Origin of the sequence: Pseudomonas sp. Irchel 3E19 (assembly GCF_900187585.1) — a bacterium.
Classification (GTDB): Bacteria; Pseudomonadota; Gammaproteobacteria; order Pseudomonadales; family Pseudomonadaceae; genus Aquipseudomonas; species Aquipseudomonas baetica.
The window spans coordinates 1-57,671 of the sequence record NZ_FYDT01000023.1 but is presented as its reverse complement, the minus strand read 5'-3'; the positions used below and the strand labels follow the sequence as shown (position 1 = coordinate 57,671).

Here is a 57,671-nt window from a genome sequence, read left to right as displayed (position 1 = left end):
CTGCCAGGGATTCCGGCGAGTAATTGAGTTGTTTCTTTTCCGCAGGATCGAGAATCGAGATCGGCGGCAAGGTGCCTTCCACCGCACTGTCGACGAACAGCGGCGCCTGCTTCTCTTTCTGCACACGCTTGCTCGGCTCGGGCGCCTTGGCCGGTGCCGGGGCGATGACCGGTGGCACTTGTTTCTCGCGGTCGGACATGTGCTTGCTCAGCGCCTGCTCACGTTCGATCAGGCGCTCCTTGACCTTGGCCTGCTCACGCTTGTCAGTGACGGTCGGGGCGACCACGTCGTGGACGCGATCATCGACTTCCCGCAGTTGCGCGACCAGTTGCTTGCGCTCGGTACGCGCCGACCACCAGCGATTGAGCGCGCCCTGGAACAGTTCGAACAGGTCGAGGGTGATCTTGCCGGTGATGTCCATCACCTTGAACCACGACAGGTCGGTGAACACCGTCAGGCCAAACAGGAACAGGGCAATGAACAGCAGCGTGCTGCCTTGAATGTTGAGCGCATTCTTGGCCAGATCGCCAAGGCTTTCACCCAGCGCACCACCGGCGCCAGCGGGCAGACCGGTGGCGGCGTGGAAATGGATATGTGCCAGCGCGGCACCCGACAGCACCAGAAACACCAGACCGATCAGGCGCCAGGAAAACAGCCAGCCGCTCCACTGCCACGGTTCGTGGCGCTGGCGGAAGATCTGATACGCCTTGACCGCCAGCAGCAACGGGAAGATATAAGCAAAGTAACCGAGCACCATGAACAGAATATCGGCGCTGTAGGAGCCCGCCGGGCCGCCGAAATTCTGTACGTCGTCGATCTTGCTGTTGTGGCTCCAGCCCGGATCGTCCTTGCCGTAGGTGAGCAAAGCCATCATCAGGAACAGGCACAAGGCGCCAATGGCGATCAATGCACCTTCCTTGAGCCGGTAGTGCAATTGCTGACGCCAGAGCGGAACGACTGTTTTTGGTGCTTCGGTGGATTTCTTCAAAACGCTACTTTTCCTGCGCCCGAGGCGCGTCCATCTATTGAATGACGATAAAAAACTGCCCAATCCAGGCAGGTAAAAAAATTGACGGGCACAACTGAGACTACTTTTAACACTGTGCTGCCGATTTTATAAATACCGCTATAAACACGACGCCCAGCGAATATTCTGTAACAGCCCGGCATTGTACGGGTTTGTACGTCTGATGCCATGCTTCAAAGCCCAGCATTGAGCATAGCCAAGCGCACACAACCTGCGAAGCAATTTGAGCATGCATTACCTTTTGTGACAAAGGCTTATGAGCTGTATTTGATGAACGTAGCGAAGCTGTTGATGACCGGTTGCAGGCCAGCCCGCAGCGCTCGCTTACGACCGCGTCGAGCTCGCCAAGTTGCAACACGACCTGCGTCGCGCAGATCGGCACGACATTCGTGTCATTTAACGGCACACTTTAGCGCGGGCTGCACCGCCCGCATCGCCCTCCCCTTCTGCAAGCCTGGATGCCATGCTGACTTGGTTACAACGCAACTCCCTGACTTTTCCGCCACTGGAAAAGGCCATGCGCGACCCCAACGGATTGCTCGCCGCGGGTGGCGACCTGTCCGCTGATCGTCTGATTCAGGCTTATCGCCATGGCTGCTTTCCGTGGTTTTCCGAAGGCCAGCCGATTCTCTGGTGGTCGCCTGACCCTCGCACCGTGCTGTTTCCCGACGAACTGCATGTCTCGCGCAGCTTGGGAAAATTGCTGCGCCAGCAGCGCTACCAAGTGACCTTCGACCAGAACTTCGATGCAGTAATCCGCGCCTGCGCCGCGCCACGGGACTACGCCGATGGCACCTGGATCACAGAAGCCATGCAGGATGCCTACGTTGAGCTGCATCGACGCGGCTTCGCCCATTCGGTGGAGGTCTGGGATCAGGGTGAACTGGTTGGTGGCCTGTACGGCCTGGCGATGGGACAGTTATTTTTCGGTGAGTCGATGTTCAGCCGCGCCGACAATGCCTCCAAGTTCGGCTTTGCGACATTGGTAAAACATCTGAAATCCTCGGGCTTCGTGCTGATCGATTGCCAGATGCCGACCGATCACCTGCACAGTCTCGGCGCCCGGGCGATTCCGCGCCTCGAATTCGCCGAGTATCTGGCCCGGCATCTGGATCAACCCAATCTTGCCACCTGGGTTTGCTGAGCGACTTTTGCGCGCGTGGCTTACACTTAATTCACCAGCTTATCCCGAGGGTTGATCATGACCGAGTTGGCGCGTTTGAAGTTCTATGCCACTCAGCCCCACTCTTGCAGTTATCTGCCCGAGGAGCAGGCCACGACCCTGTTTCTCGACCCGAGCCAGCCCATGGATGTGCATGTTTACGCAGACCTGTCGGAAATGGGCTTTCGTCGCAGCGGCGACCATTTGTATCGGCCCCATTGCCAGAACTGCAATGCGTGTGTGCCTGCGCGCATTCCGGTAGCGCAATTCATTCCCAATCGTCAGCAGAAGCGGATTTTCAAACGCAATACCGATTTGCAGGTACGCCCCGCCAAGCCCCAGTTCAGCGAAGAGTATTTCGACCTGTACCAGCGCTACATCGAACAGCGCCACGCCGACGGCGACATGTATCCGCCGAGCCGTGATCAATTCTCGACTTTTCTGGTGCGTGACCTGCCCTTCTCGCGCTTTTACGAGTTCCGACTCGACGGACGGTTGCTCGCCGTGGCGGTAACCGATTTGCTGCCGAACGGGCTGTCAGCCGTGTACACCTTCTACGAACCGGCCGAAGAACGCCGCAGCCTTGGCCGATTTGCCATCCTCTGGCAAATAGCCGAGGCCCAACGTCTCGGGCTTGAGGCGGTATACCTCGGCTACTGGATCAAGAACTGCAAAAAGATGAACTACAAGACGCAATATCGCCCCATTGAATTGCTGATTAATCAGCGCTGGGTCATCCTCAACTAAACCCAAGCCGTAAACCCCTTGGCGTAAACCCCATTTTTCGGGCACAATGCACGCCGCTTTTGCCTGGCGCAGTTGCACCGGGCCATTCATTGGATACCGAGGGCTTTACTGCATGTCGAAAGAAGACAGCTTCGAAATGGAAGGCACTGTCGTCGACACCCTGCCCAACACCATGTTTCGTGTGGAGTTGGAAAATGGGCACGTCGTAACCGCGCATATTTCCGGCAAGATGCGCAAGAACTACATTCGTATTCTTACCGGTGACAAAGTGCGCGTCGAGCTGACGCCCTATGACTTGAGCAAAGGGCGCATCACTTACCGCGCTCGTTAATCAAGTCAATACAAGACGCCCGGCTTTGCCGGGCGTTTTTGTTTGTCTGGGATTTGTTTTTTTGGGTTGCGGGTGTATATCCGTTGCTGCGGGTGTTGCTGATTAGGGTTCCGCCCTGACGGCGGGTCACCTTTTCCAAACGCCGAAAAGGTAACCCAAAAGGCTTTACCCTGACGTACGGCACTTCGCTTAGGCTCAGTGTTCCCTCGCTACGGTGTCCATCCGGGGGGCATCGCCTACGGTTTGCTTCGCTGCACCTCCTCTCGATGTGTGCGGCTGCGCCGCACGGCGCTGCGCGCCTACTCCCCGGATGAACACCTCCGCTCGGCCTGCCGATGGGCCTGGAGATCAAAAGCAACGTCAAAAGCCTTCGCGACGCGAAGCAAGATCAAAAGATCGTCCGATCGCGGCCCGAGCCTTCGGCAGCGCCTACAGGTAAGTTGATTACATCTGCCTGAGATTGGTCGGCTGTCCGGCCGCCTTCGCGAGCAGGCTCGCTCCCACAGTGGGGTTGAGTACAACCGCCAGAGCCTGGTCGGCTGTCAGGCCGCCATCGCTGGCAAGCCAGCTCCCACAGGGGTTGAGTACATCTGTCTGAGCTTGGTCGGCTGTCAGGCCGCTATCGCTGGCAAGCCAGCTCCCACAAGAAAATGACTACACCCCGCACGCGGCGCATGCCGCCCCACTCAACACAATGAGCGCAAGCTCGAGTACCGCTCTTGATCTTAAAACGCCCGTCGGCAGGCTGAGTGGAGGGATTGATCCGGGGGTGGGAGCGCAGCGACCGTTTGGCGAAGCCAAACACATCGAGAGGAGGTGCAGCGAAGCAAACCGGAGGCGATGCGCCCGGATCAATCCCGCAGCGAAGGAACCCGAGCCTAAGCGAGGGCCGTACGTCAGGGTAAAGCCTTTTTGGTTACTTTTTCGGCGTCTGGAAAAAGTGACCCGCCGTCAGGGCGGAACCCTAAGAAGCCGTTACCGCAGCAACGGATATACACCCAACCCCCAAAAACCCCAGACAACAAAAAGGCGCCCGAAGGCGCCTTTCGCTTACACCAAGCCGTCAGGCCATCTCAGCGGTAGTCTCGAAGTCAAACGTCAACTCACCATCCTTGATGTCGATGTGCACCACACCGCCATGCTCGGCCAGTTCGCCAAACAGAATCTCCTCCGCCAGCGGACGCTTGATCTTGTCCTGGATCAGACGCGCCATTGGGCGAGCGCCCATTGCCGAGTCATAACCACCGGCCGCCAGCCAACTACGCGCCGCATCAGTAACCTCAAGCAGAACACGCTTGTCTTCCAGCTGCGCCTGAAGCTCGGTGAGGAACTTGTCCACCACACTTTTGATGACCTCATGACTGAGGCGACCAAACTGGATAATGGTGTCCAGACGGTTGCGGAATTCCGGCGTGAAGCTCTTCTTGATCACTTCCATCGCATCAGACGAGTGGTCCTGATGGGTGAAACCGATCGAAGCACGAGCGGCCGTTTCGGCGCCTGCGTTGGTGGTCATGATCACGATCACGTTGCGGAAGTCCGCCTTGCGCCCGTTGTTGTCGGTGAGCGTGCCGTGGTCCATCACCTGCAGCAGCAGGTTGAAGACTTCCGGATGCGCCTTCTCGATTTCATCGAGCAGCAATACGCAGTGCGGCTGCTTGGTGATCGCTTCGGTCAACAGACCGCCCTGATCGAAGCCGACATAGCCCGGAGGCGCACCGATCAGACGCGATACGGTGTGACGCTCCATGTACTCGGACATGTCGAAGCGCACCAGCTCGATCCCCAACGCCTTGGCCAATTGCCGCGCAGCCTCGGTTTTACCCACACCGGTAGGCCCTGCGAACAGGAACGAACCGACCGGCTTGTCAGGCGACTTGAGACCGGCACGGGACAGCTTGATCGCAGTCGACAGCGAATCAATCGCCGCGTCCTGACCAAACACCGTCAGCTTCAGATCACGCTCCAGGTTACGCAGCAGCTCCTTGTCGGAACTGGTGACGTGCTTAGGTGGAATCCGCGCGATCTTCGCCACGATGTCTTCGACCTGCGCCACTTCGATACGCTTGACGCGTTTCTCGACTGGCTGCAGACGCTGATAGGCGCCCGCCTCGTCAATGACATCAATGGCCTTGTCGGGCATATGCCGGTCATTGATGTAACGCGACGCCAGCTCAGCGGCAGCGCGCAACGACTCATCGCTGTACTCGATGCTGTGGTGCGCCTCGAAACGCCCCTTGAGCCCGCGCAAGATGCCGATGGTGTCTTCCACCGACGGCTCGACGACGTCGACTTTCTGGAAGCGCCGCGCCAAGGCACGGTCCTTCTCGAAGATACCGCGGAATTCCTGGAACGTGGTCGAGCCGATGCAGCGAATGTCGCCAGACGACAGCAGCGGCTTGAGCAGGTTCGAAGCATCCATAACGCCACCGGAAGCAGCACCCGCACCAATGATGGTGTGAATCTCGTCGATGAACAGGATCGCTTGCGGACGTTTTTTCAGTTCATTGAGCAGCGCCTTGAAGCGCTTCTCGAAATCACCGCGGTACTTGGTGCCTGCGAGCAGAGCACCGAGATCGAGCGAGTAGACAACGCTGTTGGCCAGCAGATCCGGCACCTGGTTGTCGACAATGCGCTTGGCCAGACCTTCGGCAATCGCGGTTTTACCCACGCCCGCCTCGCCCACCAGCAGCGGGTTGTTTTTGCGCCGACGCGCGAGAATCTGCGCCACGCGCTCGACTTCCGATTCACGGCCGACCAGCGGATCAATGCGACCCTGGCGCGCAAGTTCGTTGAGGTTGCTGGCATAAGCATCCAGAGGATTGCCTGAAGAAGAAGACTCACCGCCCTCGTCGTCCTGCATATCTTGTTCACCTTCAGAGTGATCGCCATGCCCCGGCACTTTGGAAATGCCGTGGGCGATGTAGTTGACGACATCGATGCGCGCAACGCTCTGCTGTTTCAGCAGAAACACTGCCTGACTCTCCTGCTCACTGAAGATGGCGACCAGCACGTTGGCGCCAGTCACTTCGCGTTTGCCCGAGCTCTGTACGTGGAAAACAGCACGTTGCAGCACACGCTGAAAGCCCAGGGTTGGCTGGGTTTCGCGATCTTCGTCATGGACGGGGATCAATGGCGTGGTGGAGTCGATGAACTCCTGCAGGTCATGCTTGAGTTTGTCGAGGTTTGCGCCGCAGGCACGCAAAACGGTGGCGGCAGCCTCATTATCCAATAGGGCCAGCAGCAGGTGTTCGACGGTCATGAATTCATGACGTTTCGAACGAGCCTCCTTGAAGGCTAGATTGAGGGTGACTTCGAGCTCGCGGTTTAACATAGCTTCACCTCATACCCAAGTGGTCGGCGATTAACCGTCCTTCTCGATTTCACAGAGTAGCGGATGCTGGCTTTCCCTGGCGTACTGGTTGACCTGCATGGCCTTTGTCTCGGCGATGTCGCGGGTAAACACTCCACATACTGCCCGCCCTTCTGTGTGGACGGCCAGCATGACCTTGGTCGCCAGCTCGCGATTCAGGTTAAAAAACACCTCGAGCACTTCGACGACGAAATCCATCGGTGTGTAGTCATCGTTGAACAAAACCACCTTGTACATCGGCGGCGCCTGTAACGCAGGCTTTGCTTCCTGAACAGCAACGCCTGCCGAATCGTCATCGTGCTCCTCTGGAAGATCCTTTTGGAGAAGCGGGCGATCCTGATTGAATGTTAGTCGAATCTGGCTGATTGCATGCATGGAAAGAAAGGTTCGTCAGTTGTGCAAATACAGTGGTGGGGGCGGCCGCACACGTTTTCAACTCCGACTGCCCGGTCACCTTGACTATCGGGAAAACGGTGTTACAACCAATAGAGCCCACAGTGGGTAAAAAAGATCCGCGGAGTCAATCCTTTTAACGGATTAGATTGCGGATGACTTGGATGATACTCCAGCGATGGAGTCTGTTGCAGAGGGATTTGAGCATGGCTGTCGGCAAGGTGAAATGGTTCAACAATGCCAAGGGGTACGGTTTTATTGTCGAGGACGGCAAGGATGAGGATCTGTTTGCCCATTACTCGGCCATCAAAATGGATGGTTATAAAACCCTGAAGGCCGGACAAGCCGTCAAATTCGAAATTATCCAGGGTCCAAAAGGCCTGCATGCCATCAACATCAGCGCCGCTGCGACTGCAGAAACGTTTACACCTGCTGTCGCCCCGCAAACTGTCACGGCCTGACTGACACCATAAATTCAGCCATAAAAAACCGCCTGACTCAATTCAACGAGTCAGGCGGTTTTTGTGTGCCTGCATTTTACATGTGCGAAATCAGCGCGTCCCCGAAGCCCGACGACGAAACCAGCTTGGCGCCGTCCATCAATCGTTCGAAGTCATAGGTCACGGTTTTGGCACTGATGGCGCCGTTGGTGCCCTTGATGATCAAATCCGCCGCTTCGACCCAGCCCATGTGCCGCAGCATCATTTCCGCCGAGAGAATCAGCGACCCCGGATTGACCTGGTCCTTGCCGGCGTATTTCGGCGCGGTACCGTGGGTGGCTTCGAACATCGCCACGGTGTCGGACAGGTTGGCGCCCGGCGCAATACCGATACCGCCCACTTCGGCCGCCAGGGCGTCGGAGAGGTAGTCGCCGTTGAGGTTGAGGGTCGCGATCACATCGTATTCGGCCGGGCGCAGCAGGATCTGCTGGAGCATGGCGTCGGCGATGGCATCTTTGACCACAACGTTCTTGCCGGTTTTCGGATTTTTGAACTGCATCCACGGGCCGCCATCGAGCAAAGTTGCGCCGAATTCTTCGGCGGCCACTTCGTAGGCCCACTCTTTGAAGGCACCTTCGGTGAACTTCATGATATTGCCTTTGTGCACGATGGTCAGCGAATCGCGGTCGTTATCGACCACATATTGCAGAGCCTTGCGTGCCAGGCGCTTGGTGCCTTCCAGCGAAACCGGCTTGACGCCGATGCCGCAGTTTTCGTCGAAACGGATCTTGGTGACGCCCATTTCTTCTTTAAGGAATTTGATGACCTTGGTAGCTTCCGGCGAACCGGCCTTCCATTCGATACCGGCGTAGATGTCCTCGGAGTTCTCGCGAAAGATGGTCATGTCGACATCGCCAGGCTTTTTCACCGGGCTTGGCACACCTTCGAACCAACGCACCGGACGCAGACAGACGTACAGGTCGAGTTGCTGACGCAGGGCCACGTTCAGCGAGCGGATGCCGCCACCGACCGGGGTCGTCAGCGGGCCTTTGATGGAAACCACGTAATCCTTCACTGCATCCAGGGTTTCCTGAGGCAGCCAGGTGTCCTGGTCATAAACCTGAGTGGCTTTTTCCCCGGCGTAGACTTCCATCCAGGAAATCTTGCGTTTACCGCCGTATGCCTTTTGAACTGCAGCATCGACAACCTTGATCATCACCGGGCTGATGTCGACACCAATGCCGTCACCTTCGATGAAGGGGATGATCGGGTTATCAGGAACATTGAGAGAATGGTCTGCATTGACGGTGATTTTGTCGCCGACGGCTGGAACCTGAATCTTCTTGTAACCCATGCTGAACTCCATTGTTTGGATTGAACATCTGGCTTGGTTCGAGCGTAACCCAGTTAAATCAACACGCAAACCCTCTGTTCGTGGCGCGCCTACATCTCGTTTCGTACAAGCCTGAAAGCAAAGGGAAAAGCGCCAAACTCAAGCATTGGCGATGACTCTACGCCCCACCCCGCCCTGCGACCTTTAGACCAATGGACGAGAATCGTTGCATATGAACCATCGGCAGATTGCCAGCTACCTATGTATAATGCCGCCCGCTGACCACAGGGTCACGACGGCTGGCCTCTCTAGCACGAGACTTTCCGCCTGATTGGTCGGGTTGTTACCGCAGTCCGACTGCTTGACGCTCAACGATGCACCCAACATCACCGCGAAGATTCTCGACATTCGGTTCATGGATGACTTTGAACGAACGCGCTTACCCGGCGCCCCTCGAGTTTCTGCGCACGCTTTAGCAAAGAAGAGAGAGTTAATCCGAATATGCCCACCCGCTCGAAGATCATCTATACCTTCACCGACGAAGCTCCAGCCCTCGCCACCTATTCCCTGCTGCCGATCATCGAGGCTTACACCGCCTCGGCCGATATCGCCGTGGAAACCCGCGATATCTCTCTTGCAGCGCGTATTCTGGCCAGCTTCCCCGAGCAACTGGGCGACAAAGCCGTAGCCGACCACCTCGCCGAACTGGGCGACCTGGCCGTTACGCCTGAAGCCAACATCATCAAGCTGCCGAACATCAGCGCTTCGGTGCCACAGCTGCAAGCCGCGATCAAAGAGCTGCAGGCTCAGGGTTACAACCTGCCGGACTACCCGGAAACCGTCACCAGCGACGCCGACAAAGACGCCAAGGCACGTTACGACAAGGTCAAGGGCAGCGCCGTGAACCCGGTTCTGCGCGAAGGCAACTCCGACCGTCGCGCTCCGCTGTCGGTTAAAAACTACGCTCGCAAGCACCCGCACAAAATGGGCGCCTGGGCCAAAGACTCCAAGTCTCACGTCGCTCACATGAGCACCGGCGATTTCTACGGCAGCGAAAAAGCTGCCCTGATCGACGCCGCTGACGCTGTGAAGATCGAACTGATCGCCAAAGACGGCACCGCCACCGTCCTGAAAGAAAAAACCACCGTGCAGGCTGGCGAGATCCTCGATTGCGCCGTGATGAGCAAAAACGCCCTGCGTGCGTTCATCGCTGCTGAAATCGAAAGCGCCAAGGCCCAAGGCGTGCTGCTGTCGGTGCACCTGAAAGCGACCATGATGAAGGTCTCCGACCCGATCATGTTCGGCCAGATCGTTGCCGAGTTCTATAAAGACGCACTGACCAAGCACGCTGACGTGCTGGCCGAGATCGGCTTCAACCTGAACAACGGCATCGGCGATCTGTACGCGCGCATCAAAGCCCTGCCGGCCGAGCAACAGGCGCAGATCGAAGCTGACATGGCCGCGGTCTACGCCGCTCGTCCTTCGCTGGCGATGGTCAACTCCGACAAAGGCATCACCAACCTGCACGTGCCGAGCGACGTCATCGTCGACGCCTCGATGCCGGCAATGATCCGTGACTCCGGCAAGATGTGGGGCACCGACGGCCAGCTGCACGACACCAAGGCTGTGATCCCGGATCGTTGCTACGCCACCATCTACCAGGCCGTGATCGAAGATTGCAAAGCCAATGGCGCTTTCGATCCGACCACCATGGGCAGCGTGCCAAACGTTGGCCTGATGGCGAAGAAAGCCGAAGAGTACGGCTCGCACGACAAGACCTTCCAGATCAAGGCTGACGGCGTGGTTCGCGTGACCGACAGCAAGGGCACCCTGCTGATGGAACAGGCTGTTGAAGCCGGCGACATCTTCCGCATGTGCCAGACCAAAGACGCGCCGATCCAGGACTGGGTGAAACTGGCCGTCAACCGCGCTCGCGCAAGCAGCACTCCGGCTATTTTCTGGCTGGACCCGATGCGCGCTCACGATGGCGTAGTGATCGAGAAAGTTCAGGCTTACCTGAAGGATCACGACACTGCCGGTCTGGACATCCAGATCATGGCGCCGGTCGACGCAATGAAGTACACCCTGCAGCGCACTCGCGAAGGCAAGGACACCATCTCGGTGACCGGCAACGTACTGCGCGACTACCTGACCGACCTGTTCCCGATCATGGAACTGGGCACCAGCGCCAAGATGCTGTCGATCGTGCCGCTGATGAACGGCGGCGGCCTGTTCGAAACCGGCGCTGGCGGTTCGGCTCCGAAGCACGTGCAGCAACTGGTCGAAGAGAACTTCCTGCGCTGGGATTCGCTGGGCGAATTCCTGGCGCTGGCGGCATCCCTCGAGCATTTGGGTGTGAACTACAACAACCCGAAAGCACTGGTACTGTCGAAAACCCTGGATCAGGCTACCGGCCAGTTCCTCGACAACAACAAGTCGCCATCGCGCAAAGTCGGCAACATCGACAACCGCGGCAGCCACTTCTACCTGGCGATGTACTGGGCTCAGGCCCTGGCCGCCCAGACTGAAGACGCTGCACTGCAAGCGCAGTTCGCGACGCTGGCCAAGACGCTGACCGAGAACGAAGCAACCATCGTTGCCGAGCTCAACGCCGCTCAGGGCAAGCCAGTGGACATCGGCGGTTACTACCACGCCAACGCCGAGCTGATCAGCAAGGCCATGCGCCCAAGCGCAACCCTCAACGCGGCGATTGCTGCGCTGGTTTAAGGTTGTAGCGCTGTAAACAAACCCCGGCCGAGTGCCGGGGTTTGTTTTTGTGGCGTTTGCACCCATTTATCTTTGAAATACAAACCAATGTGGGAGCGGGCTTGCTCGCGAATGCGTCGGTTCAGCCAATAAAGACTTTGAATGACAAACCGCTTTCGTCGGAACGCCGCCCGGAGCAAGCCCGCTCCCACAAGGGATTGGGTTTCAACCAATAAATTGAGGAAGGTTTATGGACTGGCTCCCCCACATCACCGTCGCCACCATCGTCGAAGACAACGGCCGCTTCCTGATGGTCGAAGAGCATAAGGCCGGGCGTAACGTGCTCAACCAGCCCGCCGGTCATCTTGATCCGGACGAAACCCTGATCGAAGCCGCCATCCGCGAAACCCTCGAAGAAACCGGCTGGGACGTCGAGCCGACCAGCGTGATCGGCATCTACCTCTACACAGCCCCGAGCAATGGCGTGACTTATCAGCGTGTCTGCTTCGCCGCCAAAGCCATAAAACACCACCCGGATTATCAACTCGACGACGGCATCGTCGGCGCCAAGTGGCTGACCCGTGACGAATTAATCGCCCAACGCGACAACTGGCGCAGCGAGCTGATCATCCGTTGCATCGATGATTATCTGGCCGGGCATCACTTCGGCCTCGAACTGATCCGCCCTTCTCTTTAGCCTTGAGGCCGTGAGCCTGATAGAATCGCGTCCTTTTTCAAGACACTCATTGAATCCCTATGCGTGATCCAGCCCCTTCTGACACATCCAAGAAGCGCGTCATTGTCGGCATGTCCGGCGGCGTGGACTCTTCCGTTTCCGCTCTCCTGCTGATCGAGCAGGGCTATGAAGTGGAAGGCCTGTTCATGAAGAACTGGGAAGAAGACGACGGAACGGAATACTGCACCGCCATGGACGACCTGGCGGATGCTCAGGCCGTGTGCGACAAGATCGGCATCAAGCTGCACACCGCCAACTTCGCCGCTGAATACTGGGACAACGTGTTCGAGCACTTCCTCGCCGAATACAAGGCCGGTCGCACGCCGAACCCGGACATCCTGTGCAACCGCGAGATCAAGTTCAAGGCGTTCCTCGACTACGCCATGATGCTCGGCGCCGACCTGATCGCCACCGGCCACTACGTGCGCCGCCGCGACATCGATGGCCGCACCGAATTGCTCAAGGGCCTCGATCCGAACAAGGATCAGAGCTACTTCCTGCACGCCGTCGGCGGCGAACAGATCGCCAAGACGCTGTTCCCGGTCGGCGAACTGGAAAAGCCGCAAGTGCGCGCCATTGCCGAGAAATACGAGCTGGCCACCGCCAAGAAGAAGGACTCCACCGGGATCTGCTTCATCGGCGAGCGTCGTTTCAGCGATTTCCTCAAGCAATATCTGCCGGCGCAACCGGGCGAGATCAAAACCACCGAAGGCGAAGTCATCGGCCGTCACCATGGCTTGATGTACCACACCATCGGTCAGCGTCAGGGCCTTGGCATCGGCGGCTTGAAAGATGCTGGCGACGAGCCGTGGTACGTGCTGCGCAAGGATCTGGACAACAACGAGCTGATCGTCGGTCAGGGCAATAACCACCCATGGTTGTTTTCTAGCGCCCTGCTCGCTTCGGAAATCTATTGGGTCAACCCGATCGATTTGAGCCAGCCGCTGCGCCTGACCGCCAAGGTGCGTTATCGCCAGAGCGATCAGGCCTGCACCCTGGAAAAAACCGCCACCGGCTACCGCGCCGTGTTCGACGAACCGCAACGCGCGGTCACGCCAGGCCAGTCGGTGGTGTTCTATGACGGTGAAATCTGCCTCGGTGGCGGCGTGATCGAAGTCGCCGAGCCGTGGAGCGGCCAGGCATGAGCCCGACTCAGGAGCAACTGACGGCGCTGGGCGGCGTGTTTCTCGCTGCCGTGCTGGTCGACCGGATCGCCAAGACCGGCCAGACCAATGAAGCCGGCCTGAGTTGCATGCTCGGCAGCCTGCTGGTTCGTGATCCGAAAGACACGCTGGACGTGTACGGCGGCGACGATATCAACCTGCGTGAAGGCTACCGTGCGCTGATCGGTGCACTTGAGCGTGATCCAAGCACCTTGCAGCGCGAGCCACTGCGTTATGCCCTGTCGATGCTCGGTCTTGAGCGCCAATTGGCCAAGCGCAACGACATGCTCGACACCATCGGCAAGCGCCTGCCGCAGATTCAGTCGCAGGTCGAACACTTCGGCCCGGCCCACGAAAACGTGGTCGCTGCCTGCGGCGCGCTGTACCAAGACACCCTGAGCACCCTGCGCCAGCGGATTCAGGTGCATGGCGACATGCGCAACCTGCAGCAGCCGAGCAATGCGTCGAAAATCCGCGCCCTGCTCCTGGCTGGCATCCGTTCTGCGCGCCTCTGGCGCCAACTCGGCGGGCATCGCTGGCAGTTGGTGGTCAGCCGACGCAAGCTGCTCAAAGAGCTGTATCCGTTGATGCGCAGCGAGTAAATCGCCGCGCAATAAAAGCTTTGTAGTCTGTAACGCGTAATACGCCGGTCAGTTGGCAACGGACCGGCGGATTTTTTCATGTATGATACGCGCCCCATTTCGTTGCCCGACTGTCCGAGAACACCCCATGCAGCTCTCTTCGCTCACTGCGGTTTCCCCTGTTGACGGCCGCTACGCCGGCAAAACCCAGGCCCTGCGCCCGATTTTCAGCGAGTACGGCCTGATCCGTGCCCGCGTTCTGGTTGAAGTGCGCTGGCTCCAGCGCCTCGCCGCTCACGCCGGTATCCCGGAAGTGCCAGCCTTCTCCGCCGAGGCCAACGCCGTTCTCAATGAACTGGCTGAAAACTTCTCGCTGGAGCACGCCGAGCGCGTCAAAGAGATCGAGCGCACCACCAACCACGACGTCAAAGCGATCGAATACCTGCTCAAAGAGCAGGCGGCCAAGCTGCCGGAGCTGGCCAAGGTCAGCGAGTTCATCCACTTTGCCTGCACCAGCGAAGACATCAACAACCTGTCCCACGCCCTGATGCTGCGCGAAGGCCGTGACGACGTGATGCTGCCGCTGATGCGCCAGACCGCCAACGCCATCCGCGAACTGGCCATCCGTTTCGCTGACGTGCCGATGCTGTCGCGCACCCACGGTCAGCCGGCTTCGCCGACCACCCTGGGTAAAGAACTGGCGAACGTGGTTTACCGTCTCGAGCGTCAGATCGCTCAGGTCGCTGCCGTGCCGCTGCTGGGCAAGATCAACGGCGCCGTCGGCAACTACAACGCGCACCTGTCGGCCTACCCGCAGATCGACTGGGAAGCCAATGCCCGCGCCTTCATCGAAGACGAACTGGGCCTGGGCTTCAACCCGTACACCACGCAGATCGAGCCGCACGACTACATCGCCGAGCTGTTCGACGCCATTGCGCGCTTCAACACCATCCTGATCGACTTCGACCGTGACATCTGGGGCTACATCTCCCTGGGTTACTTCAAGCAGCGCACCATCGCTGGCGAAATCGGCTCGTCGACCATGCCGCACAAGGTCAACCCGATCGACTTCGAAAACTCCGAAGGCAATCTGGGCATCGCCAACGCGCTGTTCCAGCACCTGGCGAGCAAACTGCCGATCTCCCGCTGGCAGCGCGACCTGACCGACTCCACCGTACTGCGTAACCTCGGTGTCGGCTTCGCTCACAGCGTGATCGCTTACGAAGCCAGCCTCAAAGGCATCAGCAAACTGGAGCTCAACGAGCAGAAGATTGCTGCCGACCTCGACGCTTGCTGGGAAGTATTGGCTGAGCCGATCCAGACCGTGATGCGCCGCTACAACATCGAAAACCCGTACGAAAAGCTGAAAGAACTGACCCGCGGCAAGGGCATCAGCCCTGAAGCGTTGCAGACTTTCATCGATGGCCTGGAGATGCCAGCCCAAGCGAAAGCCGAGCTCAAGCAACTGACTCCGGCCAACTACATCGGTAACGCTGTAGCGCAAGCCAAACGCATCTGATCGACCGTTTTAATCGTTTGAGACGCCCGGCAGCGCCGGGCGTTTTTATTCCCGTCTGAAAAGTGCTTTTTTTCAATAGGTTACATATGAATTCCGATATTCCTCTTCAACTTCTGGGCGGCCTCACAGCACGCGAATTCCTGCGCGACTACTGGCAGAAAAAGCCATTGCTGATCCGTCAGGCAATTCCTGACTTCGAAAGCCCGATCGACGCCGACGAACTGGCCGGCCTGGCCCTGGAAGAAGCAGTCGAATCGCGCCTGGTGATCGAGCACGGCGAGCGCCCTTGGGAACTGCGTCGCGGCCCGTTCGCTGAAGACGAATTCAGCAAACTTCCGGAAAAAGAGTGGACCTTGCTGGTTCAAGCGGTTGACCAATTCGTACCGGAAGTCAGCGAACTGTTGGAAAACTTCCGCTTCCTGCCGAGCTGGCGCGTCGACGACGTGATGATCAGCTTCGCCGCCCCGGGTGGCAGCGTGGGTCCGCACTTCGACAACTACGACGTGTTCCTGCTGCAAGGTCATGGCAAGCGCAACTGGAAAATCGGCCAGATGTGCGATTCCGAGAGCCCGCTGCTGCAACACGCCGACCTGCGCATTCTCGCCGAATTCCACGAAACCGAAGAGTGGGTTCTGGAACCGGGCGACATGCTCTACCTGCCACCGCGCCTGGCCCACTGCGGCGTAGCCGTGGATAACTGCATGACCTACTCGGTCGGCTTCCGCGCACCAAGCGCCTCTGAAGTGCTGACCCACTTCACCGACTTCCTCAGCCAGTTCCTGACTGACGAAGAGCGCTACACCGATGCCGACGCGCAGCCAGCCGCTGACCCACATCAGATTCAGCACGATGCACTGGATCGCTTGAAGAGCCTGCTCGCCGAACACATGAGCGACGAGCGTCTGCTGCTGACCTGGTTCGGCCAGTACATGACCGAGCCGCGCTACCCGGAACTGGTCGTCGGCCCGGAAGAAGTCGAAGAAGAAGACTTCCTCAGCGCCCTGCAAGATGGCGCCGTGCTGATCCGCAACCCGAGCGCGCGCCTGGCCTGGTCGGAAGTCGATGACGACCTGCTGCTGTTCGCCAGCGGCCAGAGCCGTTATCTGCCGGGCAAACTGCGCGAGCTGCTGAAGCTGATCTGCGCCGCAGACGCCCTGCACACCGACAACCTCGGCGAGTGGCTGAACGACGAAGACGGTCGCGGCCTGCTGTGCGAACTGGTCAAGCAAGGCAGCCTGGGGTTCGCTGATGAATAAAATTCGCGTACGTGTCGCAGACTGGCAGAAGGACATCGCCGAGATCCGGCGCATTCGTGAAACGGTGTTCATCGCCGAACAATCGGTGCCACCTGAGTTGGAATGGGACGCGGATGACGCGACCGCTGTGCATTTTCTGGCGTTTGAAGGCGACTTTCCGATCGGCACTGCGCGCTTGCTGCCCGACGGGCACATTGGCCGGGTTTCGGTGCTGAAAGACTGGCGCGGCATGAAGGTCGGTGACGCACTGATGCAAGCGGTTATCGCTGAAGCTGAAGCGCGCGGCCTGAAGCAGCAGATGCTCAGCGCACAGGTGCAGGCCACGGCGTTCTATGAGCGCCTGGGGTTCAGCCTGGTCAGTGAGGAATTCCTGGAAGCAGGGATTCCGCATGTCGATATGGTTCGTCATTCGACTTAAGACCGCGGCGCGGCTTTCGTCGGAACGCCGCCCGGAACAAGCTCGCTCCCACACTGGATCTGTGCCTGACGCACAATTTGTGTCCGCTGGAGATCTACTGTGGGAGCGAGCCTGCTCGCGAAGAGGCCAGCAAGAACACCACAAAACGCCCTGCCATTCTCGGATGCCGGGGCGTTTTGCTGTCTACGATTCAACTTGCCCCACCCCGGGCCGACAAACTGGCAATATCAAGCCTTTCGAAAGCGGAGATAACGGACATGTCCCTACGCACCCTGCTCACCACCCTGCTGCTCGCTTGCAGTTTTTCGGTGATGGCAGCCACAGAAGTCGTCCCCCTCAAGTACCGCACCAGCGCCGATATGCTGCCGATGGCGCAGGACTTCATCGGCAAGGACGGCCAGGTCAGCGCCTATGGCAATCAACTGATCGTCAAAGCCGAGCCGGACAAGATTGAGGAACTCAAGGCACTGATCACCCAGCTCGACACCGCGCCAAAACGCCTGCTGATCACTGTCGACACCAACGAAAACAACGGCCGTGGCGACGAAGGTTATTCGGTTAACGGTGCGCAGACGCGAATCATCAGTCGCAGCACCGCCACACGTGACGGCGGCGTCCAGCAAGTGCAAGCCACCGACGGCATGCCAGCGCTGATCCAGGTCGGCCAGAGCGTGCCGATCACCAGCAGCCAGAGCAATTCCTATGGCGATTACAGCAGCCAGACTCAATACCGCAACGTCACCCAGGGTTTTTACGTGACGGCCAGCGTCACCGGCGACATCGTTCATCTGGCAATCAGTACCAACCGTGACCGCATGAGCCAGGAACGTCCTGATGTAGTGAACGTGCAAAGCACCGACACAACAGTCAGCGGACGCCTCGGCGAGTGGATCACCCTGGCCGGCGTGAATCGCCAGACTCAGGCCGACAAACAGGGCCTGGCCCGCAGCTACTCGACTCAAGGCCGGGATGACATGACACTGAAGGTGAAAGTCGACGCCTTGGACTAAAGCACCGAAAGCTGACTGATTAGTCGTATTAGACGAAAGATGTAGTGCTTGAAAAAAAGCACTACAAAACGTTTGACGGGTTAAAAAAGCGAAGGCATGATGGCCTCGCTCCCGCTAATCAGAGGCCCTGGCAAGGGCCTTCGAAGTGATGTTCGCACCTACCCCGCGAACCGTTTCGTGTCTGTACCGCCCACAAGGTGTGTTTGACGAGGTTGCCGACTGGAACGAAGTTGTCCCGAGGGACGGAAGCGTAATTAGGTAACCCGGCATCACACTGTAGTTCGTATAAAGGCCCACGACGCCCGAATGCGCTCGCAGTCCGCCACTACCTGCTCACTTCCCCTCGAGCCTGTCGTTCATCCCGTCGCCTACCCCGCCGAATCCGACTTGACCACCTAAGCTTCTGGTCAGCGAGCGCAGGAATTTTCCACCGCAGAACAACTTTTCATAAAAGACGCGACGAGGTTTATCTCCATGGCACTGACACGCGAACAGCAAATTGCAGCCCTTGAAAAAGACTGGGCTGAAAACCCGCGCTGGAAAGGCGTGACACGCACTTACTCCGCTGCTGACGTCGTCCGTCTGCGTGGCTCGGTTCAACCTGAGCACACCTTTGCAAAAATGGGCGCCGACAAGCTGTGGAACCTGGTCACCCAGGGTGCCAAGCCGTCCTTCCGCCCAGAGAAAGATTTCGTCAACTGCATGGGCGCCCTGACCGGCGGCCAGGCTGTTCAGCAGGTCAAGGCCGGTATCCAGGCCATCTACCTGTCGGGCTGGCAGGTTGCTGCGGACAACAACTCCGCCGAATCGATGTACCCGGATCAGTCGCTGTACCCGGTGGACTCGGTGCCAACCGTGGTCAAGCGCATCAACAACTCGTTCCGTCGCGCTGACCAGATCCAGTGGAAAGCCGGCAAGAACCCGGGCGACGAAGGCTACATCGACTACTTCGCGCCAATCGTGGCTGACGCTGAAGCCGGTTTCGGCGGCGTACTGAACGCCTACGAGCTGATGAAGAGCATGATCGAAGCAGGCGCCGCCGGCGTTCACTTCGAAGACCAACTGGCTTCCGTGAAAAAATGCGGCCACATGGGCGGTAAAGTACTGGTACCTACTCAGGAAGCCGTACAGAAGCTGACCGCTGCTCGCTTGGCGGCAGACGTTGCCGGTACGCCGACCATCATTCTGGCCCGTACCGACGCTAACGCTGCCGACCTGCTGACTTCCGACTGCGACCCGTACGACCAGCCGTTCGTAACTGGCGAGCGTACCCAGGAAGGTTTCTACAAGGTGCGTGCCGGTCTTGATCAAGCGATTGCCCGTGGCCTGGCTTACGCGCCGTACGCCGACCTGATCTGGTGCGAAACTGCCAAGCCGGATCTGGACGAGGCTCGTCGCTTCGCTGAAGCGATCAAAAAGGAATACCCGGACCAACTGCTGTCGTACAACTGCTCGCCTTCCTTCAACTGGAAGAAAAACCTGGACGACGCGACCATCGCCAAGTTCCAGCGCGAACTGTCCGCCATGGGCTACAAGCACCAGTTCATCACCCTGGCCGGCATTCACAACATGTGGCACAGCATGTTCAACCTGGCGCACGACTACGCCCGCAACGACATGACTGCCTACGTGAAGCTGCAAGAGCAGGAATTCGCTGACGCTGCCAAGGGTTACACCTTCGTGGCTCACCAGCAGGAAGTGGGCACCGGCTACTTCGACGACATGACCACCGTGATTCAGGGTGGCTCGTCCTCGGTAACCGCACTGACCGGTTCGACTGAAGAAGAACAGTTCCACTGATCTGCTTCGCCTGAGCAAACGGCCTTTGCGGATCGTATAGAAAGCTAACCGCAGAGCCGCAAGACTGACGCCCCGACTGGTTCGGGGCGTTTTTTTTGCCCGAGATAATCTCCAGACACCATCAATCCCCTGTGGGAGCGAGCCTGCTCGCGAAGGCGTTGTGCCAGCTTGCACACGTAGTGACTGACCCACCGCATTCGCGAGCAGGCTCGCTCCCACAGGTTTCCTCTTAAGCCTGCGAGACAAAACATTGATCCAGACCAGTACCCGCATCACAAAAAACCGGTAAAACGCTCGCCACCGCTACTTGCAGTTACGCGCAAGTAAGACAACTTCCCAACTGACATCCCGTTAAACAGTTACAAAACCACTCCAAACGATATCAATTATCATTTAGCTGAAACTATGTTCGTTACATCTCGCACAAAACATAATTCGCAGAAACCCGGCTAATGCCCGCTATGCTTGGGCTGTGGGGCATCGGAGGTGCGCTATGTCCTTATTCCAATAAATAATTTCGCTATAGGAATTTTACTTGCAGGGTGTTTAGCCATAAAATCAGCGCGATTGATTGCTGCGACATATCGTCACTGCCTTTTTCTTTATCAAGCTCAGAGACCTTTGCTCTCTGTTAAGGATTACCAGCATGCCCGAAGCGACAGGACTCATGGCCCACAACTGGGGCTTTGCCATTTTCCTTCTGGGTGTTGTCGGCCTCTGTGCCTTCATGCTTGGCGTCTCCAGCCTCCTCGGGTCAAAAGCCTGGGGCCGCAGCAAAAACGAACCGTTCGAGTCGGGCATGCTACCTACCGGTGGCGCCCGCTTGCGGCTCTCAGCCAAATTCTATCTGGTCGCGATGCTGTTCGTGATCTTCGATATCGAAGCCCTCTTTCTCTTTGCATGGTCTGTGTCCGTCCGCGAAAGCGGCTGGACCGGATTCGTCGAAGCTCTCGTTTTCATAGCAATTCTGTTGGCAGGTCTTGTCTACCTGTTCCGAGTGGGCGCCCTTGACTGGGCTCCGGAAGCTCGTCGCAAGCGGCAGGCGAAGCTGAAACAATGAGGCTTTGGCAATGCAATACAATCTCACCAGGATCGACCCCGATGCTCCTAACGATCAGTACCCGATCGGCGAACGGGAAACCGTTTCCGATCCGTTAGAGGATCAAGTTCACAAAAACATTTTCATGGGCAAGCTCGAAGACGTGCTGAGTGGCGCGGTCAACTGGGGACGTAAAAACTCCCTGTGGCCGTACAACTTCGGCCTGTCGTGCTGCTATGTGGAAATGACCACCGCCTTCACGGCGCCCCACGACATCGCGCGCTTTGGCGCCGAGGTTATCCGGGCATCGCCGCGCCAGGCCGACTTCATGGTTATCGCCGGTACCTGCTTCATCAAGATGGCGCCGATCATTCAGCGTCTCTACGAGCAAATGCTCGAACCGAAATGGGTTATCTCCATGGGTTCGTGCGCCAACTCCGGTGGCATGTACGACATCTACTCCGTGGTTCAAGGGGTGGACAAGTTCCTGCCGGTGGACGTCTACGTACCTGGCTGCCCGCCCCGTCCAGAAGCTTTTCTGCAAGGCTTGATGCTGTTGCAGGAATCGATTGGCCAGGAGCGTCGCCCGCTGTCTTGGGTCGTTGGTGATCAAGGCGTTTATCGCGCCGACATGCCTTCGCAAAAAGAACAGCGCCGCGAACAGCGAATCGCAGTCACCAACCTGCGCAGCCCTGACGAAGTCTGATCCAGATCTGTTCTTACAAAGAAACGAGAAGCTGGCTTCATTCTTTACGTTGACCGAAAGCGAAAAAATAACCATGACTACAGGCAGCGCTCTGTACATCCCGCCTTATAAGGCAGACGACCAGGATGTGGTCGTCGAACTCAACAACCGTTTTGGCGCCGAAGCGTTCACCGCTCAGTCGACCCGCACCGGCATGCCGGTGCTGTGGGTGGCGCGCGCCAGACTCATCGAAGTCCTGACTTTCCTGCGCAACCTGCCCAAGCCGTACGTCATGCTCTATGACCTGCACGGCGTGGACGAGCGTCTGCGCACCAAGCGTCAAGGGCTGCCGTCGGACGCCGAATTCACCGTGTTCTATCACCTCATGTCGCTTGAGCGTAATAGTGACGTGATGATCAAGGTTGCCTTGTCCGAAAGCGACCTGAGCTTGCCGACCGTCACCAGCATCTGGCCGAACGCCAACTGGTACGAGCGTGAAGTCTGGGACATGTACGGCATCGACTTCAAAGGCCACCCGCACCTGTCGCGCATCATGATGCCGCCGACCTGGGAAGGTCACCCGCTGCGCAAGGACTTCCCGGCGCGCGCCACCGAATTCGATCCGTTCAGCCTCAACCTGGCCAAGCAACAGCTTGAGGAAGAAGCCGCGCGCTTCCGTCCTGAAGACTGGGGCATGAAGCGCTCCGGGACCAACGAGGACTACATGTTCCTCAACCTGGGCCCGAACCACCCTTCGGCTCACGGTGCGTTCCGCATCATTCTGCAACTGGACGGTGAAGAGATCGTCGACTGCGTCCCGGACATCGGTTACCACCACCGTGGCGCCGAGAAGATGGCCGAGCGTCAGTCCTGGCACAGCTTCATCCCGTACACCGACCGTATCGACTACCTCGGCGGCGTGATGAACAACCTGCCGTACGTGCTCTCGGTCGAGAAGCTGGCCGGCATCAAGGTGCCCGAGAAGGTCGACGTCATCCGCATCATGATGGCCGAGTTCTTCCGGATCACCAGCCACCTGCTGTTCCTGGGTACTTACATCCAGGACGTCGGCGCGATGACTCCGGTGTTCTTCACCTTCACCGACCGCCAGAAGGCGTACACGGTGATCGAAGCCATTACCGGGTTCCGCCTGCACCCGGCTTGGTACCGCATCGGCGGCGTCGCGCACGATCTGCCGCGCGGCTGGGAAAAACTGGTGAAAGACTTCGTTGAGTGGCTGCCAAAACGCCTCGACGAATACACCAAGGCTGCCCTGCAGAACAGCATCCTCAAGGGTCGTACCATCGGCGTTGCCCAGTACAACACCAAAGAAGCCCTGGAATGGGGCGTCACCGGTGCCGGCCTGCGTTCGACCGGTTGCGACTTCGACCTGCGTAAAGCGCGCCCGTACTCCGGCTACGAGAACTTCGAATTCGAGGTACCGCTGGCCGCCAACGGCGATGCCTACGACCGCTGCATGGTTCGCGTCGAAGAGATGCGTCAGAGCATCAAGATCATCGACCAGTGCATGCGCAACATGCCGGAAGGCCCGTACAAGGCGGATCACCCGCTGACCACGCCGCCGCCGAAAGAGCGCACGCTGCAGCACATCGAAACCTTGATCACGCACTTCCTGCAAGTTTCGTGGGGTCCGGTCATGCCGGCCAACGAATCCTTCCAGATGATCGAAGCGACCAAGGGCATCAACAGTTATTACCTGACGAGCGACGGCGGCACCATGAGCTACCGTACCCGGATCCGTACTCCGAGCTTCCCGCATCTGCAACAGATCCCTTCGGTGATCAAAGGCAGCATGGTCGCGGACTTGATTGCGTACCTGGGTAGTATCGACTTCGTTATGGCCGACGTGGACCGCTAAGCATGAACAGCACGCTTATCCAGACAGACCGTTTCACTTTGAGTGAAACCGAGCGCTCGGCCATCGAGCACGAGCTGCATCACTACGAAGACCCGCGCGCGGCGTCGATCGAAGCCCTGAAGATCGTTCAGAAGGAACGCGGCTGGGTGCCGGATGGCGCCTTGTACGCGATCGGCGAGATCCTCGGCATCCCGGCCAGCGACGTTGAAGGCGTGGCGACGTTCTACAGCCAGATCTTCCGTCAGCCGGTCGGCCGCCACATCATTCGCGTCTGCGACAGCATGGTCTGCTACATCGGCGGCCACGAGTCGGTGGTCAGCGAAATCCAGAACAATCTGGGCATCGGCCTGGGTCAGACCACCACCGACGGTCGTTTCACCCTGCTGCCTGTCTGCTGCCTCGGCAACTGCGACAAGGCACCGGCGCTGATGATCGACGACGACACCTTTGGTGACGTGCAGCCTGCTGGCGTTGCCAAACTGCTCGAGGGCTACGTATGACCCTGACATCTTTCGGCCCGGCCAACCGCATCCAGCGTTCGGCCGAGACTCACCCGCTGACCTGGCGTCTGCGTGACGACGGCGAAGCCGTGTGGCTCGACGAATACCAGGCCAAGAACGGTTACGCCGCTGCGCGCAAAGCCTTCGCCGACATGGCCCAGGACGACATCGTCCAGACCGTGAAAGACGCAGGCCTCAAAGGTCGCGGCGGTGCAGGCTTCCCCACTGGCGTGAAGTGGGGCCTGATGCCCAAAGACGAATCCATCAACATCCGCTACCTGCTGTGCAACGCGGATGAAATGGAGCCGAACACCTGGAAAGACCGCATGCTGATGGAGCAACTGCCCCATCTGCTGATCGAAGGCATGCTGATCAGTGCCCGCGCGCTGAAAACCTACCGTGGCTACATCTTCCTGCGTGGCGAATACACCACCGCCGCCAAGCACCTCAACCGTGCCGTGGAAGAAGCCAAGGCCGCCGGCCTTTTGGGTAAAAACATTCTCGGCAGCGGTTTTGATTTCGAACTGTTCGTCCATACCGGCGCCGGGCGTTACATCTGCGGTGAAGAAACCGCACTGATCAACTCCCTCGAAGGCCGCCGCGCCAACCCGCGCTCCAAGCCGCCCTTCCCTGCCGCCGTGGGCGTGTGGGGCAAGCCGACGTGCGTGAACAACGTCGAAACCCTGTGCAACGTGCCGGCGATCATTGCCGACGGCGTTGACTGGTACAAATCGTTGGCCCGCGAAGGCAGCGAAGACATGGGCACCAAGCTCATGGGCTTCTCCGGCAAAGTCAAAAACCCGGGCCTGTGGGAACTGCCATTCGGCGTCACCGGTCGCGAGTTGTTCGAAGACTACGCCGGCGGCATGCGCGACGGTTACAAGCTCAAGGCCTGGCAGCCAGGTGGTGCCGGTACCGGTTTCCTCCTGCCTGAGCACCTCGACGCACAAATGTACGCCGGCGGCATCGCCAAAGTGGGCACCCGTATGGGTACCGGCCTGGCGATGGCGGTGGACGACAGCGTCAACATGGTCTCGCTGCTGCGCAACATGGAGCAGTTCTTCGCCCGTGAGTCGTGCGGCTTCTGCACCCCGTGCCGTGATGGTTTGCCATGGAGCGTCAAGCTGCTGATGGCCATCGAGAATGGCGAGGGTCAACCGGGCGACATCGAGACCCTGCTGGGTCTGGTCGGTTTCCTCGGCCCAGGCAAAACCTTCTGTGCTCACGCACCGGGTGCCGTGGAGCCGTTGGGCAGTGCGATCAAATACTTCCGTCCAGAGTTCGAAGCCGGTATCGCGCCTGTCAGCGCCGCCGTCCCGCCTCTGGCAAGGCCGATCGTAATCGGCGCGTAAACGCTTAATAAGGTGAAGGGCCCGTGCCCTTCATCTCCTGCGATGACGCCTTTCGAGGCTGGTTTGATTCGCACGGATAACAAGATTCCATTAGCCACGCCCGCTGACACCGGGCCAACGAAGACCTTTGAACCATGGCCACTATCCACGTAGACGGCAAAGCGCTCGAAGTCGACGGGGCAGACAACCTGTTACAGGCATGTCTGTCGCTGGGCCTCGACATTCCATATTTCTGCTGGCACCCCGCGCTTGGTAGCGTCGGGGCTTGCCGCCAGTGCGCGGTCAAGCAGTACACCGACGAGAACGACACCCGTGGTCGCATCGTCATGTCCTGCATGACGCCTGCCACCGACAACACCTGGATCTCCATCGACGATGATGAATCCAAGGCGTTCCGCGCCAGTGTTGTCGAATGGCTGATGACCAACCACCCGCACGACTGCCCTGTGTGCGAAGAAGGCGGTCATTGCCACCTGCAAGACATGACAGTGATGACCGGCCACAACGAGCGCCGTTATCGCTTCACCAAACGCACCCACCAGAACCAGCAACTGGGCCCGTTCATTTCCCACGAAATGAACCGCTGCATCGCCTGCTACCGCTGCGTGCGTTTCTACAAGGATTACGCCGGCGGCACCGACCTCGGTGTGTTCGGCGCCCACGACAACGTGTACTTCGGTCGCGTTGAAGACGGCACCCTCGAAAGCGAGTTCTCCGGCAACCTCACCGAGGTCTGCCCGACCGGTGTGTTCACCGACAAGACTCACTCCGAGCGCTACAACCGTAAATGGGACATGCAGTTCTCGCCGAGCATCTGCCATGGCTGCTCCAGCGGTTGCAACATTTCCCCGGGCGAACGTTACGGTGAACTGCGCCGCATCGAAAACCGTTTCAACGGTTCGGTGAACCAGTACTTCCTGTGCGACCGTGGCCGTTTCGGTTATGGCTACGTCAACCGCACCGACCGTCCACGTCAGCCACTGCTGGCCGACGGCACCAAGCTTGGACTGGATGCTGCGCTGGACAAGGCTGCCGATCTGCTGCGCGGTCGCAACATCGTCGGTATCGGTTCGCCGCGCGCCAGCCTCGAAAGCAACTATGCGTTGCGCGAACTGGTCGGCGCCGAGCACTTCTACTCGGGCATCGAAGCCTCCGAACTGGAACGCATCCGTCTGGTCCTGCAAGTGCTCAAAGACAGCCCGCTGCCAGTGCCGAACATGCGCGACATCGAAGACCACGACGCCATCTTCATCCTCGGTGAAGACCTGACCCAGACCGCCGCCCGTATGGCGCTGTCGCTGCGTCAATCGGTCAAGGGCAAAGCTGAAGATATGGCCGAAGCCATGCGCGTTCAGCCTTGGCTCGACGCGGCGGTGAAGAACATCGGTCAGCACGCGCTGAACCCGCTGTTCATCGCCAGCCTCGCTGAAACCAAGCTCGACGACATCGCCGAAGAGTGCGTTCACGCCGCTCCCGACGATCTGGCGCGCATCGGTTTCGCCGTGGCTCACGCGCTGGACGCCAGCGCCCCTGCCGTTGAAGGTCTGGACGCTGAAGCACTGGACCTGGCCAAGCGCATCGCCGACGCCCTGCTCGCGGCCAAACGTCCGCTGATCATCGCCGGTACTTCGCTGGGTTCCAAAGCCCTGATCGAAGCCGCTGCGAACATCGCCAAGGCTCTGAAGCTGCGCGAGAAGAACGGTTCGATCAGCCTGATCGTGCCAGAAGCCAACAGCCTCGGTCTGGCCATGCTCGGTGGCGAATCGGTGGATGCTGCGCTGCAAGCGGTCATCGACGGTAAAGCCGACGCCATCGTCGTGCTGGAAAACGATCTGTACACCCGCACCGCCAAAGAGAAGGTCGATGCCGCACTGAACGCTGCGCAAGTAGTGATCGTTGCTGACCATCAGAAAACCGCTACCACTGACCGCGCGCATCTGGTTCTGCCAGCCGCCAGTTTCGCTGAAGGCGACGGTACGCTGGTCAGCCAGGAAGGTCGCGCCCAGCGTTTCTTCCAGGTTTTCGATCCGCAATACCTGGACGCGAGCATTCTGGTGCACGAAGGCTGGCGCTGGCTGCACGCCCTGCGCTCGACCCTGCTGAACCAGCCGATCGACTGGACGCAACTCGACCACGTCACCGCCGCCGTGGCTTCGAGCACCGAGCAACTGGCGCGTATCGTCGACGCTGCACCGTCCGCCGCGTTCCGCATCAAGGGTCTGAAACTGGCGCGTGAGCCGCTGCGTTATTCCGGTCGCACCGCGATGCGCGCCGACATCAGCGTTCACGAACCACGCACCCCGCAAGACAAAGACACCGCGTTCGCCTTCTCCATGGAAGGTTACTCGGGCTCTGCCGAACCACGTCAGCAAGTGCCGTTTGCCTGGTCGCCGGGCTGGAACTCGCCGCAAGCCTGGAACAAGTTCCAGGACGAAGTCGGTGGTCACCTGCGCGCTGGCGATCCGGGCACCCGCCTGATCGAAAGCACTGGCGATTCGCTGAACTGGTTCGCTGCCGCGCCGCGTGCGTTCAACCCGATGCCGGGTACCTGGCAAGCCGTGCCGTTCTTCCACCTGTTCGGCAGCGAAGAAACCTCTTCGAAAGCCGCTCCGGTTCAGGAACGCATTCCGGCGGCTTACGTTGCACTGGCCAAGTCCGAAGCGGATCGCCTGGGCGTCAACGAAGGTGCGCTGCTGAGCCTGAACGTGGCCGGTCAGACCCTGCGTCTGCCGCTGCGCATCAACGAAGAACTGGGCGCAGGTCTGGTGGCATTGCCTGCGGGCATCGCCGGCATTCCACCGGCATTCGCCGGCGTATCCGTCGACGGTCTGCAGGAGGCAGCGCAATGACCTGGTTCACCCCTGAAGTGATCGATGTGATCCTGACGGTCGTCAAAGCTATCGTGATTCTGCTGGCCGTTGTGGTCGCGGGCGCGTTGCTCAGCTTTGTCGAACGTCGCCTGCTGGGCTGGTGGCAGGACCGTTACGGTCCGAACCGCGTTGGTCCGTTTGGTATGTTCCAGATCGCCGCCGACATGCTGAAGATGTTCTTCAAGGAAGACTGGACGCCACCGTTTGCCGACAAGGTGATTTTCACCCTGGCACCGGTTGTGGCCATGTCGGCCTTGCTGATTGCGTTCGCGATCATCCCGATCACCCCGACCTGGGGTGTCGCGGACCTGAACATCGGCCTGCTGTTCTTCTTCGCCATGGCCGGTCTGTCGGTCTACGCGGTGCTGTTCGCCGGCTGGTCGAGTAACAACAAGTTCGCCCTGCTGGGTGCCTTGCGTGCCTCGGCGCAGACCGTGTCCTACGAAGTGTTCATGGGCCTGGCCCTGATGGGCATCGTGGTGCAGGTCGGCTCGTTCAACATGCGCGACATCGTCGAGTACCAGGCGCAGAACCTGTGGTTCATCATTCCGCAGTTCTTCGGCTTCTGTACCTTCTTCATCGCTGGCGTCGCCGTGACTCACCGTCACCCGTTCGACCAGCCGGAAGCGGAGCAGGAACTGGCTGACGGTTACCACATTGAATACGCCGGCATGAAATGGGGCATGTTCTTCGTTGGCGAATACATCGGCATCATCTTGATCTCGGCGCTGCTGGTCACCCTGTTCTTCGGTGGCTGGCACGGTCCGTTCGGCATCCTGCCGCAACTGTCGTTCCTGTGGTTCGCCCTGAAGACCGCGTTCTTCATCATGCTGTTCATCTTGCTGCGCGCTTCTATCCCGCGTCCGCGTTATGACCAGGTGATGGACTTCAGCTGGAAGTTCTGCCTGCCACTGACCCTGATCAATTTGCTGGTGACCGCTGCGGTTGTGTTGTTGAACACGCCCGCGGTTGCGGTTCAGTGAGGATTTGACCCATGTTCAAATATATTGGCGACATCGTTAAGGGTACCGGTACCCAGTTGCGCAGCCTGGTCATGGTCTTCGGCCATGGCTTTCGCAAGCGCGACACCCTGCAATACCCGGAAGAAGCGGTCTACCTGCCACCACGCTACCGTGGTCGCATCGTCCTGACCCGCGACCCCGATGGCGAAGAACGCTGCGTAGCCTGCAACCTGTGCGCCGTGGCGTGCCCGGTGGGTTGCATCTCGCTGCAGAAAGCTGAAACCGAAGACGGTCGCTGGTACCCGGACTTCTTCCGTATCAACTTCTCGCGCTGCATTTTCTGCGGTCTCTGCGAGGAAGCCTGTCCGACCACCGCAATCCAGTTGACTCCGGATTTCGAGATGGCCGAGTTCAAACGTCAGGACCTGGTGTACGAGAAAGAAGATCTGCTGATCTCCGGCCCCGGCAAAAACCCTGATTACAACTTCTATCGTGTTGCAGGTATGGCAATCGCTGGCAAGCCGAAAGGCTCCGCACAGAACGAAGCCGAACCGATCAACGTGAAGAGCTTGCTGCCTTAAGGAAGAACGATGGAATTCGCTTTCTATTTCGCATCGGGTATCGCTGTCGTGGCCACGCTACGTGTGGTCACCAACACCAACCCTGTGCACGCCCTGCTCTACCTGATCATCTCGTTGATCGCCGTGGCCATGACCTTCTTCGCACTCGGCGCACCGTTCGCCGGCGTGCTGGAAGTGATCGCCTACGCCGGCGCCATCATGGTGCTGTTCGTGTTCGTGGTAATGATGCTGAACCTCGGCCCCGCCGCAGTTCAGCAAGAACGCGCCTGGCTCAAGCCCGGCATCTGGGCAGGGCCGGTGATTCTTGCCGCGCTGCTGCTGGCCGAACTGCTGTATGTGCTGTTCGCTCACCAGAGCGGTCAGGCCATCGGCCACACCACCGTAGACGCGAAAGCCGTGGGCATCAGCCTGTTCGGCCCGTATCTGCTGGTGGTCGAACTCGCCTCGATGCTGCTGCTCGCTGCAGCCGTCACGGCGTTCCATTTGGGCCGCAACGAGGCGAAGGAGTAAGACATGCCTGCTATCCCTCTCGAACATGGTTTAGCCGTCGCCGGCATCCTGTTCTGCCTTGGTCTGGTCGGCCTGATGGTCCGCCGCAACATTTTGTTCGTGTTGATGAGTCTGGAAGTGATGATGAACGCCTCTGCACTGGCCTTCATCGTTGCGGGCGCCCGTTGGGGCCAGCCGGATGGACAGATCATGTTCATCCTGGTGATCAGCCTTGCAGCTGCCGAGGCCAGTATTGGTCTGGCGATCCTGCTGCAACTGTATCGCCGCTTCCACACGCTCGATATCGACGCTGCCAGTGAGATGCGCGGATGAACCTAATCTTTCTGACTTTCGTATTCCCCCTGATCGGGTTCCTGCTGCTGTCGTTCTCTCGTGGACGCTGGTCGGAAAACCTTTCGGCGCTGATCGGCGTGGGTTCCATTGGCTTGTCGGCGATTGTCACCGCCTACGTCATCTGGCAATTCAACGTCGCGCCTCCCGAAGGCGGTCACTACACCCTGGTGCTGTGGCAGTGGATGGCGGTGGAAGGCTTCAAGCCTGACTTCGCGCTCTACGTCGACGGCCTGTCGATCACCATGCTCGGCGTGGTGGTAGGCGTAGGTTTCCTGATCCACCTGTTCGCCTCCTGGTACATGCGCGGTGAAGCGGGTTACTCGCGCTTCTTCTCGTACACCAACCTGTTTATCGCCAGCATGCTGTTCCTGGTCCTGGGCGATAACCTGTTGTTCCTGTACTTCGGCTGGGAAGGCGTGGGCCTGTGCTCGTACCTGTTGATCGGTTTCTACTACAGCAACCGCAACAACGGGAACGCCGCACTCAAGGCCTTCATCGTGACCCGGATCGGCGACGTGTTCATGGCCATCGGCCTGTTCATCCTGTTCCAGCAAGTGGGCACGCTGAACATCCAGGAACTGCTGGTGCTGGCACCGCAGAAATTCCAGGTCGGCGACTTCTGGATCACCTTGGCGACCCTGATGTTGCTGGGCGGTGCTGTTGGTAAGTCTGCACAACTGCCGCTGCAAACCTGGCTCGCGGACGCGATGGCCGGTCCTACCCCGGTTTCGGCACTGATCCACGCCGCGACCATGGTGACCGCAGGTGTTTACCTGATCGCCCGTACCCACGGCTTGTTCACCCTGGCGCCGGACATCCTGCACCTGGTCGGCATCGTTGGTGGTGTGACGCTGGTACTCGCCGGTTTCGCCGCTCTGGTTCAAACCGACATCAAACGTATCCTCGCCTACTCGACCATGAGCCAGATCGGCTACATGTTCCTGGCGCTGGGCGTTGGCGCATGGGATGGCGCGATCTTCCACCTGATGACCCACGCCTTCTTCAAGGCGCTGCTGTTCCTTGCTTCCGGTGCGGTGATCGTTGCCTGCCACCACGAGCAGAACATCTTCAAGATGGGCGGTCTGTGGAAGAAACTGCCACTGGCCTACGCCAGCTTCATCGTCGGTGGTGCTGCTCTGGCTGCTCTGCCTCTGGTCACCGCCGGCTTCTACTCCAAAGACGAAATCCTCTGGGAAGCGTTCGCCAGCGGCAACCACGGTCTGCTCTACGCAGGTCTGGTCGGCGCGTTCATGACCTCGCTGTACACCTTCCGCCTGATCTTCATCACGTTCCACGGTGAAGCCAAGACTGAAGCGCACGCCGGTCACGGTATCGCTCACTGGTTGCCGCTGTCGGTGCTGATCGTGCTGTCGACTTTCATCGGCGCGATGATCGTGCCACCGCTGCACGGCGTACTGCCAGAAAGCGTTGGCCATGCCGGTGGCGAAGCCAAGCACAGTCTGGAAATTGCGTCGGGCGCCATCGCCCTGGCCGGTATCCTGCTGGCGGCCCTGCTGTTCCTCGGCAAGCGTCGCTTCGTCACGGCGATTGCCAACAGCGGCGTCGGGCGTTTCCTTTCGGCCTGGTGGTTCGCTGCCTGGGGCTTCGACTGGATCTACGACAAACTGTTCGTCAAGCCGTACCTTGCGATCAGCCACATCCTGCGCAAAGACCCACTCGACCAGACCATCGGTCTGATCCCGCGTATGGCCAAGGGTGGTCACACTGCCCTGAGCCGCACCGAGACCGGTCAACTGCGTTGGTACGCTGCTTCGATGGCTGCTGGTGCCGTGCTGGTTATTGGCGCCATCGTGCTGGTAGCGGTCTGATATGAACCTTGCGAATTTGCGAAAGGAAACGAGCCCGTCATGATTCTGCCTTGGCTAATCCTGATCCCCTTCATCGGCGGCCTGCTGTGCTGGATGGGTGAGCGCTTCGGCGCTACCCTGCCCCGCTGGATTGCGCTGATCACCATGTCCCTGTTGCTCGCGATCGGCCTCTGGCTGTGGGCTACCGGCAACTATTCATTTGCCCCGGCGCCTGGCGCCGATCCAACCTGGGCGCTTGAGTTCAAGCACATCTGGATCGCGCGTTTCGGCATCAGCGTGCACCTGGCCCTCGACGGCCTGTCGCTGTTGATGATCCTGCTGACCGGTCTGCTGGGTATCCTCTCGGTACTCTGCTCGTGGAAGGAGATTCAACGTCACGTTGGCTTCTTCCACCTGAACCTGATGTGGATCCTGGGCGGTGTTGTCGGCGTGTTCCTCGCCCTCGACCTGTTCATGTTCTTCTTCTTCTGGGAAATGATGCTGGTGCCGATGTACTTCCTCATCGCGCTCTGGGGTCACAGTTCTTCGGACGGCAAGAAAACCCGGATCTACGCAGCAACCAAGTTCTTCATCTTCACTCAGGCTTCCGGCCTGATCATGCTGGTGGCGATCCTCGGTCTGGTACTGGTCAACTTCAACAACACTGGCGTGATTACCTTCAACTACGCCGACCTGTTGAAAACCAAGATGTCGATGACCACCGAGTACATCCTGATGCTCGGCTTCTTCATCGCCTTCGCGGTCAAGCTGCCTGTCGTACCGTTCCACTCCTGGTTGCCTGACGCTCACGCCCAGGCGCCGACTGCCGGTTCCGTCGACCTCGCCGGTATCTTGCTGAAAACCGCGGCCTACGGTCTGCTGCGTTTCGCCCTGCCGCTGTTCCCGAATGCCTCGGCCGAGTTCGCGCCGATCGCCATGACCCTCGGTCTGATCGGGATCTTCTACGGTGCGTTCCTGGCGTTCGCGCAAACCGACATCAAGCGTCTGATCGCCTTCTCTTCCGTTTCCCACATGGGCTTCGTGTTGATCGGCATCTACTCCGGCAGCCAACTGGCCCTGCAAGGTGCAGTGATCCAGATGCTGGCGCACGGTGTTTCGGCAGCCGCACTGTTTATCCTCAGCGGTCAGTTGTACGAGCGCCTGCACACTCGTGACATGCGTGAGATGGGCGGTCTGTGGTCGCGTATCGCTTACCTGCCGGCGATCAGCCTGTTCTTCGCAGCCGCTTCGTTGGGTCTGCCGGGCACTGGTAACTTCGTCGGTGAGTTCCTGATCCTGATAGGCTCCTTCGCCAGCTGGCCTTGGATCACTGCGATTGCCACTTCCGGTCTGGTGTTCGGTTCGGTCTACTCGCTGATCATGATCCACCGTGCGTACTTCGGTCCGTCGAAATCGGATTCGATCCTGCACGGTATGGACGCTCGCGAACTGATCATGGTGTTGGGCCTTGCGGTGTTGCTGATCTACATCGGCGTGTACCCGCAACCGTTCCTCGACACTTCTGCCGCCACGATGCATGGCGTTCAGCAGTGGCTCGGCACCGCCTTCACTCAACTCGCTTCGGCCCGGTAAGAGCGCTATGGAATTCACGATTCAACACTTTATTGCGCTTGCGCCACTGTTGATCACCAGCCTCACCATTATCGTGGTGATGCTGGCAATCGCCTGGCGCCGCAACCACTCGCAGACCTTCCTGATCTCGGTGGCGGGTCTGAACCTGGCCTTGCTGTCGATCCTGCCAGCTCTTAAAGTCGCGCCTCTGGCCGTGACCCCATTGCTGCAGATCGACACCTTCGCTTGCCTGTACATGGCGCTGATCCTGGTCGCCACCCTCGCTTGCGTCACCCTCGCCCACGCCTATCTGGGCGATGGCGGCTCGGGTTACCCGGGCAACCGTGAAGAACTGTACCTGCTGATCCTGATGGCCGCCGCCGGTGGTCTGGTTCTGGTCAGCGCGCAGCACCTGGCCGGCTTGTTCATCGGTCTGGAACTACTCTCGGTGCCGGTCTACGGTCTGGTGGCTTACGCCTTCTTCAACAAGCGCTCGCTGGAAGCCGGCATCAAATACATGGTGCTGTCGGCCGCCGGTTCCGCGTTCCTGCTGTTCGGTATGGCGCTGCTGTACGCAGACGCCGGTTCGCTGAGCTTCGTCGGTATCGGTCAGGCCCTGGCCGCCACTGGTCTGCCTAGCCCGCTGGCACAACTGGGCCTGGGCATGATGCTGATCGGTCTGGCGTTCAAGCTGTCGCTGGTACCGTTTCACCTGTGGACGCCTGACGTCTACGAAGGTGCTCCGGCACCGGTCGCTGCGTTCCTCGCCACTGCGTCCAAGGTTGCCGTGTTTGCGGTGATGGTGCGTCTGTTCCAGATCTCCCCTGCCGCGAGCAGCGGCGTACTGAGCGACGTGCTCAGCGTGATCGCCGTCGCTTCGATCCTGTTCGGTAACCTGCTGGCCCTGACCCAGAGCAACCTCAAGCGTCTGCTCGGTTACTCGTCCATCGCGCACTTCGGCTACCTGCTGATTGCACTGGTGGCGAGCAAGGGTCTGGCGGTGGAAGCCATCGGCGTGTACCTGATCACCTACGTGATCACCAGCCTCGGCGCATTCGGCGTGATCACCCTGATGTCCTCGCCGTACAACGGCCGTGACGCCGACGCCCTGTACGAGTACCGCGGTCTGTTCTGGCGCCGTCCGTACCTGACCGCCGTACTGACCGTGATGATGCTGTCCCTGGCCGGTATCCCGCTGACCGCGGGCTTCATCGGCAAGTTCTACATCATCGCCACCGGTGTCGAATCGCACCAATGGTGGCTGGTAGGTTCGCTGGTACTGGGCAGCGCCATCGGCGTCTTCTACTACCTGCGCGTGATGGTCACCCTGTACCTGATCGAGCCAAACCTGCGCCGCCACGATGCGCAACTGCACTGGGAACAGAAGGCAGGCGGCGTGATGCTGCTGGCCATCGCCCTGGTGGCGTTCTTCCTCGGCGTTTACCCGCAGCCATTGCTGACGCTGGTTCAGCAGGCGGGTCTGGCGGGCTGATCGCTCGGCTGGCTACACATGAAAACGGCACCTTCGGGTGCCGTTTTTTTTGTGCGGTTTCTTGGTCTTTATCGCAACGCTTTCACCATTGGCACACACGCCAGTTGCAGACCCGAAGGCGATTGATAAATCGCACTCCCCTCGCCGATGTAACCGCAACGCCGGTAAAAATCGACAGCGTTCAACGTCGCGTCCAGACAGACCTCTGTCAGCCCCAGCGCCCTCGCCAGATCTTCAAGAAAGTGCAGAACCTGTTTGCCCAGTCCGCGCTGCATGAAATCCGGATGAATGAAGATTGCACCGATTTCACGATACTCCAGATCAAGCATTCCGGTTGCCACTGGCTCGTCCTCAACCCAGCCCAGATAGAAATGCTTTTCCATGAGCGTGTCGTAACCGTCCTCAGCCGAGCCCTTGGTCCAGTCGTGCATTTGCTGCTCGGTGTAGGCACCGATGCATTGATGCCTGATCGCCAAGCGTCGTATGTCGAATGCGGTTTGGGCGTCATTCGTGGTGGCTCTTCTGATGTCGAACATATCTCTCTCCATGAGCCATGTGCAGACAGGAAATGAAAAAGCCCCGTCCATTTCTGGCGGGGCTTCGGGTACACGTCAAATGACAAACACGTATGACCTTATGGCCCGCCGGAAGCGGTCATTGAGGCGCACATCATGGTCATTCGATTTTGGGTGTTCATGGGGCGATAGTGCTGTGAATTGTTCCAGTACGTCAATCGCGAAGTCGCTGGGTGGGAGCGAGCCTGCGCGCGAAGGCGTCGGCACTTCCACCATCCTCAGTGCCTGACACTCCGCTATCGCGAGCAGGCTCGCTCCCACAGGTTTGTGTGGAACTCACAAACTCCAGGTACACCCACATGACGAAATTGTAATTCCCTCATCACCTTGGCGTTATCCGCAGCTTGCAACGATGTCCCCCGGCGACCATGCCGACGAGCCCCATGCCCGTCGAACAATAAAACCCACGCCGAAGCACGTTCCCGTTCTGCCGAACCCAAGGAGTGTTTGATGGTTAACAATACAAAAATGTCGATGGCCGCTTTAGCGGTGGTGGTTGGCTCCGGGCCGTCCATGGTGTTTGCAGAAGAAAAAGCCGAAGGCTTTATCGAAGGCAGCAGCCTGACGGTGCTCAACCGTAATTTCTATTTCAATCGTGAGCACCGCAACGGCCAGTCCAGCCCGACCGGCAACGGTTATTCCGAAGCCTGGTCGCATGCGGTGATCAGCAAGTTCGAATCCGGCTTTACCCAAGGCACCGTCGGGGTCGGTGTTGATGCGTTTGCGATGATCGGTTTGAAACTCGACACCGGTGACGGGCGCAACGGTGGGCGCAGTTCGTTTGATGTGCTGCCGGTCAACAGTGACGGCGAGGCGCGGGACGAATACACCAAGGTCGGGGGCGCGGCGAAAGTGCGGGCATTCGATACGGTGGTCAAGGTCGGTGACGTGTTCCCGGCCAACCCGGTAGTGGCGGCGGGTGACTCTCGTTTGCTGCCAGAAAGCTTTCGCGGGGTGACGGCGACCAACACCAGTATTGAAGGCCTGTCGGTTCAGGGCGGTCGACTGCACGCGATGAGCCAACCGGTGTCCAGCGACATGCGCGAGAACTTCGCGACCTTCTATGCCGGCCCGGTCAATTCGCCGTGGATCGCTTACGGCGGCGGCGATTATGTGCTGAACAAAAACCTCAGTTTCAGCCTGTACTCCAGTCGCCTCAAGGATGCCTGGAATCAGTACTACGCCGGCGCCGCGTGGACGTATCCGCTGTCGGATGACTTGTCACTGTTTGGTGGTTTGAATTACTACAAGGCAGTCGACGAGGGCAAACAACTACTCGGCGAGTTCGACAACAACATCTGGAGCGGCCGTGTCGGGGTAAAACTCGGCGCGCATTCCGTCGCCCTCTCGCACCAACGCAACAACGGCAACGACGATTTCGATTACCTGCGCCAGTCCGACTCGATCTTCCTCGACAACTCCATCCAGTACAGCGACTTCAACTCGCCCAAGGAACGTTCATGGATGGTGCGCTACGACCTCGACATGAGCACTTACGGCGTACCGGGCTTGTCGTTCATGACCCGCTACGCGCGCGGCACCGACGCCGACTATTCCAACGCCAACGCCGTGTACATGCGCCGCGATGCCGATGGTAATCCGCTGACCGATCAAAAGCGCTGGGAGCGCGACATCGAAGTCAAATACGTGGTGCAGAGCGGTTCGTTGAAGGACTTGTCACTGCGCTTGCGCCAGGCCACCACTCGCGCCACGGCGTTCGAGTCGGATCTGGATGAAGTGCGGGTGATTGTCGAGTATCCGTTGGCGATTCTCTGAGTTCACGAGCAATGCACATTCACCTTTAGAAGCTCCTTGCTCCTTTGGAAAGAGGTGAATTTTTTGGCGTCCTTCGGGGCGCCTTTTTTATGTCCGGACTTCAACGCAACGCCAAAACCTGTGGGAGCGAGCCTGCTCGCGAAGACGTCGGCACAGCCAACGCCATCGTCGGTTAACTCACCGCTTTCGCGAGCAGGCTCGCTCCCACACGATTATGCGGTGGGCTCGACGTTATCCAGCGCCCTGTTCACCGCCAGTTCACCAAGCATGACGACTTGGGCGATCCCCAGCAACGTCTTGCGATGCGTGCCTTGCAGCAGCGCCGCGAAGTCGCCGAGCATGACGCTGGCCGAGCCCAGGGATTCGCTGGCGTTGGCCAGCAGGGATTCGGTGTCGGCCTTCGGATTGACCTGGAACATCTGGTTCTGGACGTAGGGCGTGGCCATGATGGCGGCCGTGGGTTTGAGGTAGAAGTCGAGGGCGCGGTCGGCGGCTTCGTGGAGTTTGCGAGTGTCTTCGCAAGCGTAGGGGGACGTTGTATTGGCGTCCGCAGGAACGGTTGGTTCGGGCGGATTGGGTGTTGGCTTTTTCATGGTGTATCTCCAGTCTTACGGTGGAGCTGGCCCATTCGGTTCCACGCGAGGGGTGGCAGCTGTACGCAGGTTGGAACCCGGGGACCAGAGAAAACCCGGCAGACTCGAAGTCTCCCGCGCACAGCCGCCATAACAAAGTGCACACCATGAAGGTGCGCAAGCATACGTCATGAAAGCCACTTTTGCGCTTCTTGGGTCCCGGGGTTCCAAACCCGATCGCTGATTTGGCAGCGACCCACACAGGCTAGAGAGCTGACGTCCGACGGACAACCTGAAAACATTGTGGGAAGGTTCTGCATTTCCCACACAACCTTTAAACATCCAGAATCGAAATACACATCGTGATATTGAAATTCAGCTCCTACACGGGGGGAGTGTTCTGATCGTTGCCAGATCAGCCGCGCTGGCGGCAATCGCCGGCCACGGTGTATTTGACGGTGTTGAGCTGACCCTTCGAATCTTCGTAGGTCATGGCAGTGGGGACGACGGCGCAAGTCGCCGGCGGCTTGATGACGCTCACCACTTTGACCACATCCAGCTTCATCCCGTACGCATAATCCTTCACCACTGGCGGCGCTTTGCCCTGGTTGGCGGCGTATTGCTCCATGGCTTTGGCGTTGGTACTGAATGCGCGCTCAAACGTGCGGTCACCACCGCCCTCGGCCAGCACATTAATGGACATCGCCATCACCCCGGCGAACACCATCCACTTGATCAATTTCATGTTCAATTCCTCCATAAAAAGCCCGGCATCGATGCGCGATGCCAGGCTTGTTCCAGCATGGCTGCGTTTACAGGTCTTGAGTCTTGTCGTCTTTCTTGTCATTGACGACGACCGGGTCGCGGGCCTGTTCCCGGGCAACAAACAGCTCTACGGAGCGGTCATTGGCGGTCATCATTTTTTCGAAGGTGCGGTCGCCGCCACCTTCGGCCATGGCCAGGGAAGACAGCGCCAAGGCGGCGGTGAAGGCACTGATCTGAGCGAATTTCATGTTTGATTCCTCGTTTAAGTAGCTGACGGGATCAAGGTAACAATCCGAACCTATCGTGACGGTGGCGGGGAAATTACATATCCGTTATCTCCCGGATCAGCGCACGGAAACCCTGTGGGAGCGAGCCTGCTCGCGAAAGCGGTGGTTCAGTCACATCATTGTTGACTGACAGATCGCCTTCGCGAGCAGGCTCGCTCCCACAGGGGGATCACCTATTATGTGGAGACCGTGTCCTCATCCCGGCGATGGGCCAGTTGGTACAGCGCCGGCAAGATCAGCAACGTGAGAATGGTGGAGGACAGGATTCCACCGATCACTACGGTTGCGAGCGGGCGCTGCACTTCCGCACCCGTGCCGGTCGCCAGCGCCATCGGAATGAAGCCCAGCGACGCCACCAGTGCCGTCATCAACACTGGCCGCAATCGCGTCAGCGCACCGATGTTGATCGCCTCAGTGAGCGACCGCCCCTCCTCCCGCAGATTGCGAATGAACGCAATCATCACCAAGCCGTTCAACACCGCCACTCCGGACAACGCAATAAACCCGACGCCCGCCGAGATCGACAGCGGAATATCGCGCAACCACAGCGCCATGACGCCCCCGGTCAACGCAAACGGAATCCCGGTAAACACCAGTAAGCCATCCTTGAGATTGTTGAACATCATGAACAACAAGCCGAACACCAGCAGCAACGCCACCGGCACCACGATCTGCAAGCGCTTGGCCGCCGATTGCAGTTGCTCGAACTGCCCGCCCCAACTGGTCCAGTAACCGGCCGGGACTTGCACCTCACGTTCGATCACTTCGCCCGCCTCGGCAACGAATGAACCGATGTCCCGCCCGCGCACGTTGGCGCTGACGATCACCAAGCGCTTGCCGTTTTCGCGGCTGACCTGATTCGGCCCCAGCACCAGGTCGAGGCTGGCGACGTCTTGCAGTGCGATGAAACCGATCTGATTGGCCGTACCATTTACCGCCGGCACCGGAATCAGCAGCGCTGACAAGCCGTCGATGTCCTTGCGCATGGCATCGGACAAACGCACGACCATGTCGAAACGCCGATCCCCTTCATACAAGGTCCCGGCCTGACGACCGCCCACTGCCACGGCAATGGTGTCCTGCACATCCCCCACGTTCAGCCCGTAACGCGCCGCTTTGTCGCGATCAATGTTGATGGTCAGCACCGGCAACCCGGTGGTTTGCTCGACCTTCACCTCAGAGGCGCCGTTAACCTTCTGCATGGCCGCTGCAATCTTCGCCGCCGTGGCGTTCAGCACGTCCATGTCATCGCCAAACACCTTCACTGCCACGTCACTGCGCACGCCGGAGATCAGCTCGTTGAAGCGCAGTTGAATCGGTTGCGACAGCTCATAGTTGCTGCCCGGCAAAGTCGCGGCGACGGCTTGCAGTTCGGCCATCAGGGTGTCGCGGGATTTGCCCGGATCCGGCCATTGCGCTTTCGGTTTGAGCATCACGTAGCTGTCGGAGATGTTCGGCGGCATCGGGTCGGAGGCGATTTCCGCCGTGCCGGTACGCGCGAAGACGCGTTCGACTTCCGGCACCCTGGCCAGAATCAGGGTTTCCAGGCGCTGCTGCATATCGACCGATTGCGTCAGGCTGGTGCCCGGTACGCGCAAGGCTTGCAGGGCGAAATCGCCTTCACTGAGGCTCGGCACAAACTCGCTGCCCATGCGGCTGGTCAGCACGCCGCTGAGCACGATCACACCCAACGCCGCGCCCACTGCGATTGCGCGATGGGACATGACCCAGGCCAGCGCCGGCGCATAAACACGACGCGCGCCGCGCATCACCGCACCCTCTTCTTCCTTGACCTTGCCAGTCACGAACAGCGCAATCGCCGCCGGGACAAAAGTCACCGACAACAGCATGGCACCGAGCAACGCAATCACCACAGTGAACGCCATCGGGTGGAACATTTTCCCTTCAACGCCGCTCAGGGCGAAGATCGGCAGGTACACGACCATGATGATCAACTGGCCAAAAATCAGCGGCCGCCGTGCTTCTTTGGCGGCCGCAAACACTTCCTTGAAACGCTCGGCACGCGTCAACAATCGCCCATGGTGCTGCTGCGCATGAGCGAGTCGGCGCAGGGTATTTTCGACAATCACCACCGCGCCATCGACGATGATGCCGAAGTCGAGCGCGCCGAGGCTCATCAGGTTGGCGCTGACTTTGTTGCTGAACATGCCGGTGAAGGTGAACAGCATCGACAGCGGGATCACCATCGCCGTGATCAGCGCCGCGCGGATGTTGCCGAGGAACAGGAACAGAATCGCGATCACCAGAATCGCGCCTTCGATGAGGTTTTTCTTCACCGTGGCAATGGCTTTGTCGACCAGGTGCGTGCGGTCGTAAACCGGCACGGCGATCACGCCGTTGGGCAACGATTTGTTGATCTGTTCGAGCTTGCTGGCGACCGCTTGCGAGACCGTGCGGCTGTTCTCGCCGATCAGCATGAACACCGTGCCAAGCACCACTTCACGACCATTTTCCGTGGCCGCGCCGCTGCGCAGTTCGCGGCCGATTTGCACGGTGGCGACATTCTTGATGCGGATCGGCGTGCCGTCGACGTTGGCCATGACGATATTGGCGATGTCCTCGGTGCTCGCCACTTGGCCCGGCGCGCGAATCAGCAACTGCTCGCCGCTGCGCTCGATGTAACCGGCGCCGACGTTGGCGTTGTTGCGCTCAAGCGCGGTGACCAGATCGGTGAGGGTCAGCTTGTACGCGGCCAGGCGTTTCGGGTCCGGGGCAATCTGATATTCCTTGGCGAAGCCGCCGATGGTGTTGATCTCGGCCACGCCCGGCACGTTGCGCAATTGCGGCTTGATGATCCAGTCCTGAATCACCCGCAGATCAGTCGGTGTGTAAGCGCTACCGTCATCCTTGAGAGCGCCCTCCTGCGCCTCGACCGTCCACAAAAAGATCTCGCCGAGGCCGGTGGAAATTGGTCCCATGACCGCTTCCGCGCCTTCGGGCAATTGCTCCTTGGCGATCTGCAGACGCTCATTGACCAATTGGCGGGCGAAGAACAGGTCGGTGCCGTCCTTGAAGATGACGGTGACCTGCGACAGCCCCGAACGCGACAGCGAACGGGTCTGCTCTAAGGCCGGCAAACCGGCCATCGCGGTTTCAATCGGGAAGGTGATGCGCTGCTCGGTTTCCAGCGGCGAGAACCCGGCGGCGCCGGTGTTGATCTGTACCTGGACGTTGGTGATGTCGGGCACGGCGTCGATCGGCAGTTTCTGATAACTGGCGATGCCGAGGCCGGCCATGAGCAGAACGGCGAGCACGACGATGATGCGCTGCTCGATGGCAAACTGGATCAGGCGTTCGAACATGGGGACCTTCCAGAATTAATGACTGTGCTCGGCCGAGGCTTTGCCCAGTTCCGACTTGAGGACGAAGCTGCCGGCGCTGGCGACTTGCGCGCCGGCCTCCAGGCCTTGGGTGATTTCCACCTGCCCCGCCGCGCGACTGCCCAGCTCTACCGCTTGCGCTTTGAAGCCGTCGTCGGTGCGCACAAACACCGTGGGTTTGTCCTCGACGGTCTGGATTGCGGTTTCCGGCACCGCGACTTGCGCCTGACGGCTGTCGGTCGCCACCAGCGCGGTGACGAACAGGCCGGGACGCCACGAGCCTTGCGGGTTTTCCAGCGTCACGCGAACGGTTGCAGTGCGGGTTTGTTCGCCGAGTAAACTGCCGACATAAGCCACGCTGCCAGCCACTTCAGCGTTCAGTTCGGGTGCGCTGACGGTGACCGTTTTACCCACTTGCACCTTGTTCAGATCCTTGGGCGAAACACCGAAGGTCACCCACACCCGCGACAGATCGGAGAGCGTGAATGCCGCTGTGCTTTCATCGACCACCTCGCCCGGCGTCAGGTGTTTTTCCACCACCACACCATCGAACGGTGCACGCAGCTCGTAGCGATTGCCGCCGGTGGCGACCACGCTGCCGCTGAGCACGCTGATTTTTTGCCGGGCGTTGCTCACGGCAATCTCAGCCTCCTCCAATGCCTGACGAGCCTGGAGAAAATCCTGCTCGGCAGAAATCTTGTCCTGCCACAGCTTCTTTTCGCGCTCATAGGTGGTGCGCGCCAACGCCAAACGCCGTTGCGCGGCCGCTTGCTCGCTGCGCTGATCGGAGATCTGCTGACTGGCGATGACAGCCAGCAACTGGCCCTTCTTCACCGATTGGCCGAGGTTGACTGCCACCGATTCGACCACACCGGGAACACGCGGCACGACGTGGGCGGTGCGGTCTTCGTCGAAACGCACTTCGCCGGGGAACGGCAGGCCGAGGCTGATGTTTTGCGGTTTCGCTTCAGCCAGTTGAATGCCGGCGGCGGTGATCTGCTCGGCGGTCAGTTCGATGTGCCCTTCTTCGTCATGCTCGCTTTCAGCGGCGCCCTCCTGCGCATGATCGGCGTGATCCGCCGCTTCATCGGCATGCGCGTCGATGGACGCGTTGCCCGACCACATCGAGCCTACACCAATGCCCAGCGCCAACGTCGCCGCAGCGGCCATAATCAGTTTTTTGTCCATGGAAACTCCTCTGCGCCGTGCCATCGCGCAGTGCTCAAAAAGATGAAATTCAAGGGCTGACGGCGAGCTCGCCGAAGATCCGTTCGATGCGTACGCGGGCGTCGGTGGCTTCGCTGACGGCCTGGATGTATTGGCTACGCGCGGCGATCAGCGTGCGCTGCGCATCGAGTACATCGAGGAAGCCAAACTTGCCCATTTCGAACCCGCGCGTGGCGCTGTCCACCGCACGTTGCGCGGCGGGCAGGATGGTCTGGTTGAACGCGCTGACTTCGCCGTTGGCGGTCTGCCATTGCGCCAACGTGGTCTGGATCTCCGTGCGCAAACGCAGTTCGGTGGCGTTGCGCAGATCCCGTGCCTGATCGGTGCGACGCGCGGCGGCCAGCACGTTGCCCTGATTGCGGTTGAACAGCGGAATCGGCATCGACAGTCCGACCACGTTGACCCGTTCGCGCTCGGTTTCGCTGTATTGGCTGCCCAGGCTTACGGTCAGGTCGGGGATACGCTGGGACTTTTCCAGGCCCAACGACGCTTCGCGTTGATCGATCTGTAGTTTGGCCAGACGCAACTCGGCGGTTTCGTTAAGACGATCAAGCAGTCGGGCTGGCGGTGGCACGACGGCGAGCCTTTGCGTGGCGGCTTGTACATTTGTCGAGGTCGGCAACGGTGCGCCCATGACCTGCGCCAATTGTTGGTAGGCGTTGGCCTGGTCACGTTCGGCGCGGCTCAGCTCAAGGCGCACTTCCGAGAGTTGCACCTGCGCCCGTGTGCCTTCGACGGGCGAGGATTTGCCGGCCTCAATCCGTCCTTGCGCAACGCGCAAACCGTGCTCGGCCAATTGCATGGATTGGCGGGACAACTGCAAGCGCTGTTGCGCAGTCTGGGCGCTGTTGAACGCTTGAATCACATCGGCGCGCAAGGCATTGCGCTTGCGCTCCAGCTCAATGCCGGCGGCGTCCTGTGCACGGCTGGCGACATCGATGCGGGCACCACGTTTGCCGCCCAGTTCGATCGGCTGGCTGAGCATCACTGTGGTGGTGCGCGAATCGCGGCGGGTGTCTTCGGCCTCCCACGAGACTTCAGGGTTGGGGATCAGGCCAGCCTGTTTGCGGTCACCCTCGGCGATGCCGATTTCCCATTGCGCAGCGGCCAGATCCGGGTTGCCGGCGAAGGCGCTGTACAGGGCTTGATCCAGCGTCAACGTCGAGGCATTCGCCACGCTGGCACTGACCAATAACAGCAGGCCGCCGAGTGTTTTTTGCAGGCGTGATCGCGCCGTCAGTTCAATTAAACCGGGCAATGGCAGACTTCCTTTATTCAAGAATCTTTGATGCCGTCACGGTAGGGTTTTGAACTTATCGACAAGGTGACTGGAACATTACAAATCCGTTATCCACGGTTTGTACAAGTTGATTTGATCTACGATGCGGAGTGCCAACAGCGTTGTAGCAATACATCGAAACAAATGCTCTGCAGTTATCCGCCGAACAGTACTTGCCGGAATCAAAGTCGTAGGAAACTCGACCCTTATGCTGCGACAGCCTGTCGCAGACAGCCGATTTAAAGCCGTCAAGCGTTGACTCCGTAGTCACTTCAGCCTTTACCGTGCACGCCATTCATTGATTGAACTCCGTCCGGAAGTCCTTACAAAAACAACAACTATCCCGGCCACCTTAATTAAATATCCATTAAATATAAGTGGTGAAAGATCATGCGAATCCTTGTCGTCGAGGACGAGCTTAAAGCTGCCGAATACCTGCATCAGGGTTTGACCGAAAGTGGATATGTGGTTGACCACGCCGCCACCGGCGCCGATGGTTTGCACCTGGCGCAACAACAGGCCTATGACCTGATTATTCTCGATGTGAACCTGCCCGAACTGGACGGCTGGGGCGTGCTGGAACAACTGCGCCGCACTCACTCCACTCGGGTGATGATGCTCACCGCGCGCGGACGTCTGGCGGACAAGATTCGTGGCCTCGATCTGGGCGCCGACGACTATCTGGTCAAACCGTTCGAGTTCCCCGAACTGCTGGCGCGGGTGCGCACCTTGATGCGTCGCAGCGAAAACATTCCCCTGCCGCAAGTGCTGAAAGTCGCGGACCTGGAACTCGACCCGGGCCGCCATCGCGCGTTCCGCGGTGCGCAGCGCATCGACCTGACCACCAAGGAATTCGCCCTGCTGCATCTGCTGATGCGCCAGTCCGGCGAAGTGCTGACCCGCACGCAGATCATTTCGCTGGTATGGGACATGAATTTCGACTGCGACACCAACGTGGTCGAGGTGTCGATCCGCCGGTTACGGGCGAAGATCGATGAGCCGTTCGACAATAAGTTGATCCACACCCTGCGCGGCGTCGGCTATGTGCTGGAGGCGCGCGAATGAAGCCCGCCAGCCTGTCGATGCGCCTGGGATTGACGGTGAGTATTCTCGGTGCGCTGCTGGTGGTGTTTCTGGCGATCCTCGCTTATTTCGCCCTGACCCATGAACTGAATGCGCTTTCCAGAGACAGCCTTGAAAAGAAAATGCAACAGGTCGAACACAGCCTGTCGCTGTACGTCGACGCCAACGAAATCAGCGGTAAACCGCATATTTTGCTCGATCAGGTAATGGGCCACGACAACCTCACGCTGACCATTTACGACCGCCTCAATCAACGCTCGCCGCTGCTCAAATCCGGCTCTGGCCTGGCCGATCCACGGGTTGAATTGAAGGCGGTTCGCGCGACCACAGATCAGTTGGCCTACAGCGACAGCACCGACACTGACGGGAAGAAATTCCTCACCGCCTCCAAACTGATTCGCCTCAAGGACGGCAACAGCGTGCCAGTGCTGTTGTCGGTGGATAACGCCCACGATGAGGCGTTGCTCAGCGCCTACTTGCGCTCGACGCTGATTGCCTTGCCGCTATTGCTGGTGTTCATCGGCCTCACGGCGTGGGGCGCGGTGCAACGCGGACTGGCGCCGATGCGCGAGTTTCGCAAGGTCGCGGCGATGGTCTCGACCCAGGATCTCGATCATCGGCTGTCGGTGGTGGACATGCCACAGGAGCTGAGCGAACTGGCGCACGGCATCAACTTCATGCTGCATCGGCTGGATGCCGGGGTGCAGCAGTTGTCGCAGTTTTCTGATGATCTGGCCCATGAGTTACGCACGCCGATCAATAACCTGATGGGCAAGGCGCAAGTGACCTTGTCCCGCGAGCGCTCGGTGGAGGAATACAAGGATGTGCTGGTGTCATGCACCGAAGAACTGGAACGTGTAGCGCGGATAGTGTCGGACATGTTGTTTCTGGCGCAGGTGAGTCATCCGTCGGCGCTGGCGCCGTTTGAATCGGTGGCGCTGGAGGTTGAAGTGACGAAAGTGGCGGAGATGTTTTCGTTGTCAGCGCAGGATAAGGGCATTCATTTGAACGTGGTCGGGAGCGCGACGGTGCTGGGTGATCGGCTGATGATTCAGCGGGCGATTTCCAATTTGTTGTCGAATGCTTTGCGGCACTGCCCCAACGGGAAAACCGTCACGTTGTTGATAGAACAAGGGGCGACGCACACGTCGTTGCTAGTGAGCAATCCCGGCGCCGGGATCGAAGCGGCGCACTTGCCGTATCTGTTTGACCGCTTCTACCGCGTTGATAGCAGTCGCTCAAGATCGCAGGGCAGCACCGGATTGGGGTTGGCGATCGTGCGCTCGATCATGAGCCTGCATCAGGGGGTGGCGGAAGTTAAGAGCTTGCCGGGGGTAATGACGGTGTTCCGCCTGGGCTTCCCCACCACCGAATCATCCGTGTAGGAGCTGCCGCAGGCTGCGATCTTTTGCTCTTGTTTTTAAATCAAGATCAAAAGATCGCAGCCTGCAACAGCTCCTACATAGATTTTCGGACATCGTGTCGGCCGATATTTTCGTACGATTTTTTACCGATTTGCTCCCGTCCCCACACAAACGCCGAAAGCTCTCGCCGCAACCTCCGTTTTGTCCTACAGCCAGTTTGAGTACATAGCTCTATGGTGGAGGCATGGCAGATGGAAAACCGACGAGAGGCTAAAAATGAACAGGGATATCGTTTGCGAATGGGCTGAAGAAGTCTATGGTTTGGCAGCGTTGAAATATTCTGGCTATATTTGTCCAGAATACAGGGGTGAGCTGATGATCATCGTTCCGCTGGCTGAAGCCAAAAACAATTTATCCAAACTCGTCGATGATGCCGCTGCTGGCCAAGTCATCACGATTGCCAAGCATGGGCGGGCGATGGCCCGCCTCGTTCCCGTAGGAAAACCCAGCGCTCAGCGTATTGGCGCAATGAAAGGCAAACTGGTGTTGCCCGACGATTTCGACTCACCATTGCCCGATGACATGCTTGATGCATTTGAGGGCACTCAAGTATGAGGCTTCTGCTCGACACGCACATTTTGCTCTGGACGCTCAGTGATGACGCCAGACTGTCCGGCAAAGCCAGAAAATTGATTGAGAACGCCGCCGAAATCTACATCAGCGCCGCCACCTTCTGGGAAATGGCGATCAAGGTCGGGCTCGGCAAGCTGAATGTTGATCTGGAAGAACTCCGCCAATATTGTCTCGACAGTGGCTTTATCGAACTGCCAGTGACTGCAGAGCACGCCATCGCCGTTAAGGATCTTGAGCACCATCACCGTGATCCGTTTGACCGCATTATCGTGGCCACAGCAATGACCGAACCGATGAAGTTGCTCACGGCTGATCCTTTGGTTGCTCGGTACACCGATCTGGCTGTTTTAGTCTAACCACCGCCCCTGAACCTGTGGGAGCCAGCCTGTTGACGATGGCGGCGGGTCAGTCGATAACAATGTTGAATGTCAGACCGAATCGCTGGCAAGCCAGCTCCCACAGTGATCTGCGGCGTGCCCGGAGTTTGTGAACATCACAGAAACCTGTGGGAGCCTGGCTTGCCAGCGATGGCGGTGGGTCTGTCGATATCAATGTTGAATGTCAGACCGAATCGCTTGCAGGCAAGCTCCCACAGTGGTTTCGGGTGCACTCGGAATTTGTGAGTGACTCAGAAACCTGTGGGAGCTTGCCTGCAAGCGAAAGCGGTAGATCAGGTGCCAAAAAAAACGGCACCTCGCGGTGCCGTTTGCCTTTCACATTTCAGCGTTTACTTACGCGCATCCGCCCACGATTTCAGCAGTTCGTTGTAGCTGACGGTCTCGCCCTTCGGCTTCTCGTTAGCCAGTTTCGGTTTCGGTGCGCCCGGCTGGTCAAACCAGTATTGCGCATCGCGTTCCGGGTTCATTTTTGGTGCGCAAGTGGCTTGGGCCTTGGAGCGTTCGAGGCGCGTCATGATCGCGTCCTGATCTTTCGCCAAGCCATCCAGCGCCTGTTGCGGAGTTTTCTCGCCGCTCGCTGCTTCCGCGATATGGCTCCACCACAATTGCGCCAGACGCGGGTAGTCCGGCACGTTGGTGCCGGTAGGCGACCATTGCACGCGGGCCGGGCTGCGGTAGAACTCGACCAGACCACCGAGTTTCGGCGCCAGATCGGTCATGGCCTGCGAGTTGATGTCCGACTCGCGAATCGGTGTCAGACCGACAATGGTTTTTTTCAGCGAAACAGTTTTCGAGGTCACAAACTGCGCGTACAGCCACGCCGCGAGTTTCTGTTTCTCAGGCGTGGATTTCATGAACGTCCACGACCCCACATCCTGATAACCGAGCTTCATGCCCTCTTCCCAATACGGCCCTTTAGGCGACGGCGCCATGCGCCATTTCGGCGTGCCGTCGGCGTTGACCACCGGCAGGCCGGGTTTGGTCATGTCGGCGGTGAACGCGGTGTACCAGAAAATCTGCTGGGCGATGTTGCCCTGCGACGGCACCGGCCCCGACTCGGAGAAGGTCATGCCCGCCGCTTCCGGTGGCGCGTAGGCCTTGAGCCAGTCGACGTATTTGGTGGTGGCAAACACTGCCGCCGGGCCGTTGGTGTCGCCGCCGCGGGTCACGCTGGAGCCGACCGGGTGGCAGTCCTCGACGCGAATCCCCCACTCGTCCACTGGCAAACCGTTGGGCAGGCCTTTGTCGCCGCCACCGGCCATGGAGAACCAGGCATCGGTGAAGCGCCAGCCCAGCGACGGGTCTTTCTTGCCGTAGTCCATGTGCCCGTAAACACGTTTGCCGTCGATTTCCTTGACGTCTTCGCTGAAGAATTTGGCGATGTCTTCATAGGCCGACCAGTTCACCGGCACGCCCAATTCATAGCCGTACTTTTCCTTGAACTTGGCTTTCAGATCCGCCCGTTCGAACCAGTCGGCACGGAACCAGTACAGGTTGGCGAATTGCTGGTCGGGCAGTTGATAGATCTTGCCGTCCGGCGCCGTGGTAAACGAGATGCCGATGAAGTCCTTGAGGTCGAGGGTCGGCGAGGTGAAGTTCTTGCCTTCGTTAGCCATCAGGTCGGTGATCGATTCGGTCTTGCCGTAGCGAAAGTGCGTGCCGATCAGGTCCGAGTCGTTGACCCAGCCGTCGTAGATATTCTTGTCGGACTGCATCACCGTCTGCATTTTTTCCACCACGTCGCCTTCTTGCAGCAGGTCGTGGGTGAGCTTGATCCCGGTGATTTCAGTGAAGGCCTTGGCCAGCACCTTGGACTCGTATTCATGGGTGGTCAGGGTTTCCGAAACCACCTTGATGTTCATGCCGCGAAACGGCTCGGCCGCCTTGATGAACCACTTCAATTCTTCCAGCTGCTGTTCGGCCGTCAGGGTCGACGGTTTGAATTCACTGCCGATCCATTTTTTCGCAGCGTCCTCGTAGGCATCGGCCCAGGCAGATGCGCTCAAACCACTGAGTGCCAGCATGGCTGCCAATGAAATGCTATGTCGCAGCTTATTGTTTTTGTCGAACATAGAGACCTCCTGTTTAGGATTTCGGAGCACGATTGTCGAGCGACTCGACTAGCCCCAACGCATCACAGCCAACAGCCACACCAGGGACAACGCGGACGCGACCCAGATGCTCCAGTCGGTGGCGCCGATGACCAGCAAATGCAGGTAGGCGCTGCCGAGAAGACCGATAAACAAGCGATCGCCACGGGTGGTGGCAATCGGCAGAAAACCTCGCCGCAGAATGCTCGGCGAGCGCAATTCCCACGTGGTCATACCCGCCAAAATCAGGCCGATGACGATAAAGAATGCGGCTGTAGGTGTCGTCCAACTCATCCATTCCATCATCAGCTCCTCAGACCCGACCGAGGGCAAAGCCCTTGGCCACGTGGTTGCGAACAAACCAGATCACCAGCATGCCCGGCAGAATGGTCAACACCCCCGCCGCCGCCAGCACGCCCCAATCGATACCCGAAGCCGAGACCGTGCGGGTCATCACCGCCGCGATCGGCTTGGCGTTGACCGAGGTCAGCGTGCGCGCCAGCAGCAGCTCGACCCAGGAAAACATGAAGCAGAAAAATGCCGTGACGCCGATCCCGGAGCCGATCAACGGGATGAAAATCTTCACGAAGAACTTGGGAAAACTGTAGCCATCAATGTAGGCGGTTTCGTCGATTTCCTTCGGTACACCCGACATGAAGCCTTCCAGAATCCACACCGCCAACGGCACGTTGAACAGGCAATGCGCCAATGCCACGGCGATGTGCGTGTCAAACAGGCCAATCGACGAATACAGCTGGAAAAACGGCAGCAAGAACACCGCCGGCGGCGCCATGCGATTGGTCAGCAGCCAGAAGAACAAGTGCTTGTCGCCGAGAAAACGATAGCGGGAAAACGCATAGGCTGCCGGCAACGCCACACTCAGGGAAATCACCGTGTTCAGGCTGACGTAATACAGCGAGTTCAGATAACCGGTGTACCAACTGGGATCGGTGAAGATCACCTTGTAGTTCGCCAGCGTGAAATCCTGTGGGAAAAGCGTCAGGCCGCCGAGGATTTCGGTGTTGCTCTTGAAGGACATGTTCAGCAGCCAGTAGATCGGCACCAGCAGGAACAAGATGTAGACCAGCAACGGAATCAGCTTTCTTTTGCTCATGGCCGGGCCTCAGCGGTTGGCGTCGGAGTGCGTCATGGCGGTGTAGAACAGCCAGGACACCAACAGGATGATCAGGAAGTACACCAGCGAGAAAGCCGCTGCCGGACCGAGATCGAATTGGCCTACGGCCATTTGCGTCAACGTCTGACTCAAGAAGGTCGTAGCGTTACCCGGCCCGCCGCCGGTGAGCACGAACGGCTCGGTGTAGATCATGAAGCTGTCCATGAAGCGCAGCATCACCGCGATCAGCAGCACGCTCTTCAACTTGGGCAACTGAATGTGGCGGAACACCGCCCAGGCCGAAGCCCGATCAATTCGCGCGGCCTGGTAATACACGTCGGGAATCGCCCGTAGCCCGGAGAAACACAGCAGCGCCACCAATGAAGTCCAGTGCCAGACGTCCATCACCAGCACCGTGACCCAGGCGTCCATGGTGTTGGCCGCATAGTTGTAGCTGATGCCCATGGCATTAAGACTGGAACCGAGCAGGCCGATGTCAGCGCGGCCAAAGATCTGCCAAATGGTGCCAACCACATTCCACGGAATCAGCAGCGGAATCGCCAGAATGATCAGTACCAGTGACGACCAGCGGCCCTTGGTCGGCATGGTCAGGGCGACGGCGATGCCCAGCGGGATTTCGATCAACAAGACGCAGGCCGAGTAGATGAACTGCCGTAGTAGCGAGTCGTGCAAACGCGGATCGAGCAGCACTTGCTTGTACCAGTCGGCACCGACGAAATAACGGCTGGACTGGTCGAAGATGTCCTGCACCGAATAGTTGACCACGGTCATCATCGGGATCACCGCACTGAACGCCACCAGCAGGAACACCGGCAACACCAGCCACCAGGCCTTGTTGTTCTGCACCTTGTTCATGGCTGCACCTCATCGTCGGCTTCGAGCAGAAACTCATCGGCATAGACCATCAGCCACTGCGCCGGAAAACTGATGTACGCGGTGCCCTGCGGCACCGGTTTGTCTTCCGCCAGACGCACTTTCAGCGGCGCGCCATCGAGGTCGAGGGTCATGATCTTGTAGGTGCCGAGGTCTTCGACGTGTACGACCCTGGCCTGCATCGCGTCGTCAAACGGCTCGTCCCACACATGAATAAACTCGGGGCGGATACCGACCTTCAGATTTTTCCACTGGCCGTGTTCGATATGGCGTTGCATGGCGTCGGACAACGGCAAGTGGGTCGAGGCGAAACCGACGCCGCCGGGCTGCGGCTGCACGTCGATCAGGTTCATGCCGGGGCTGCCGATGAAGTAGCCGACAAAGGTGTGGCTCGGCCGCTCGAAGAGTTCGCGTGGCGTGCCGAACTGGACGATCTGGCCGCCGTACATCACCGCGATCTTGTCGGCGAAAGTCGAGGCCTCCAGTTGATCGTGGGTGACGTAGACCATGGTGATGTTGAACTGCTCGTGGATCTGTTTGAGCTTGCGCCGCAGTTTCCACTTCAGGTGCGGGTCGATCACCGTCAGCGGTTCATCGAAGAGGATCGCCGAGACGTCGTCACGCACCAGCCCACGGCCCATGGAGACTTTCTGTTTCTCGTCGGCGGTGAGGTTGCGGGCCTTTTTGCTCAGCAGGTTTTGCAGGTCGAGGACCTCGGCAATTTCCTGCACCTTGCTGTGCACTTTCGCCTCGGCCATGCCCTGATTGCGCAGGGGAAACGCGAGGTTATCGAACACGGTCATGGTGTCGTAAACCACCGGAAACTGGAAAACCTGAGCGATGTTGCGCTTCTCCGGCGAGAGGTCGTTGACCGCTTTGCCGTCGAACAACACATGACCCTGCGAGGGGCTGAGCAGGCCGGAAATGATGTTGAGCAAGGTCGACTTGCCGCAACCCGAAGGCCCAAGCAAGGCATAGGCGCCGCCCTGTTCCCAGACGTGATCCATTTCGCGGATCGCGTAATCCTCCGCGCCGCCGGGGGTTTTGCTGTAGCTGTGGGCGAGGTGTTGCAAACGGATTTCGGCCATCAGGCAACCCTCGCGACACGCCGCCCCGGTGCTTGCACCAGACGGCCCTGCGCATCGAAAACGAACAGTTTGTGGGTCGGGATGTAAATGCGGATCGGCGCATCGACGTCGTATTCGTGAACGCCGGGCAGGTGCAGCACCAACAGGAAATGCTCGTTGCGCACGTGCAGGAAGGTTTCCGAACCGCTGATCTCGGCGACTTCGACGGTGACCGCCAATTCCAGATCGTCATCGTTGCTCGGCACCAGCGAGATATGGCTGGGGCGCACGCCGAAGCGGAACTCGCCCTCGCCCACCGGGCGCAGGTCAACGTTCAACGGGAAGTGGACGAAGTTGGCAAAACTGACTTCATTGCCGGCAATTCGCCCCGGCATCAGATTGATTGGCGGTTCGGAAAACAACTCGGCGGCCAGCACGGTTTGCGGCTGGTGGTAAACCGAGGTCGACGGGCCGCTCTGGATCACCCGGCCTTCGTGAAGAATGGTCGTGGTGCCGCCCAGCGCCAACGCTTCGTTGGGCTCGGTGGTGGCGTAAATCGCAATGGTGTGGCGCAGCTTGAACAGCTCGCGCATTTCCTGACGCAGTTCTTCGCGCAGTTTGTAGTCGAGGTTGACCAGCGGCTCGTCGAACAGGATCAGTTCGGCATCCTTGACCAGCGCCCGGGCCATGGCCGTGCGTTGCTGCTGTCCCCCGGAAAGTTCCAGCGGGTAGCGCTGCAGAAACTTCTCGATGCGCAGCATCTTCGCGGTTTCCTGCACCTTGCTGTGGATGATCTCTTTCGACACACCGGCCTGGCGCAACGGCGAGGCGATGTTCTCGAACACGGTCATCGTCGGGTAATTGATGAACTGCTGATAGACCATCGACACGTTGCGCAACCGCACCGGACGTTGGGTGACGTCGACGCCGTTCATCAGGATGCGGCCGCTGTCGGGCTTGTCTAAACCTGCCATCAGGCGCATCAGGCTGGTCTTGCCGGACAAGGTGCGCCCGAGCAAAACGTTGAAGGAACCGGGTTCGAATTTCAGGCACGCATCGTCGATCCAGGTCTGGCCTTCGACGGTACGGCAGACGTGCTCCAGGGTGAGTGACATGGCTCGGCCTTTTTATTATTGGAGTCAAGCGACCTGTGCACGGGAGCGACATTCGTGCCAGAAATGGCAAGTGGTTGATTTGTCGTGAAAATCGTTGAAACAGTAGGGAAACGGCGTTCAGAGCTGAACACATTTGAACAGTTGGGCGATTGACAATGAACAATAGTGAACAACACTCTATGAACGCTTTTTGCCCGATCCTGAAGACGATACAGATCCCTGTGGGAGCGAGCCTGCTCGCGAAAGCGGTGTGTCAGTCGATGCAATTGTGTCTGATAGACCGCTTTCGCGAGCAGGCTCGCTCCCACATGGGGATCTGTGTTGTGTTCAAGAGATGGGTTCATAACAACAATAAAAATCGCCGCATCAGAGGCTGACCGCCATGGCCGCACCTGCCCCGCCGCTGTCCCACGACGCGATCGTCCAGTGTTCCTGGCAACGCTGCCGCGCGTTTGGTCTCGACCATCAAAGCGCCCCGGCCTTCGATCAACTGCCCGCCGCCGGCATTGCGCAATTGCTCGACAGTCAGCACTCGCTGGTGCAGACCACCCACCAGGAAGTGCTGCCGTATTACGAGAACATCCTCAGTAATTCCAACTGCCTGATCATGCTCGCCGACCATCAGGGCCAGGTGCTGACGTCGTGGGGCACGCAGCGTTTTATCGAACCCAGTCTGGCCCGGGGTTTTCAGGCAGGTGCAAGCTGGATGGAACGCTGCAGTGGCACCAATGCCATCGGCACTGCGCTGGCCTGTGAGCAGGCGGTACACATTGAACACGATGAGCATTTCCTCAAGGCCAACCGTTTCATGACCGGTTCCGCCGCACCGATTTTCGATGCCGAGCGCAAGGTCATCGCCGTGCTCGACGTGTCCAGCGACAGCTATCTGCCGCCCTCGCACACCTTGGGCATGGTCAAGATGATGAGCCAGACCGTGGAAAACCGGCTGATTCTCAACCTGTTTCATGGCCAGCACTTTCAACTGACCTTCAACACCGGGTTGAACAACCTCGACAGCCAATGGGCCGGGTTGCTGATTTTCGATGAGAGTGGCCAGGTGCTGTCGGCCAATCGCCGCGCAGACAATCTGTTGGGCGTGCGCTTGTCGCGGGTCAGCGTTGAGAGCCTGTTCAAGGTGTCGTTGCTGGAGTTGATCAATCAGCCTGAAGGTTTGCCGTTCGCCTTGCAGACCTCCGGGCGTAACCGTTTTCAGTGTTTGCTGAAGCGGCCGAAACAGGCGTCGATTCAGGCGCGAGTGTTTACTGCTGAGCCTAAACCCGCCGTTTCAACAGGGATCAGTCTGAACACCCTGCACTTTGGCGACAGCCGTGTGGAAAAAGCGGTGCGCCAGGCTGAGCGCCTGTTGGAAAAAGACATTCCGCTGCTGATCCATGGTGAAACCGGGGTCGGCAAGGAAGTCTTCGTCAAAGCCCTGCATCAGGCCAGTTCGCGCAGCAAACAAGCGTTCATTGCCGTCAACTGTGCAGCGATCCCCGCCGAACTGGTGGAATCCGAGCTGTTCGGCTACGAGAAAGGCGCGTTTACCGGTGCCAACCAGAAAGGCAGCATCGGCCTGATTCGCAAAGCCGACAAAGGCACGCTGTTCCTCGATGAAATCGGCGATATGCCGCTGCCGACGCAGGCGCGGCTGTTGCGGGTTTTGCAGGAGCGTTGTGTGCAGCCGGTAGGCAGCAGTGAGCTGTTCCCGGTGGATCTGCGGATCATCTCGGCGACCAACCGCTCGCTACGCGAACAGGTGCAACTGGGGCGTTTCCGCGAAGATTTGTATTACCGCATCGGTGGCTTGACCCTGGAGTTACCGCCCTTGCGCGAGCGCAGTGACAAAGAGGCGCTGTTCAAACGGTTGTGGGAACAGCATCGCGAGCCAACGCAGTGGGCGGGGTTGAGTCGCGAAGTGTTGGAACTGTTCGATAAGCATCCATGGCCGGGGAATTTGCGTCAGGTCAGCAGCGTGATGCAGGTGGCGCTGGCGATGGCTGAGGAGCAACCGGTGCGGCCGGAGCATTTGCCGGATGATTTTTTTGTCGATCTGGAGATGGAGCCGGTGGAGAGCGTGCAGCCGCTGGGGCTGGATTTGAATGATGTTGAAGCGTTGAATCGGGAGTTGAAGGCGGCCGGGGGGAACATTTCGCACTTGGCGCGGCGGTTGGGGGTTAGTCGCAATACGCTTTATAAGCGGTTGCGGCAGATGGGGGATTGAGAGCGCAGATCAAAAGATCGCAGCCTTCGGCAACTCCTACACGGTGTACGCAATGCCACTGTAGGAGCTGCCGAAGGCTGCGATCTTTTGACTTTGAAAACTAAATAAACGCAGTGCGCATTACGAATACGCCGACTCAATATTTGTCGTTGAAGCAGCAGCCAAGAGAGTGTCAGATTTTTTGTGTGCGGGCCGGTAATGGCCTGCCGTCAGGCAGGCCGGGTTTTACCAGGTCGGCCTGATAAATCGATCTCCGTACAGAATCGCAAATTGGTTCATCGCACTCTTCCAG

Annotated in this window: 49 protein-coding genes (1 of these 49 running past the window's edge); 32 read left to right on the top strand and 17 right to left on the bottom strand. The window is 59.0% G+C overall.

Annotated features, from left to right (window positions below; translation table 11 throughout):
* Window positions 1-988 carry the 5' end (the start) of a DNA translocase FtsK gene (locus CKW18_RS16045; RefSeq protein ID WP_095189684.1) on the bottom strand. It extends 1,421 nt beyond the left edge of the window, so only the first 988 of its 2,409 coding nucleotides appear in the window; its start codon is at window positions 986-988; the stop codon falls past the left edge of the window.
* A 502-nt stretch (window positions 989-1,490) separates the two neighbouring features.
* On the opposite strand from CKW18_RS16045, the gene aat reads away from it, so the two are divergent.
* From aat to infA, 3 genes are all read left to right on the top strand, one after another.
* The gene (gene aat / locus CKW18_RS16040; RefSeq protein WP_095189683.1) at window positions 1,491-2,171 is read left to right on the top strand and encodes a leucyl/phenylalanyl-tRNA--protein transferase; all 681 of its coding nucleotides are present in this window, start codon (window positions 1,491-1,493) and stop codon (window positions 2,169-2,171) included.
* A gap of 57 nt (window positions 2,172-2,228) precedes the next feature.
* Window positions 2,229-2,936, top strand: a complete 708-nt coding sequence (locus CKW18_RS16035; protein ID WP_095189682.1) for an arginyltransferase — start codon at window positions 2,229-2,231, stop codon at window positions 2,934-2,936.
* 112 nt (window positions 2,937-3,048) lie between these two features.
* Window positions 3,049-3,267: a translation initiation factor IF-1 gene (infA, locus tag CKW18_RS16030; RefSeq protein WP_002553999.1), complete on the top strand. Its 219-nt coding sequence runs from the start codon at window positions 3,049-3,051 to the stop codon at window positions 3,265-3,267.
* A gap of 1,063 nt (window positions 3,268-4,330) precedes the next feature.
* Here the strand turns inward: infA and clpA are convergent.
* Window positions 4,331-6,601 (bottom strand): ATP-dependent Clp protease ATP-binding subunit ClpA, encoded by a 2,271-nt coding sequence (gene clpA, locus CKW18_RS16025; protein WP_095189681.1) that lies wholly within the window; start codon window positions 6,599-6,601, stop codon window positions 4,331-4,333.
* Window positions 6,602-6,631: 30 nt separating this feature from the next.
* The gene (gene clpS / locus CKW18_RS16020) at window positions 6,632-7,015 is read right to left on the bottom strand and encodes an ATP-dependent Clp protease adapter ClpS (RefSeq protein WP_016987405.1); all 384 of its coding nucleotides are present in this window, start codon (window positions 7,013-7,015) and stop codon (window positions 6,632-6,634) included.
* A 224-nt stretch (window positions 7,016-7,239) separates the two neighbouring features.
* Between clpS and cspD the strand changes: the two genes are divergently transcribed.
* Window positions 7,240-7,494 (top strand): cold shock domain-containing protein CspD, encoded by a 255-nt coding sequence (gene cspD, locus CKW18_RS16015; RefSeq protein WP_095189680.1) that lies wholly within the window; start codon window positions 7,240-7,242, stop codon window positions 7,492-7,494.
* Window positions 7,495-7,570: 76 nt separating this feature from the next.
* Here cspD and icd read toward each other — a convergent pair whose 3' ends face one another.
* The gene (icd, locus tag CKW18_RS16010) at window positions 7,571-8,827 is read right to left on the bottom strand and encodes an NADP-dependent isocitrate dehydrogenase (protein WP_095189679.1); all 1,257 of its coding nucleotides are present in this window, start codon (window positions 8,825-8,827) and stop codon (window positions 7,571-7,573) included.
* A gap of 480 nt (window positions 8,828-9,307) precedes the next feature.
* On the opposite strand from icd, the gene CKW18_RS16005 reads away from it, so the two are divergent.
* The 22 genes from CKW18_RS16005 to nuoN all read left to right on the top strand — a co-directional run bounded on the left by CKW18_RS16005 (window position 9,308) and on the right by nuoN (window position 35,578).
* Window positions 9,308-11,533: an NADP-dependent isocitrate dehydrogenase gene (locus tag CKW18_RS16005; protein ID WP_095189678.1), complete on the top strand. Its 2,226-nt coding sequence runs from the start codon at window positions 9,308-9,310 to the stop codon at window positions 11,531-11,533.
* Window positions 11,534-11,762: 229 nt separating this feature from the next.
* Entirely contained in the window at window positions 11,763-12,209 is a 447-nt protein-coding gene (locus tag CKW18_RS16000) for an NUDIX hydrolase (RefSeq protein ID WP_095189677.1), read from the top strand.
* A 59-nt stretch (window positions 12,210-12,268) separates the two neighbouring features.
* Complete coding sequence (gene mnmA, locus CKW18_RS15995; RefSeq protein ID WP_095189676.1) at window positions 12,269-13,393, top strand: tRNA 2-thiouridine(34) synthase MnmA; 1,125 nt, start codon at window positions 12,269-12,271, stop codon at window positions 13,391-13,393.
* Window positions 13,390-14,013, top strand: a complete 624-nt coding sequence (hflD, locus tag CKW18_RS15990) for a high frequency lysogenization protein HflD (protein WP_095189675.1) — start codon at window positions 13,390-13,392, stop codon at window positions 14,011-14,013. Before mnmA ends, hflD begins: the two co-directional genes overlap by 4 nt.
* Window positions 14,014-14,140: 127 nt before the next feature.
* Window positions 14,141-15,511: an adenylosuccinate lyase gene (gene purB, locus CKW18_RS15985; RefSeq protein WP_095189674.1), complete on the top strand. Its 1,371-nt coding sequence runs from the start codon at window positions 14,141-14,143 to the stop codon at window positions 15,509-15,511.
* A gap of 86 nt (window positions 15,512-15,597) precedes the next feature.
* On the top strand, window positions 15,598-16,767 hold the full coding sequence (locus tag CKW18_RS15980) for a cupin domain-containing protein (protein ID WP_095189673.1): 1,170 nt from the start codon (window positions 15,598-15,600) through the stop codon (window positions 16,765-16,767).
* Window positions 16,760-17,185, top strand: a complete 426-nt coding sequence (locus tag CKW18_RS15975; RefSeq protein ID WP_095189672.1) for a GNAT family N-acetyltransferase — start codon at window positions 16,760-16,762, stop codon at window positions 17,183-17,185. The genes CKW18_RS15980 and CKW18_RS15975 overlap by 8 nt, the downstream gene beginning before the upstream one ends.
* Window positions 17,186-17,442: 257 nt before the next feature.
* On the top strand, window positions 17,443-18,195 hold the full coding sequence (locus CKW18_RS15970; protein ID WP_095189671.1) for a secretin N-terminal domain-containing protein: 753 nt from the start codon (window positions 17,443-17,445) through the stop codon (window positions 18,193-18,195).
* Window positions 18,196-18,669: 474 nt separating this feature from the next.
* Window positions 18,670-19,995, top strand: coding sequence for an isocitrate lyase (gene aceA, locus CKW18_RS15965; protein WP_034155130.1), 1,326 nt, complete (start codon window positions 18,670-18,672; stop codon window positions 19,993-19,995).
* 646 nt (window positions 19,996-20,641) lie between these two features.
* Window positions 20,642-21,055, top strand: coding sequence for an NADH-quinone oxidoreductase subunit A (locus tag CKW18_RS15955; protein WP_003223812.1), 414 nt, complete (start codon window positions 20,642-20,644; stop codon window positions 21,053-21,055).
* Between the two features lie 10 nt (window positions 21,056-21,065).
* A complete protein-coding gene (locus CKW18_RS15950) occupies window positions 21,066-21,740 on the top strand; it encodes an NADH-quinone oxidoreductase subunit B family protein (protein ID WP_095189670.1) in 675 nt (224 codons plus the stop codon).
* A gap of 73 nt (window positions 21,741-21,813) precedes the next feature.
* Complete coding sequence (gene nuoC / locus CKW18_RS15945) at window positions 21,814-23,598, top strand: NADH-quinone oxidoreductase subunit C/D (RefSeq protein ID WP_095189669.1); 1,785 nt, start codon at window positions 21,814-21,816, stop codon at window positions 23,596-23,598.
* 2 nt (window positions 23,599-23,600) lie between these two features.
* The gene (gene nuoE / locus CKW18_RS15940) at window positions 23,601-24,098 is read left to right on the top strand and encodes an NADH-quinone oxidoreductase subunit NuoE (RefSeq protein WP_007920186.1); all 498 of its coding nucleotides are present in this window, start codon (window positions 23,601-23,603) and stop codon (window positions 24,096-24,098) included.
* Window positions 24,095-25,450 carry an NADH-quinone oxidoreductase subunit NuoF gene (nuoF, locus tag CKW18_RS15935; protein ID WP_095189668.1) on the top strand — a complete coding sequence of 452 codons (1,356 nt, stop codon included), beginning with the start codon at window positions 24,095-24,097 and terminating at the stop codon, window positions 25,448-25,450. The genes nuoE and nuoF overlap by 4 nt, the downstream gene beginning before the upstream one ends.
* Window positions 25,451-25,584: 134 nt before the next feature.
* Window positions 25,585-28,299, top strand: a complete 2,715-nt coding sequence (nuoG, locus tag CKW18_RS15930) for an NADH-quinone oxidoreductase subunit NuoG (RefSeq protein WP_095189667.1) — start codon at window positions 25,585-25,587, stop codon at window positions 28,297-28,299.
* Window positions 28,296-29,303, top strand: coding sequence for an NADH-quinone oxidoreductase subunit NuoH (gene nuoH, locus CKW18_RS15925; protein ID WP_042559870.1), 1,008 nt, complete (start codon window positions 28,296-28,298; stop codon window positions 29,301-29,303). The genes nuoG and nuoH overlap by 4 nt, the downstream gene beginning before the upstream one ends.
* 11 nt (window positions 29,304-29,314) lie before the next feature.
* Complete coding sequence (gene nuoI, locus CKW18_RS15920) at window positions 29,315-29,863, top strand: NADH-quinone oxidoreductase subunit NuoI (RefSeq protein ID WP_007920177.1); 549 nt, start codon at window positions 29,315-29,317, stop codon at window positions 29,861-29,863.
* Between the two features lie 9 nt (window positions 29,864-29,872).
* A complete protein-coding gene (nuoJ, locus tag CKW18_RS15915) occupies window positions 29,873-30,373 on the top strand; it encodes an NADH-quinone oxidoreductase subunit J (RefSeq protein WP_095189666.1) in 501 nt (166 codons plus the stop codon).
* 3 nt (window positions 30,374-30,376) lie between these two features.
* Window positions 30,377-30,685 carry an NADH-quinone oxidoreductase subunit NuoK gene (gene nuoK / locus CKW18_RS15910; protein ID WP_003223790.1) on the top strand — a complete coding sequence of 103 codons (309 nt, stop codon included), beginning with the start codon at window positions 30,377-30,379 and terminating at the stop codon, window positions 30,683-30,685.
* Window positions 30,682-32,535, top strand: a complete 1,854-nt coding sequence (gene nuoL, locus CKW18_RS15905; RefSeq protein WP_095189665.1) for an NADH-quinone oxidoreductase subunit L — start codon at window positions 30,682-30,684, stop codon at window positions 32,533-32,535. The genes nuoK and nuoL overlap by 4 nt, the downstream gene beginning before the upstream one ends.
* A gap of 39 nt (window positions 32,536-32,574) precedes the next feature.
* On the top strand, window positions 32,575-34,107 hold the full coding sequence (gene nuoM / locus CKW18_RS15900) for an NADH-quinone oxidoreductase subunit M (protein ID WP_095189664.1): 1,533 nt from the start codon (window positions 32,575-32,577) through the stop codon (window positions 34,105-34,107).
* Between the two features lie 7 nt (window positions 34,108-34,114).
* Entirely contained in the window at window positions 34,115-35,578 is a 1,464-nt protein-coding gene (gene nuoN / locus CKW18_RS15895; protein WP_095189663.1) for an NADH-quinone oxidoreductase subunit NuoN, read from the top strand.
* A 68-nt stretch (window positions 35,579-35,646) separates the two neighbouring features.
* On the opposite strand, the gene CKW18_RS15890 is transcribed toward nuoN, so the two are convergent.
* Complete coding sequence (locus CKW18_RS15890; protein ID WP_095189662.1) at window positions 35,647-36,114, bottom strand: GNAT family N-acetyltransferase; 468 nt, start codon at window positions 36,112-36,114, stop codon at window positions 35,647-35,649.
* A 489-nt stretch (window positions 36,115-36,603) separates the two neighbouring features.
* On the opposite strand from CKW18_RS15890, the gene CKW18_RS15885 reads away from it, so the two are divergent.
* A complete protein-coding gene (locus tag CKW18_RS15885; RefSeq protein ID WP_095189661.1) occupies window positions 36,604-37,929 on the top strand; it encodes an OprD family porin in 1,326 nt (441 codons plus the stop codon).
* Between the two features lie 212 nt (window positions 37,930-38,141).
* Here the strand turns inward: CKW18_RS15885 and CKW18_RS15880 are convergent, their stop codons facing one another.
* The 6 genes from CKW18_RS15880 to CKW18_RS15855 all read right to left on the bottom strand — a co-directional run bounded on the left by CKW18_RS15880 (window position 38,142) and on the right by CKW18_RS15855 (window position 45,379).
* Window positions 38,142-38,522 (bottom strand): DUF6124 family protein, encoded by a 381-nt coding sequence (locus tag CKW18_RS15880; protein ID WP_095189660.1) that lies wholly within the window; start codon window positions 38,520-38,522, stop codon window positions 38,142-38,144.
* 394 nt (window positions 38,523-38,916) lie between these two features.
* Window positions 38,917-39,246: a DUF2790 domain-containing protein gene (locus CKW18_RS15875; protein ID WP_095189659.1), complete on the bottom strand. Its 330-nt coding sequence runs from the start codon at window positions 39,244-39,246 to the stop codon at window positions 38,917-38,919.
* 67 nt (window positions 39,247-39,313) lie between these two features.
* A complete protein-coding gene (locus tag CKW18_RS15870; RefSeq protein WP_095189658.1) occupies window positions 39,314-39,514 on the bottom strand; it encodes a co-regulatory protein PtrA N-terminal domain-containing protein in 201 nt (66 codons plus the stop codon).
* Window positions 39,515-39,729: 215 nt separating this feature from the next.
* Window positions 39,730-42,876, bottom strand: a complete 3,147-nt coding sequence (locus tag CKW18_RS15865; protein WP_095189657.1) for a CusA/CzcA family heavy metal efflux RND transporter — start codon at window positions 42,874-42,876, stop codon at window positions 39,730-39,732.
* A 15-nt stretch (window positions 42,877-42,891) separates the two neighbouring features.
* On the bottom strand, window positions 42,892-44,082 hold the full coding sequence (locus CKW18_RS15860; protein ID WP_095189656.1) for an efflux RND transporter periplasmic adaptor subunit: 1,191 nt from the start codon (window positions 44,080-44,082) through the stop codon (window positions 42,892-42,894).
* A 49-nt stretch (window positions 44,083-44,131) separates the two neighbouring features.
* A complete protein-coding gene (locus CKW18_RS15855; RefSeq protein ID WP_095189655.1) occupies window positions 44,132-45,379 on the bottom strand; it encodes a TolC family protein in 1,248 nt (415 codons plus the stop codon).
* Window positions 45,380-45,790: 411 nt separating this feature from the next.
* On the opposite strand from CKW18_RS15855, the gene CKW18_RS15850 reads away from it, so the two are divergent.
* From CKW18_RS15850 to CKW18_RS15835, 4 genes are all read left to right on the top strand, one after another.
* Window positions 45,791-46,465, top strand: coding sequence for a heavy metal response regulator transcription factor (locus tag CKW18_RS15850; protein ID WP_095189654.1), 675 nt, complete (start codon window positions 45,791-45,793; stop codon window positions 46,463-46,465).
* The gene (locus CKW18_RS15845; protein ID WP_095189653.1) at window positions 46,462-47,868 is read left to right on the top strand and encodes a heavy metal sensor histidine kinase; all 1,407 of its coding nucleotides are present in this window, start codon (window positions 46,462-46,464) and stop codon (window positions 47,866-47,868) included. Before CKW18_RS15850 ends, CKW18_RS15845 begins: the two co-directional genes overlap by 4 nt.
* Before the next feature lie 255 nt (window positions 47,869-48,123).
* Window positions 48,124-48,462: a type II toxin-antitoxin system Phd/YefM family antitoxin gene (locus CKW18_RS15840; RefSeq protein WP_008083736.1), complete on the top strand. Its 339-nt coding sequence runs from the start codon at window positions 48,124-48,126 to the stop codon at window positions 48,460-48,462.
* On the top strand, window positions 48,459-48,836 hold the full coding sequence (locus CKW18_RS15835; RefSeq protein WP_095189652.1) for a type II toxin-antitoxin system VapC family toxin: 378 nt from the start codon (window positions 48,459-48,461) through the stop codon (window positions 48,834-48,836). The genes CKW18_RS15840 and CKW18_RS15835 overlap by 4 nt, the downstream gene beginning before the upstream one ends.
* Before the next feature lie 371 nt (window positions 48,837-49,207).
* Here the strand turns inward: CKW18_RS15835 and CKW18_RS15830 are convergent, their stop codons facing one another.
* The 6 genes from CKW18_RS15830 to CKW18_RS15805 are packed head-to-tail and all read right to left on the bottom strand — an operon-like array spanning window position 49,208 to window position 55,158.
* Complete coding sequence (locus CKW18_RS15830; protein ID WP_042559890.1) at window positions 49,208-50,950, bottom strand: ABC transporter substrate-binding protein; 1,743 nt, start codon at window positions 50,948-50,950, stop codon at window positions 49,208-49,210.
* A 48-nt stretch (window positions 50,951-50,998) separates the two neighbouring features.
* Window positions 50,999-51,271, bottom strand: coding sequence for a DUF2160 domain-containing protein (locus tag CKW18_RS15825; protein WP_095189651.1), 273 nt, complete (start codon window positions 51,269-51,271; stop codon window positions 50,999-51,001).
* Window positions 51,272-51,281: 10 nt separating this feature from the next.
* Window positions 51,282-52,082 (bottom strand): carbohydrate ABC transporter permease, encoded by an 801-nt coding sequence (locus tag CKW18_RS15820; RefSeq protein ID WP_003192012.1) that lies wholly within the window; start codon window positions 52,080-52,082, stop codon window positions 51,282-51,284.
* A gap of 9 nt (window positions 52,083-52,091) precedes the next feature.
* A complete protein-coding gene (locus tag CKW18_RS15815) occupies window positions 52,092-52,958 on the bottom strand; it encodes a carbohydrate ABC transporter permease (protein WP_095189650.1) in 867 nt (288 codons plus the stop codon).
* The gene (locus CKW18_RS15810) at window positions 52,955-54,064 is read right to left on the bottom strand and encodes an ABC transporter ATP-binding protein (protein ID WP_095189649.1); all 1,110 of its coding nucleotides are present in this window, start codon (window positions 54,062-54,064) and stop codon (window positions 52,955-52,957) included. Before CKW18_RS15810 ends, CKW18_RS15815 begins: the two co-directional genes overlap by 4 nt.
* Window positions 54,064-55,158 (bottom strand): ABC transporter ATP-binding protein, encoded by a 1,095-nt coding sequence (locus CKW18_RS15805; protein ID WP_095189648.1) that lies wholly within the window; start codon window positions 55,156-55,158, stop codon window positions 54,064-54,066. Before CKW18_RS15805 ends, CKW18_RS15810 begins: the two co-directional genes overlap by 1 nt.
* Window positions 55,159-55,540: 382 nt before the next feature.
* Here CKW18_RS15805 and CKW18_RS15795 point away from each other — a divergent pair, with 382 nt between their 5' ends.
* Window positions 55,541-57,379, top strand: coding sequence for a sigma-54-dependent Fis family transcriptional regulator (locus tag CKW18_RS15795; protein WP_095189646.1), 1,839 nt, complete (start codon window positions 55,541-55,543; stop codon window positions 57,377-57,379).
* Window positions 57,380-57,671 lie beyond the last annotated feature (292 nt).

Coding starts and splice junctions, on each gene's coding strand:
- aat (WP_095189683.1), top strand. CDS start 1,491: ATGCTGACTTGGTTACAACGCAACTCCCTGACTTTTCCGCCACTGGAA.
- CKW18_RS16035 (WP_095189682.1), top strand. CDS start 2,229: ATGACCGAGTTGGCGCGTTTGAAGTTCTATGCCACTCAGCCCCACTCT.
- infA (WP_002553999.1), top strand. CDS start 3,049: ATGTCGAAAGAAGACAGCTTCGAAATGGAAGGCACTGTCGTCGACACC.
- clpA (WP_095189681.1), bottom strand. CDS start 6,601: ATGTTAAACCGCGAGCTCGAAGTCACCCTCAATCTAGCCTTCAAGGAG.
- clpS (WP_016987405.1), bottom strand. CDS start 7,015: ATGCATGCAATCAGCCAGATTCGACTAACATTCAATCAGGATCGCCCG.
- cspD (WP_095189680.1), top strand. CDS start 7,240: ATGGCTGTCGGCAAGGTGAAATGGTTCAACAATGCCAAGGGGTACGGT.
- icd (WP_095189679.1), bottom strand. CDS start 8,827: ATGGGTTACAAGAAGATTCAGGTTCCAGCCGTCGGCGACAAAATCACC.
- CKW18_RS16005 (WP_095189678.1), top strand. CDS start 9,308: ATGCCCACCCGCTCGAAGATCATCTATACCTTCACCGACGAAGCTCCA.
- CKW18_RS16000 (WP_095189677.1), top strand. CDS start 11,763: ATGGACTGGCTCCCCCACATCACCGTCGCCACCATCGTCGAAGACAAC.
- mnmA (WP_095189676.1), top strand. CDS start 12,269: ATGCGTGATCCAGCCCCTTCTGACACATCCAAGAAGCGCGTCATTGTC.
- hflD (WP_095189675.1), top strand. CDS start 13,390: ATGAGCCCGACTCAGGAGCAACTGACGGCGCTGGGCGGCGTGTTTCTC.
- purB (WP_095189674.1), top strand. CDS start 14,141: ATGCAGCTCTCTTCGCTCACTGCGGTTTCCCCTGTTGACGGCCGCTAC.
- CKW18_RS15980 (WP_095189673.1), top strand. CDS start 15,598: ATGAATTCCGATATTCCTCTTCAACTTCTGGGCGGCCTCACAGCACGC.
- CKW18_RS15975 (WP_095189672.1), top strand. CDS start 16,760: ATGAATAAAATTCGCGTACGTGTCGCAGACTGGCAGAAGGACATCGCC.
- CKW18_RS15970 (WP_095189671.1), top strand. CDS start 17,443: ATGTCCCTACGCACCCTGCTCACCACCCTGCTGCTCGCTTGCAGTTTT.
- aceA (WP_034155130.1), top strand. CDS start 18,670: ATGGCACTGACACGCGAACAGCAAATTGCAGCCCTTGAAAAAGACTGG.
- CKW18_RS15955 (WP_003223812.1), top strand. CDS start 20,642: ATGCCCGAAGCGACAGGACTCATGGCCCACAACTGGGGCTTTGCCATT.
- CKW18_RS15950 (WP_095189670.1), top strand. CDS start 21,066: ATGCAATACAATCTCACCAGGATCGACCCCGATGCTCCTAACGATCAG.
- nuoC (WP_095189669.1), top strand. CDS start 21,814: ATGACTACAGGCAGCGCTCTGTACATCCCGCCTTATAAGGCAGACGAC.
- nuoE (WP_007920186.1), top strand. CDS start 23,601: ATGAACAGCACGCTTATCCAGACAGACCGTTTCACTTTGAGTGAAACC.
- nuoF (WP_095189668.1), top strand. CDS start 24,095: ATGACCCTGACATCTTTCGGCCCGGCCAACCGCATCCAGCGTTCGGCC.
- nuoG (WP_095189667.1), top strand. CDS start 25,585: ATGGCCACTATCCACGTAGACGGCAAAGCGCTCGAAGTCGACGGGGCA.
- nuoH (WP_042559870.1), top strand. CDS start 28,296: ATGACCTGGTTCACCCCTGAAGTGATCGATGTGATCCTGACGGTCGTC.
- nuoI (WP_007920177.1), top strand. CDS start 29,315: ATGTTCAAATATATTGGCGACATCGTTAAGGGTACCGGTACCCAGTTG.
- nuoJ (WP_095189666.1), top strand. CDS start 29,873: ATGGAATTCGCTTTCTATTTCGCATCGGGTATCGCTGTCGTGGCCACG.
- nuoK (WP_003223790.1), top strand. CDS start 30,377: ATGCCTGCTATCCCTCTCGAACATGGTTTAGCCGTCGCCGGCATCCTG.
- nuoL (WP_095189665.1), top strand. CDS start 30,682: ATGAACCTAATCTTTCTGACTTTCGTATTCCCCCTGATCGGGTTCCTG.
- nuoM (WP_095189664.1), top strand. CDS start 32,575: ATGATTCTGCCTTGGCTAATCCTGATCCCCTTCATCGGCGGCCTGCTG.
- nuoN (WP_095189663.1), top strand. CDS start 34,115: ATGGAATTCACGATTCAACACTTTATTGCGCTTGCGCCACTGTTGATC.
- CKW18_RS15890 (WP_095189662.1), bottom strand. CDS start 36,114: ATGTTCGACATCAGAAGAGCCACCACGAATGACGCCCAAACCGCATTC.
- CKW18_RS15885 (WP_095189661.1), top strand. CDS start 36,604: ATGGTTAACAATACAAAAATGTCGATGGCCGCTTTAGCGGTGGTGGTT.
- CKW18_RS15880 (WP_095189660.1), bottom strand. CDS start 38,522: ATGAAAAAGCCAACACCCAATCCGCCCGAACCAACCGTTCCTGCGGAC.
- CKW18_RS15875 (WP_095189659.1), bottom strand. CDS start 39,246: ATGAAATTGATCAAGTGGATGGTGTTCGCCGGGGTGATGGCGATGTCC.
- CKW18_RS15870 (WP_095189658.1), bottom strand. CDS start 39,514: ATGAAATTCGCTCAGATCAGTGCCTTCACCGCCGCCTTGGCGCTGTCT.
- CKW18_RS15865 (WP_095189657.1), bottom strand. CDS start 42,876: ATGTTCGAACGCCTGATCCAGTTTGCCATCGAGCAGCGCATCATCGTC.
- CKW18_RS15860 (WP_095189656.1), bottom strand. CDS start 44,082: ATGGACAAAAAACTGATTATGGCCGCTGCGGCGACGTTGGCGCTGGGC.
- CKW18_RS15850 (WP_095189654.1), top strand. CDS start 45,791: ATGCGAATCCTTGTCGTCGAGGACGAGCTTAAAGCTGCCGAATACCTG.
- CKW18_RS15845 (WP_095189653.1), top strand. CDS start 46,462: ATGAAGCCCGCCAGCCTGTCGATGCGCCTGGGATTGACGGTGAGTATT.
- CKW18_RS15840 (WP_008083736.1), top strand. CDS start 48,124: ATGAACAGGGATATCGTTTGCGAATGGGCTGAAGAAGTCTATGGTTTG.
- CKW18_RS15835 (WP_095189652.1), top strand. CDS start 48,459: ATGAGGCTTCTGCTCGACACGCACATTTTGCTCTGGACGCTCAGTGAT.
- CKW18_RS15830 (WP_042559890.1), bottom strand. CDS start 50,950: ATGTTCGACAAAAACAATAAGCTGCGACATAGCATTTCATTGGCAGCC.
- CKW18_RS15825 (WP_095189651.1), bottom strand. CDS start 51,271: ATGGAATGGATGAGTTGGACGACACCTACAGCCGCATTCTTTATCGTC.
- CKW18_RS15820 (WP_003192012.1), bottom strand. CDS start 52,082: ATGAGCAAAAGAAAGCTGATTCCGTTGCTGGTCTACATCTTGTTCCTG.
- CKW18_RS15815 (WP_095189650.1), bottom strand. CDS start 52,958: ATGAACAAGGTGCAGAACAACAAGGCCTGGTGGCTGGTGTTGCCGGTG.
- CKW18_RS15810 (WP_095189649.1), bottom strand. CDS start 54,064: ATGGCCGAAATCCGTTTGCAACACCTCGCCCACAGCTACAGCAAAACC.
- CKW18_RS15805 (WP_095189648.1), bottom strand. CDS start 55,158: ATGTCACTCACCCTGGAGCACGTCTGCCGTACCGTCGAAGGCCAGACC.
- CKW18_RS15795 (WP_095189646.1), top strand. CDS start 55,541: ATGGCCGCACCTGCCCCGCCGCTGTCCCACGACGCGATCGTCCAGTGT.